The organism is Pleurocapsa sp. FMAR1 (genome assembly GCF_963665995.1).
GTDB lineage: Bacteria > Cyanobacteriota > Cyanobacteriia > Cyanobacteriales > Xenococcaceae > Waterburya.
In genome coordinates, this window is record NZ_OY762512.1 from 3,862,055 (window position 1) to 3,919,725 (window position 57,671).

Sequence of the window (57,671 nt, forward strand, 5' to 3'; positions counted from 1 at the left end):
CAGTACTGAGGTTTATGGCAAAACTAAAGAGTCAGGTATGATTTTTAATATGCTGAGGGCAGCTAAACCAGGGCTATTACCAAAAGAGTATAATGTAGCTTCAGAATTTAGTGACTGCACCCTATTTTTTGATAGCTATCCCCATTTAGTTGATTTAATTAAAGAAATTATTAATGATCCTCAACATTTGCAGCAGTTGAAGGCTGCTGCCAAAAAGTTATCAGTAAGCTATTTGCCCAAAAATCTTTATTCAAGATTGATTTCTGAAGATTAAATGCTTAACAAATTCAAATTATTAGATGAAAAACTAAGCCCAGGATTAAAGAAAATTATTTCCAGTATAGGCTGGTTAACCGCAGAGCGCGTCTTTATGATGGGCATATCATTTTTTGTGGGCATTAATGTAATACGATATCTCGGTCCAGGAAATTATGGAAAATTAAGCTATAGCATCAGTTTTGCTGGTCTAATTGGCGTGATTGCCAAATTAGGTTTAGATCAAATCGTAGTCCGCAATCTAGTCAAGGACGAAGAGTCTACCCAAGAAATATTGGGAACAGCTTTTTTGCTGAAGTTGATTGGCTCTTTATTTACAGTTGCTTTGATTGGGATCGGTATTTGGATTTTCAGTAATGATAGTCAAATTCGCTGGATGACAGTGATTGTGGGCATTGGCTTAGTATTTACTGCTTTTGAGATCATCGACTTTTGGTTTCAGTCAAAAGTCTTATCAAAACCAATGGCTGTCGTCAGAAGCGGACAACTAATTTTGACAAGTGCGGCTAAATTAGTCCTAATTTTCGGAAAATTCCCTTTGATGGCATTTGCCTGGGTGTTTCTAGCAGAATTTGTGCTAAAAGCAATCGGCATGATTTGGATTTATAATCAAAGCCGTCAGTCTATTCTTCGCTGGCAGATCAGTTGGTCAAAAGCGACAGAATTAATGAAAGATTCCTGGCCTCTAATTTTGTCTGGCGTAATGATTTTGATCTATATGAAAATCGATCAGGTAATGCTGGGTAATATGGCAGGAAATAAAGCCGTAGGTAACTATGCAGCAGCGGTAAAATTATCCGAACCCTGCTACTTTGTACCAGGAGCAATTTGCTCTTCTATATTTCCCGCACTGATTCAGGCTAAACTAAGAAACCAGCAGGAATATCAAAATAAAATACAGCAGCTATATGATTTGATGGCTTGGCTTGCTTTGGCAATTGCAATTCCCATAACTTTTGTCTCAGATATTTTGGCTACTACTTTGCTTGGTCAAGAATATGCTGAGGTAGGCACAATCTTAAGATTACATATTTGGGCTAGTCCTTTTGTTTTTTTGGGAGTAGCTCAGAGTAAATGGTTAATGGCGGAAAATTTTACTCGTTTCAGCATGATGGCGACTTCTTTGGGAGCTTTATCTAATATAATTCTAAATTTTTTGTTGATTCCTCAGTATGAAGGCGTTGGTGCAGCGATCGCTACTGTAACATCATATGCTATTGCGACTTACTTATCCTGTATTTTTTACCCTCCAGTATATAAAAATGCCTGGATGTTGACTAAGGCTTTATTTATACCACTACGTTGGCGTCAAAACCTAATTTATTTGAGGAATATCAGAAAAGTTTTTTCGTAAAAATCCAATGATTATTATTGATTACTTGTACACATAACTAAACCAAAGCTAAATATTCATATGCAAAGTATCAAAAGACGATACCAAAGTTTTAAAAAGAAATACGAATTGGTTAGGAGGAAGTCATACGAAGCTTTTGGCTCATCCAAATATTCTAGAGCATCATTAAATGATATAGATCGTAAATTAGAAAAATATTTGGATTATCGAAATGGTTTTTTTATTGAAGTTGGTGGAAATGATGGCTTCAATCAAAGTAATACTTACTATCTTGAAAAATTCAGAGATTGGCAGGGAATTTTAGTAGAAGGAATACCAGATCTTTATAATAAATGTGTTCGTGAACGAAAAAATTCAAAAGTATTTAATTATGCTTTAGTTTCTGCTGATTTTAAAGAATCACATATTACTATGAGTTATGCCTACCTAATGTCTTTTGTAAAAGGAGCTCTTAAAAGTAATGATGCTGAAACAAATTATTTAAAAGAATGGATTATAGGTGAAAAGAAATGTAATAAAAGAGATGTGGTTTCCTATGAAATAAAAGTCCCGACTAAAACCTTAACTGCAATTTTAGATGAATGTAATGTTGAAGAAATTGATTTTTTTTCATTAGATGTAGAGGGGTATGAATTAAATGTACTGAAAGGACTTGATTTTAAACGATATAAACCAAAATATATGTTAATCGAGGCAAGATTTAAAGAAGAAATAGATGAATATATTTCCGATCTGTACGTTCAAGTGGATCAACTGTCATATCATGATTTCCTCTATAAATGTAAAACTAAATGATAAATGTCTTATCGTTGATTAAAACCTAATTTTCATTAGAAAGATCTCCCAGTAGACGATTAATGGCTGAATATTTTACTCGTTTCAGCTCGTTCTCAATCTCCTTCTTTAAGAACTCGATCAAATTCAATTTTGAATATTTTAACGAGATACTTAATTTTTATGAGCAAAAAAATAATTGATATTGCGAAAAAAGCCAAAGAATCCCTAAGATTAAAATCTGCAAAAACCAATAAAGTTTACAAAAATCTTGTACAGGCAGAAATTGTCAATCATCTCATTAGAAGTTTTTTAGTTTTAGATACTCCCTTAATGATTTCTCGCTTCGGATCAACTGAAGCTGCTTGTACAGATTTTTTTTTGAGGAAGAGACCTAAACAGCAATACAAAGATTGGATTAGAAACCAGATGATTAATAATTCAGGATTTTTTCCTGCTGATGATTTGTCACTTGATAAATTTGCTCAATTAAACTCTGACTCAATTAAGCAAGTAGATCTCTTAGGTGTTTGGTATCCTCTAGGCGAAACGAAAATTATTCAAAATTTATGCCCAGAAGCTTATCTTGTCCCGCTATATTCTTTAGAACCTTATTTTCATAAGAATCCTTGGAGCTATCTGCTTAAAGGTAAAAGGGTTTTAGTCGTTCACCCTTTTGCAGAATCAATCCAGGAAAATTTTTTAAATAGTAGGAATCGACTGTTTAAAGATCCACAAACCCTACCAGATTTTGATCTCCAGGTTTTTAAAGCAGTTCAGAGTATGGGTGGTGATTGTAACTTTAATAACTGGTTTGATGCTTTTGATTATATGCGCGATGAAATTAGTAAAAGAGAATTTGAGATTGCGATTATAGGATGTGGTGCCTACGGCTTACCCTTAGCTGCTTTTGTTAAAGATTTGGGTAAGAAAGCAATTCATCTCGGAGGTGCAACTCAAATATTGTTTGGTATTCGAGGACAAAGGTGGGATACAAAACCCTTTTTCCAAAGTCTATTCAATGAATTTTGGACTTCTCCTCAAGCATCTGAGATTCCAGACATCCTTCAACAGAATCAAATAATTCGAGATTATTGGTAATTTGAGTTCGGATGATGTCTTAAAAGTATGAAAACCTTAATTAAAACTTTCTACCAGAGATAACTATAAGTTTTATAGATAATATAGGTATAATGCTGAAATTAACCGCGAATCCTCATCGATTGCCATAAAACACAATGGATCAACTTTCGTATCATGATTTTCTCTATAAATGTAAAATTAAATGATTAATTACTTAATGACTAATTAGTTATAGTTTGCAAGTTTCTATGATCGACCCAACTATAACTGTCGAAGAACAGATGCCTGATTTTCAGCTTGAAACTCCAGTTGTTTTTATAATCTTTAAACGACCAGATACGACTGAAAAAGTATTCGAGGCAATTCGCCAAGCCAAACCACCTAAACTTTTGGTAATTGCAGATGGTTCTCGTTCTGACAAACCAGGAGAAGCGGAAAAGTGTGCTGCTGCAAGAGAAATTATAGATCGAGTTGACTGGGATTGCGAAATTTTAAAGAACTATTCAGAAATTAATTTGGGCTGCGCCAAGCGAGTTTCTAGTGGTTTAGATTGGGTATTTGAGCAAGTACCAGAAGCCATTATTTTAGAAGATGATTGTTTACCTCATCCTACATTCTTTCGCTTTTGTGAAGAACTGCTGAAGAGGTATAGATATGATGAACGAATTGCTTCGATATCTGGTCAAAATGTCCAGCTAGGACGCAACAAAACTGAATATAGTTATTACTTCTCTCGCTATCCCCACATCTGGGGTTGGGCAACTTGGAGAAGATCCTGGCAGTATTATGACTTTGATATGAAGCTTTGGCCAGAAATCAAAGCGAAGAATTTGCTGCGTAACATATTGCAAGATCCAGAGGCGAAAAAATGCTGGAGTGAGATTTTTCAGTCTACATATGAGCATGATAAACGTATAGATAACTGGGACTTTCAATGGACATTTTCCTGTTGGGTTGAGAGCAAATTGAGCATTCTGGCAAACGTAAATTTAATCTCCAATACTGGTTTTGGTCTAGAATCAACTAACACGAATAATGAAAAAAGCTTATATAGCAATCTAGCCGTAGAAGCAATAGAATTTCCTATGAAACATCCACCATATGTAATTCGTGATACACAAGCAGATAGATTTACACAGAAAACTTTATTCAATTATCTAGGTATTATTAAGAAGATTGGCGTTAAAATCGAAAGATTTTGGGAAATATGGTCATAACTTCAGATTAACCCAAAGATGAACTTACAACAACTTTAAATAAAAGCTAGAATCAGTGTAGTAGCGTTTTATAAACAGCAAACTGGTTTGGAAAATCTCAACAAAACTAAAACTAATGGTCGCTGTTTATAAAACTAAAGTCGTTTGCAAAATAAGCATTTTTCGTGAAGTTAATTGTTTGAAATTTCACCTCAACTAATTGTTATTATAACCGACTCAGGATATAGCTACCTGTAGCTATTCATTATTAATTATGAATGTTTTGCTTCTTAGTACTTCTGATGTTAAGGGAGGCGCTGCACGTGCGGCATATCGATTACATCAAGGCTTTAAAAATATCGATCATCATTCTCAGATGTTAGTCCAAACTAAGCATACTGACGATCAACAAGTTATTGGTTTTTCAGATGAATCAGGTATAGGAAAAATTACTGCTGGGTCAAGACTAAGTTTAGGTCAACTGCCGTTGAGATTTTATCGCGATCATGATAGTTTTTATTCTCTTCAATGGCTTCCAGATAAGATTGCTTCTAAAGTTATTCAACTTAATCCAGATGTGATCAACCTACACTGGATTTGTAATAGTTATCTACAGATTGAAACTCTGGCAAAGTTAAACAAACCCTTGGTTTGGACGCTTCATGATATGTGGCCATTTACAGGGGGATGCCACTATAGTCGTGAGTGCGATCGCTATATGGCTTCTTGTGGTAGCTGTCCTCTACTTGGCAGCAGCAAAGATTGGGACTTATCTCGTTGGGTATGGCAACGCAAAGCAAAAGCCTGGAAAAATCTCAATCTGACCATTGTTAGTCCTAGCTATTGGTTGGCTAAGTGTGCCAGTTCGAGTTACTTATTTCAAGATTTACCAATCAAAGTAATTCCCAATAGTATTGACACGAAAAAGTATAGACCAATTAATCGCCAGGTAGCGCGAAAACTGCTTCGTCTACCTCAAGACAAGCAACTAGTTCTATTCGGGTCAATGAAAGCAACTAGGGACAAAAGAAAAGGATTTCAATTTCTGCAACCAGTACTACAAAAGTTGAGTCAATCTGGGTGGCAAGATAAGTTAGAGTTGGTAATTTTTGGAGCTTCTCGATCTGATAATCTACCTGAGTTTGGTTTACCATCTCACTATGTAGGCAATTTGAACGACGATCTTTCTTTGGCGGCAGTATATTCGGCTGCGGATATTTTTGTCTTGCCTTCAGTTCAAGATAACTTACCTAACACTATCATGGAGGCGATCGCCTGTGGTACTCCTTGTGTCGCCTTTGATATTGGTGGCATACCCGATCTGATCGAACACCAAAAAAATGGCTATTTAGCCCAACCTTTCCAAACTGAAGACTTGGCTCAAGGAATTGCTTGGGTGCTAGAAAAAGAAGAAAGACATCAGAAATTGTCCCACCGCGCTCGTGAAAAAGCAGAACAAGAGTTTACTATGCAGATCCAAGCAAGTCGTTATTTATCTCTTTTTAAGGAAACTATGGATAATTAGGCAATTAATGAAGTACGTAAATAAGCTTAACTGTAGTTGTCTAAAACTTAATTCAGCAAAGCTATTTTAAATATTATGATAGACCTAATTTTATATCCACCAGTATTGGGGGCAACATTAGTTGCTTTAATTGCTAGTTTTATCATCTTATTTTATCTTACAAGAGACAAAGCGATCGCCTCGATTTTTGAGCAATTAGCCGTCTATATGTTTTTGTTTGTTGTCTCTGGGGTTAGCATATTTCCTTTTTCCCATTTGGATCTTGCTTCCTTGGGAAGTCCTGAAAAAAACTTGTTTTCAGCCATTTTTCTATTTGTTGTCTACGCTGCTGTATTTATTTTGCTGCGAGTTCGCGTCAGTCAAATTATCTTAAATGTAATAATTCTTTTTCAGCAAAATTATTTAAGCATATATCTCGGTCTGACAGTTTTTTCGGCTTTTTGGTCAGCAACCCCTTTCATAACTCTAAAAGCAGCAATATCTTTAGTCCTTATTAGCAGTTTTGCAGTTTACTTTGCTAGAAAGTATAATTGGCGACAACTTCTTGAATTATTACGCTGGAATCAAACCTTCGTAGCCCTTTTAAGTGCCTTTTTGGCTATTTTTGTTCCTTCGGAAGGACTCAATGAAAAAGGATGGGCAGGAGCTCTTGGTCATCCTATCAATTTGGGAAATATGATGGCATTAACTGCTGCATTATGGTTGTTAAACGCTACGCAAAATTCTAAATATCGCCGGCGATCGTTACTGTTTTGTGTCCTGAGCATTGTCATTATGCAATTGGCTAACTCTGCTGGAGCATTTGTTGTTTTTCTCTCTTTAATAGTAATAATATTTATTCCGCAAATATTTAGAAAGCTAACTTTTTTACAGGCTAATTTTCTGTTTACATTCATTTTGTCAATATTTGCGGCACCTAGTATTTGGTTATTCAGCAACCCTAACAATACGATGTCTTTGTTAGGAAAAGATATGACCTTTACGGGAAGAGTTCCTTTGTGGAATTTATTAATCACGGAGATTATTCCAGAACGCCCTTGGTTTGGTTATGGATATTCTGGTTTTTGGCAACCATGGCGAGGTTCAGATAATCCTGCTGCTATAATTTTTCGTCTAATTGGAGACTGGGCAGTTCATGCTCATAATGGATTCTTAGATATTATTATTAGCGTGGGTTTGATTGGACTTATGATATTTGCTTTATCCTTTTTAAATAACGTTGGTAGGGCAATAAAATTAATATTTGGCAATCGCAGCCCTGAATCATTTGTGCCTCTGTTTATGTTGACGGATGTATTTATGACTAACCTTTCTCACTCTACAATTGTTATGCCGACCTACATATGGTTTTTGTACGTTCTGACAACAGTTCGATTGCAGATCGATAGCGGTCAGAAAAAGAAAAAAAGAAATTTAAGTTTATTTCAAAATCAAACATTTACCTCCTAAATACTTTAAAAGAATAAATCTTTCAGATGGGCAAAAAACGCAAATCAATCACAAGGCGAGCTTTTTTACTGGGTTTAAGTGCTTTAGCAGGTATTGCTGTAGTAATAGCGGGCAAATTGAAATTTAGAAAAGAGCGGATTTCAGAATCGGGCAAACCTAAAGAAGATTTTTCGGCAAAGGGAACAACTCCTTTAGGCGATCGCGCTGCCCCTAATGGACTGTTATATGGAGCATTTCCTCAGGCGGGATACCAGGATTTTGTTAAAGATCCCCTGTTTCAATCTCAGCTTGTGCAAGAGTGTCGTCTTTTAGTAATTAGTTTCTACTGGAATTGGGGAGGTATTCGTCCTAGTGAAAGTACATACGACTTTACTGCAACTGACTACTTTGCTAAATTTGGCGCAGAAAACGACATGGTGTTGCGAGGACATCCTTTAATATGGCATCGCTCTACTCCTGATTGGCTGCTGGCTAAATTTAATGACCCCAGTACGACTAGTCAAGAAATAAAAAATATAATGAGCGATAGTATTACCACTGTAGTAAAAAGATATGCAGGTAGAATTCATTCCTGGGATGTAGTCAATGAAGCAATTAATGTTGAAGATGGTCGAGCAGATGGATTTCGAGATACAAAGATAAGTGGTATTAATGACGTAAAATCTCCTAGTTGGCTTGATTTTCTGGGGACAGATTACATTAACCTTGCTTTCCAAATTGCCTCACAAGCCGATCCTCAAGCAATGCTTACCTATAACGAATTTGGGCTGGACTATGACACTCCCGAACAGGAAGCTAAAAGAATTGCCACATTGAAACTGCTAAAAAGTTTAAAAGCTAAGGGAACTCCAATTGATGCTTTTGGTATTCAGGCTCATTTGAATGCTGCTATGAATGATAAGTTTAGCCCCCAAAAGTTGCGTCAGTTTCTTAGGGATGTGGCTGATTTAGACTTAAAAATTATTATCTCTGAACTAGATGTTACAGATAAATATCTTCAAGGAGATATTGCCCGTCGCGATCGCGCTGTTGCCCAAGCCTATCAAGATTTTTTGGCAGTCGCTCTAGATGAACCTGCGGTAGTTGCTGTAGCTACTTGGGGATTGAGCGATCGCTATAGTTGGATACAAGATAAAAATGAACCTCGTCAAGATGGTACTCTCCAGCGACCTTTACCTTTAGACGCTCAATTAAATCGTAAACTGGCTTGGTATGCGATCGCCAACGCTTTTGATAATGCGCCTAAACGTTAAACTATTGTACGCACTAAAAAAATACTCGTTTTTATTTAAATACTTACCTATCACTTAATCTAGTTAGTGCAAAAATTTCCTCTTGTACTGCTTTGTTCCATTGTTGACGATATTCACCCAAATCTATTTTTTTAAGAGTTAATTCTCTAATCGCATTGACGATAGACTCTGAAGAATTTTCTACTAATACAGCCCATTCCCCAAATAATTTTTCAGTTAATGATGTCTTGCTAATAACTAATTGAGTATCTGACGATAAAGCTTCACAGGCACCACTGGGTTGAGTTGCATTACTAGTGGTCAATACTAAAGATGCCAAACTTGAACATAAGACTTGATGATATTCTTCAGTGGCTAGAAAACCAGTCAAGGTGACATTATCTAATCTTTGCAAACTGGCTGCCGTTTTTGCATTCAGCTTGTTAATATCAGCGGTAATTACAAAGTTATATTCAATCAGCTTTGCCATAGTTTCAATCAATAAATCTACTGGTTCATCCCACGGATCGAATGAGGCAATAACTAAAATCTGTTTGGCTTGGCGTTTTTGGGGTTTGGTTGGCGCGATCGCCTTAATAGGATCGGAAATTGTAAACAGCTTGGCTTGAGGATAAATTTTGGAAACTAACTGAAACATTTCGGCATTGTGAACAATAATTGCCAAAGCATTTTTTAGCAAAGCTTTGCTTAGAGGCAAGCTTTGCCACATTTCCACTTGAAATAAAGGATTATGAGCATCAATTATATAAGGAGTTTTGGTAAGTAAAGCTGGCAAAGCACTAAAGGTAGGAGGACATTGAGCCACTACAAAATCAGGCTTTTTAGTTAAAATAGCTTGAACGCTTACTACCAGTTTTATTAGATAGTCTAAAGGTCGTAAATATTTACTTTTGAATAAATGAGGAATAAACTTTAGCTCACAATTAATCAGAGGAGCGAGAACTTCAGGTCTTCTTTGATACTGCTTCCAAACTAGGAACAAACCAGAAAATTTATTGGCTGAATTGCTATTCGACATTACTCACAACATAATTAACTATAATTAGCAGCTGTCTTAAACTTTTAAATTAGTATTGGTTTATTAAACTTGAAAGGAATAAAAGTTAGTAGGTTTGACTTCATATAATAGTATAGTCTAGTCAGATTTTTTGTTAAAGGCTATTTTTTGTCCTATTGTCAATAAACTATCAGCTAGATAATTAATATATGATAACTACTAACTAATTTACAGTTTAAATAGGTAAAAAATCATAATGTTTTTCATTATATTTTTGTAATAGTTATGTATTTTAATATTATGTTTGACAATACGATTAAAACTAGTTAACCTTTTATTTACTAATATTGTATTACACATTTAGCGATTATTTTTTTAAAACTAGCTTAATTGGAAGCTATACAAGTTAATTACTTCTATGAAAAATAGTACAGATAATGAATACATAAATCTAATTTTTTTTTACTGCTGACAATATTTTTAAGATCGGCTATGCTAAGTTGTTTGTTTTTGTTAATTACATATTTAAATAGTAGTTTGAAGTTGACAACAACTAATGAAAATTTATACTTTCAATGCACCTGTAGATACTCGTGTAGAATTATTATGGTCTTTGAGATCTAGAAACAGAGACAAGATATTTGACAATTTTATACATCAAAACAAATACACAGAGGTCAGTTCAATTCAAGACTGTGATTTAGCCGTATATCCTAATAAAGTTTTTCATCCAGAAACTCTAAATTTTGATAGATCTGTATTCACAGCAGCAAAAAAAGCTGAACAATATAATAAGCCTCTAATTATTGATGCAACTAGTGATTCTGATATTTTTCTAAAAATACCAACAGCTAAAATACTGCGCTGTGGTTTGTATAAAAGCTTGAAAAAACCTTTTGAAATAGAATGTCCTTTTTGGAGTAATTATAGGACTAAAAAAAGCCTAGATGCTTTAATAGCATTACCTAAAAAATTAAAGCCAGCAATTGGTTTTTGCGGGACTATATCATCTATAGGCAAATTATCCCAGCTAGGGAAATTAATGTTACCCGCGAAAGTTGCCAAAGCAGTTTTGGCTGAAGGTAAATTAGCTCACAAGGTTAATATTAAACTTCGAGAAGGCATGAGTCTAAAATTAAGAACATTAGCTATTAACATTCTGTCACTAGATACAAGAATTGAGGGTCATTTCGATATTAGCGATCCCTATCAAAGCTACTATTTTAAAAATGAAACTAATCAACAACTATTAGAAAATTTGTTTGTAACTAATACAAGTAAATGCGACTATATTTTGTGTATTAGAGGAACTGGTAACTATTCTGGACGCTTTTACATGGCTTTAAATGCAGGACGTATACCAGTGGTTTTAGACACTGATATAGTTATTCCCTTTGAAGACAAATTACATATAGTCAAGATTCCAGTTCAGTCTCTAGAAAATATTGGAGATTTTGTTTTAAAGCATTTTGAGCAAACAACTGATAAAGAACTAAATACAATGAAGGCGCAAAATCGTTTTGTCTATAATCGATTTATATCGCCTGAAAAGTTTTTTCCTAACCTATTACATAGTATCGCAGTACGTTAATCGGTTAGCGGTGCGACCCCGCGTCGCCGTCAGGCGCAAGGGAACGCGCACCAAGACAGGAAAAAAAATTTAATTGCTCGTAAGTAAAAAGTAAAAAGTAAAAAGTAGCCAAGGTGTACCCACCGCAGGGAGTATCTTAACACAGCCTCGTATTGCTATATGTAAGCGCACCGAGTCAAAATGGCTTTGGAAAAGACGAAGAAAAAAACCGCAGCGATTAAAAGCTTACATAGTTAGATTAAGCCATTTGTCATTACGGTTTGAAATTTATATTTTTAATTTCTTGTGTCTTTCGCCTCATTAGTTAGGCAAAACTTAAGTATTGAGCAACTAGCGACTAGTAACTATCAAAATCAAGCAAAGCATTAAAACTAAACCTTTTGAAAATATAAAAACGCTATAAACAGGCTACTTTAATTTATAGTTACTGTCTAACCAGCATTGGGGAAGACTTTCTCCAGAAGGAAAAACAAGATTTTGCTTATCAAAAGGTTCTGGCGGCTGTTCGTTTTGACCAGCTTGCATTTGACCTGTTACTTTATCTTTGAAGGGATCGATTAGCTCGTCTATTTCAGAAATTTCGATCAATTCATCGTCTTGCTTGTTTTTCAATAACATTGAGTAGCTCCTTGCTTGTGAGTGTAGATAAAACATTGTAGATAGTTTGCAATTTTCTTACAAAAACAATCAGCAATATTTACACACTCTAAAGTATTACTAAGCCGATGCTATTTCCATCTAGCAAAAGGCTTAGATTTCAAGACACGCATTACAAGCTTATCCCACGGCTATAAAGCTTAAATCAGCATTTAGTCAGTTAAACCGCCAAATACACCTTTAAGCGCAGCAATCCCATCTTCTGCTGCTGCCCAAATACCGTCTTCTGGTTCGTTCCCTGTTAACTGGCGCACGCCATAATAGTAGATTGAGCCTTTTAATTGTTCTTGATGGGCGCGGTTCTTGAAGTTGACTTTGTTTATCGGGTCTACTAATTTCTGTAAAATACCGTCAGTTGCTTGGGCTGCTTTATGTACCAATAAACCAGTCATCACTAACTGATGCTTTAGCCCTTCGTGCTGCATAAATTTTTCGTATATGTCCAAATCATTTTCAGACATAAGACTTTCCATAACCTGCACCATTTCGGTAATAGTATCACTAGGTTGAGAAGTCACTTCCAATTCAGCAATAGCTTCGTCAATTGCAGTTAAACTTTTGCGATCATCCTCTAACATATTTGTTAAGGTTTCTGAAACTTTTTTGTTATCAGTACTTGCCTTTAATAACTTTTCTTCGTTGGAAATCATTAAATTTTGCAGAGTTTTCATATCTGCTAATTTGCGAGCGATCGCATTTTTTTTGGTGGTTTCTAATGTAGCTGCCATAAGCTGCTTTTACTCCAATTTCTAATTAATTTTGTCTAACGATTATAGTCTGACGTTAATTTTGAGGAGAAACATCTTACTTATGATTGATCAATGTTTTCATTTATTAATTAGGCAAACAATAAAACTAGCCAAAAGTTATAGATTAAGTTTAGTAATCTATTAAATATTGATTAATTGATGATTGTTCATTGTCTTATAATGCTCCTGCTGCGGTTTTGTCAATGATGCTTCCACCGTTTAAGTGAGTAGTAATGTTGATGGCTTGCATTACTGGTTTACCTAATGCGCCGTTATGATAATCGATGACGCTAACTGCACAGTTACCCTGTTTAATGTTCCAAAAGTTATCTGGCTTTAACCCAAGTAAATAGCAAAGAATCACTTTATTTATGGCATCGTGAGCTACTACTAGAACTGTTTTAGGTGTGTCTGTATTACTGTAATCAGCGGCAATTTTATTCCAGGCTGCTACACCTCGATCCCAAACCTGCTGTAAATTTTCTCCTTCTGGCATTTGTACTGTTTCGGGTTTATCTTTCCATTGTTGCAGCAAGTCAGGATACTCTGTCTGGATTTGGGTCTCTAACATCCCTTCCCATAAACCATGACAAATTTCAATCAATTCAGAAGTTGTCTGTAGTTTGACACCTGGATGTTCTTCCAAGATGATCTCTGCGGTTTCTTTGGGACGCATCATAGGACTTGAGATGGCAAAATCTATCGGTACATTCTGTAGAAACGTGCCAGCTTTACGGCTTTGCGATCGCCCGTTATCATTAAGCGGAATATCTCTAATACCCTGAAAGCGGGATTCTTTATTCCAGTTGGTTTCTCCATGTCGCACCAACAACAAACGAGGTCCTTGGTGAGATGGACGAGTGGGGGGAACTGGAATACCTAAATGGGATGTTTGATTAAGAGATTCTAGCTGTACAGAGTCGCCAAAGTTAAGCGAAAAGTTAATAATATTGATACAGCAATTAGACTGCTGAATCGAATGATAGCGATCGCTTGAGATGCCAATCGCACTCATAATTAGACAACGATTGATACCGTTATGAGCCACAATCAAAATTGTTTTGCCAAAATGCTGGGCGATTGCCTCACGCCAGAAGTCTTGTGCCTGTTGATAGAGAGCTAGTACAGGGTAGTGTTCTGTACCGTCTTCGAGAATCATCTTAAATTCTTGCGGATTTTCTTTCCACTGACGATAATCATCAGCAAATCTGGACATTACTTCATCTTTTTTTAGTTTTTCCCACAAAGGTAAATCAATTTCCATCAATTTGTCTGTAGGCTCTAAATCGGGAAGATTCGCTAAACCTGCATGAATCGTTTCTGCCGTCTTTTTTGCTCGCTGCAAAGGACTACAATAAAAGGCATCAATCTTTACGTCACTGAGAGCTTGCCCTACCTGTTGCGCGTCAGCAATCCCTCGATCAGTTAAGACAGATTCATTACAACGACCTTGAATTATCTTCTGAGCGTTATAGGTGCTTTGTCCGTGGCGAACGATAATTACACGAGTAGCCAATCTTTTAATCCTCCAAATTGATTCACCTCAGTTATTGTATCCACAAACCGAAGAATCTCCAGTATTGTAAGTTTTTATTCATTAGTTGCCCTTACTTAAAAGATTGATAAGTATTCTCGGAAAGGGGATAATGCCAAAGGCATATAAGAAAATAATGATTATTAATTTCCCTATCTAATGACACCTAAGCGAATAATTCTAGCTTTACTGACCATATTTGCGATCGCTATGATTGGTTTTTCTCTAAACAACAGTCTTTCTCAACCACAGATTCAAAGCCGTTTAGAGCTATATCAAACTAATTTAGTCCTCCAGGTAGCAGAATTTAAATCGAGTCCTACAGATGAGTTCGATCTCAACAGTGCAGTTAGCTCTTTAGTAGGAGAAGATCCCTACTCCTCGGCTAGCAAACAATATCAAAAAGTTCGCCAAGAATCAGCAGCTAGTCGTCAGACTTTTAGCTCTCAGCTACAGCAGCTAGAAACATCGAATACAGACCTGGTTAGCAATAAGCCAGAAGCAAATGCTGCTGGAGAAACACAGCTTAAACAGCAAATAGGCGCATTAGATCGCTTTATTAATGAATTGGGTGTAAAACAGGGAATCTTACTGGCGGTACAGGGTAAGCCAGAAGAGGCGATTGCGATTTGGGAGCGGGAAATTAAGCGGATCGATAACCCTGAAGATAATTATGTGCAAACGGCAACGTTACTTAAGCAACTATGGCAAGGTAAATCTCCAGAATTAGAAGCAAGCGTAGGAATTATTGAAAACAATTTAGATAGTTGGTTTCGCTATCAGGCTTTGGCACAATTGGATCGGGTTAACAATCGAACCAATGATTTAGCTGCGCTACAAACTAAAGAAATACAAATTGCTGCTAATTCAATCATCAAGCTAGCCGTAATTAGTGGTATTCCTGTTTTTGGTGGCATAGGCGGAGTGATTTTATTAGTCTTCTTAATTGTGCAGGGGTTGACCAAAAAGGAGACTTCTATTCTGGCTACAAATAATAACAACAAATGGGAAACTCCTTGGGATTGGGAAATAACCTGGCAGGTTTTGATTGTTGGCTTTTTCTTTATTAGTCAAGTTGTTTTACCTATTTTTGTAATACCTTTGTTGTTAGGTATTTTTCAGCTTAATCCTGCTAATTTTTCTCTCAGAATCAAGGCTTTATATGTTTTGGCGACTTATTTCTTGATGGCCGCCGGAGGTATTTCAGTGCTTTATTTTTCAATTAAGTCTTTTCTTCCCTTACCTGAAGACTGGTTTAAATTTAAGCTGAAAAGCAACTGGTTTATTTGGGGGTTTGGAGGCTATTTAACTGCTGTACCTTTAGTCTTGTTGGTGTCTTTGATTAATCAGCAAATATGGCACGGACAAGGGGGAAGTAACCCATTGCTATTTTTAGCTTTGCAAGCACAGGACAAAGTAGCGTTAGCAGTATTTTTTAGTACAGCCTCGATCGCGGCACCGATTTTTGAAGAGATAATGTTTAGAGGTTTTTTGTTACCTTCTTTGACCCGCTATCTGCCAGTGTGGGGCGCAATTGTTCTGAGTGGCTTTATTTTTGCGATCGCTCACCTGAGCTTATCAGAAGTTTTACCCTTAGCTACTTTAGGTATTGTCCTGGGAGTAGTCTACACGCGATCGCGTAATCTTTTAGCTCCAATGTTACTTCATAGCCTCTGGAATAGTGGCACATTAATTAGTTTGTTTGTTTTAGGTAGTGGAGTTTAGTATCGCTACGCTTAAGTAAGTAGCTAGGCGGAATTAAATATAAAATGTTATAGCCGATAATTGCCTATTTCACTACGATTTTTCATCTCTTGTATGAAGTATCATACAACCCCATTGCTCGCTCGAATAAACGTTCAAATGTAGAGAGTGTTCCGTCTGGTTTTATAACCAATTTAAAAAATACGATTGGTTTGATAGGTGCTTAGAGCAATGCTGAGGTTTTGTTTTTATAGCCAGTCAAGCCAATATTGAGAACAAAGCATTTCCAAGGATGGGTTGGCAGATAAAGATAAGCTGTTCATTTATAGCTAAGGGAAAAGTTCGCTCCTATTTTGGCATAGATAATTTTATTTAGCGTTGCTGAATAAGTAACGATATTTTTGGCAAAATAAATGGATGAAATGCTCCAAATGTATATTAAAAGCAACTAATTGGAGTGTTTGACTTGGAAACACAAGCGGACTTGGAAAAGCGCGAGAGTGTTGACTGGGGGAACTTTCCCCCAGTCTTAAATTATGGTTTTACAGATAAATTTCAACCAGAATGGGAAGATCGAATATTTTTAATTTACATCAGACATATCTAGTAAAAAATATTAACCGAAGCGATAGCCAAAACCTCTAACTGTAATCAGATACTCAGGCTGACTAGGTTCTTCTTCTAATTTTTCCCGTAACCAGCGGATATGAACATCTACGGTTTTGGTATCTCCCAAAAAGTCTGGACCCCAAACTTGATCGATTAATTGTTCCCTAGACCAAACTCGACGGGGATAGCTCATAAACAATTCTAATAAACGAAATTCTTTAGGAGACAAATTTACTTCCGAACCCCTGACCACAACCCGACACTCTTCAGCAAACAGATTTATATCACGATACTTTTGAACCGAACTAGAACTAGAAGACGAGCTTGTGTATCTTTGGCGACGCAACAAGGCACGACAACGAGCTACAAGTTCTCTCATACTAAAGGGTTTGGTCAGATAATCATCTGCACCTACCTCTAAGCCCAATACGCGGTCTGTTTCGCTGCTTTTGGCACTAATTACTAAGATAGGTGTAATATCCTCTTCATAGCGCAATAAACGGCAAATATCTAAGCCATTAACTTCAGGCAGCATCAGGTCTAAAATAATTAAATCTGGAGCTAATTTTGCTTGGCTCAGGTTGGGGTTTTGCAGCATATTTAGTGCTGCTCTACCATTGCTGGCGGTGTGAACCTCAAAACCTTCTTCTTCTAAAGCAATTACAACCATCTCTCTAATTAAGTCTTCATCTTCAACTAGTAAGATGCGATTTGTTTGAGTCAATTTAGATTCGACTGGAGGCTGGATTTCTGAACACAGCATAAATAAATACCTTAAATTATCAGTAATATTACATATACATTAAAATTTGCACCTAGTAACATCCTAAGCAAATTATTAATGTGGTTAAGGTTTGGTTATCGACCTGCATAGCGTTCTTCTGCCCATGGCTCTCCCCGTCGATGATAGCCATTTCGTTCCCAAAAACCAGATTCATCGTGGTCTAAAAATTCGATGCCGTTGATCCATTTAGCACTTTTCCAAGCATATAAATGAGGCACAACTAATCTCATCGGACCTCCATGTTCGGCAGGTAGAGGTTCGCCGTCAAGGGTATGAGCAAAAAAGTTTTCGGCGCGGGCAAAGTCATCCAAGGGCAAATTAGTCGTGTAACCACCATAGGAATGTTGCAAAATATGAGTTGCTTTGGGGTCAATCTCAAGTGCCTCAAGAAAATCTGTAACCCTGACTCCTCTCCACTGTACATCTAGCTTTGACCAACGAGTTACGCAGTGAAAATCAGCGGTAATATCCTGCTGGGGCAAACTCATAAAATCTGACCAGTCAAAGGTTTTAGGTGTAACCAAACCCCATACTTTAAACAGCCAATTATCAGTAGAAACTTGAGGCGTTTCTCCATAGGTGAGAACAGGAAACCCCTTAGCTAGATACTGACCAGGAGGAACTCTTTGTTTTTGGTCTGCTTCTGGTTTAGTAAAAAATTTTCTCTCCATAGTTGTCAGTTTAATAAACTTCTCGTTTAAATTAATTCTAGTAAAAAACAAAGGTGCGTAACCTTAAGGCACACACCATTACTTTCCCAATCTATACTTATCGACAAAACCTATTCTTCGTCATCCTCTTCATCATCTTGAGGATAGACAAAGCTATTAGAACGTCCAGACAAGACGGATTTACCCAGAGATAAAGCTTTTTTAGCTTCTACTGCTGCCTTGCGCTTCCAGACTGCTTTGCGACTATCACGTTTCGATTTAGAAGTTTTCTTCTTTGGTACTGCCATAATTATTTAATTTAAGAGGACAACCTTACTATTGTAATGGTTATGTCCCAAAAAGCTAGAGAGTTTGACCAGGAAAAAGGCTAGTCTCACCCATAAATTGTTCGGCATTGCCAGGATCAGAGTCTAAAAACTTGTGATTAACTATGTCTCTAAATTCTGCTAAATCATTTTTCCAGTTATCTAAAAAGCTTTGCACCTGGGCTAATCTCTTCTCTTGGTTTCCTTCTGGACTAACGCTGTAGTTAAAATTGCCAGAAAACAAAATTGCCATTATTGGTGGTTGTTCAAGTTGCTGTAGTCGAGCTTCAGAAACGCTGATGGTCAATTGGCACCTATCCAAAAGATACATTAAATTAATGCTTGCCTGTACAGGAGCTTGACCAATTTTTTTCCAAGAGCCAGCACCAAGTAGGCTACTAGTAATAAATTCGCGCACAGTGGCGGGGTTATCAGGAAAAGGCATCAAAATTTTAGGACTCATTCCCAAGCCCACATAGTCTGCGTGAGGCAGTTTCTCAATGTACTTGGCTGCTACAGTTGCGATCGCTAATTCTTCTACTTTTCTATTTCCCAAAGATTCTCGTATTGTAATGGTATGAGGCTGGGCAATTATGCCGACACCATTGGTAAAGTTTAACTGCGCCAAATTAGGATTTAGTACTGGCTGCTGGGAGAGTTCCCATTCTTTGGGGATGATGCCACTAAATTTGAGAAAATCTTGGCTCATCATGGTAGGTGTTAAGTCTTGTGCTGCAATAATGATGGACAGTTCTTCAATAGAATCAGTAATAGTCGAGGGATTAACGGCAGATGCCACGTTAGTTGTAGTCATAATCTAATCAGCCAAAAAATTGTTTTGTGTAATATGCATATATAAATACTTTGCCCAAAAAAAGTAGTAAACTCCCATGTCGCTCAGAAAATCTTCAAACTGTTCAAAAGTTATTTCTGCTAATTGCTAGATCTTAGTATTCTGAAAACGCCATACTTTCGCCAAAAATGTAAACTAGTAAGACTAAAAATAATTTTGACTCTTAACTCTTGACTTTTGACTTCAATATTTGCGAGTCTGCAATAACATCCCAACTTAAACCACGCTCATGACTTTAAACATATACAATACTCTTACCCGCACCAAATCAACGTTTCAAACCATTGAAGAGAATAAAGTGCGGATGTATTGCTGTGGCATAACTGTCTATGATTATTGCCATCTTGGTCATGCTAGAACTTGTCTAGTATGGGACGTGGTGCGTCGTTACCTACAGTGGAGTGGTTATCAAGTAAATTACATTCAAAATTTTACTGACATTGACGATAAAATCCTCAACCGCGCCAGACAAGAGGGAACTTCAATGGAGGCAGTTTCTGAAAAGTATATTGAGGCATACTTTGAAGACATGGAACAGCTAGGAATTGGTAAAGCCGATGCTTATCCTCGCGCCACCCATACCCTAGATGGCATCAAGCGTTTGGTTTATGAATTAGAACAAAAGGGTTTTGCCTATCCTGCCGAGGGAGATGTCTATTATTCTGTGCAGAAGTTTCCTGAATACGGCAAGCTATCAGGTAGAAAATTAGCAGATATGCAGGCTGGTGCTAGTGGCAGAGTTGGAGTCGAAGATCGCGAAGTAAAGAAACAGTATCCCTTCGATTTTGCTCTCTGGAAAGCTGCTAAAGAAGGTGAACCAGCTTGGGAATCTCCTTGGGGAAATGGTCGTCCTGGCTGGCATATAGAGTGTTCGGCAATGGTCAGAGAAAGACTAGGAGAAACCATCGATCTTCACGTCGGCGGTGGAGATTTGACTTTCCCCCATCATGAAAACGAAATTGCTCAATCTGAAGCAGTAACGGGTAAACCCCTGGCTAACTATTGGCTGCACAACGGCATGATCATTGTGGAAGGGAAAAAGATGTCTAAGTCTTTAGGTAACTTTATTACTATCCGCGAGTTGTTAGATAAATATGAGCCAATGGCAGTACGTTTGTTTATTTTGCAGACTCAATATCGTAAGCCTGTAGACTTTACTGAAGAAGCTTTGGCTACAGCTACCAATAGCTGGGAGACTTTAAAAGAAGGATTGCTATTTGGTTATCAATATGGCGAAAAGTTAGCTTTTTCAGCCTCTAGCGATCGCGCCAATCAAAACAAAGAATTAGTTAACCGATTTAAAGAAGCGGTAGACGATGATTTTAACTTTGCGGGTGGTTTAGCGATTTTATTTGAAATTGCCAAGAATCTAAGTAAGGAAGGCAATATTTTAATCCATCAAGGAACAACCAAAACGGCAACAGAAGAGTTGGCAACACAATGGCATACTTTAATTGAGCTTGCGGGAATTTTGGGTTTTGCAGTGCAGATTGAAGATGTTGGTGAGAATATTAACGAAGGCTTGAGTGATGGGGAAATAGATGCTTTGGTGCAGCAGCGCAATGATGCTAGAGCCAATAAAAACTATGGCGAAAGCGATCGCCTTAGAGACGAACTACAGGCTCAAGGTATTACTCTAATCGATCAACCAGGAGGCATTACCATTTGGAATCGAGGTTAAATATAGAAGAAAACTTTTGGTCAAGAATTAAATACGAATCTAAACGCAAAATGTTTTTTGTGGTTTATTTTGCTGTTAATTACGGTTTTGAAAGTGATATTCCCGATATTCTGCAATATATTAAAAAGCTATTTTAACTATGAAGCAAGCAAAAATAATTGTCTCAGGAAAAGTGCAGGGTGTAGGATTTAGGTACTATACTCGCAAAAAAGCAGAACAATTAGGCGTTCGGGGATATGTGCAAAATTTAAAAAATGGCAATGTAGAAATTGTTACCGTAGGAGAAACCAAACTTGTTGATGCACTAATTGAATGGGCTAGATCTGGTTCACCTTCGGCTGTAGTAAATGATCTAAATTTTGAAGTTATTCAAGATACTGGTGAACAATATCAAGGTTTTGAAATTCGTAGGTAAGCAGTGTACTATTATCTCCTAACCTTGCTCAAATCATAAAGATGAGCCCATGCGCCAGGTTGCTTAAATACATCGATCTGCTGACCAATTTGATTGAGGTATTCTAGTATTGCTGTTTCTTCATCCTCTTCGGCGCGGAGTACAAACCAAACCCTAGATTTACCCCTTAAAGGTTCTATATCTGTCCGTAATTCTTGCCAGTTTTGAGTTGCTTCTTTGTCTTTGTATGATAAATTACCCAAACCCAAAATATAGTCTTGTTCTGAATAACCGAGTCTGGCTGCATAATAAGTAAATGCCTGTGCGCCTAAAGAATAGACATAAATTGTGTCTCCCGGCTGCTTGTGAGATAAAACATATTCGGCTACTGGTCTAATTTCATGTTTTAATTCAGGATGAATTATAAAGTTGCTGGCTCTTGTAATAGGAGGAATAGTTAAAGCCACAAGGCAGAAAGCACCTAACAACCCTGCCAGAAGTGAAGTTTTAAAGCGATTGTTTTTGATAACTTTAGCAGTCTGAAATTTATTTAATAACCAAGCAATTCCCTCGGCGATTATGATGATTCCTAAAGGCACGAGAAACACAACTAACCTCTCGCGGAAAGGATATTGATGAAGATAGGCAGCAATTAAAGTAGCAACAAAGGGAGCAATTAAAGCACCAAGAAAAGCTCTATTTTTGCTATACCAAGCTACACAACCAAAGATAAAGGCAAATATGCCAATTCCGTCAGTTATGCCTGTAAATCCCATCGGGTTATAAAAAAATCTACCCAACGCATCAAATAACCACTCAATATCCCAAAAAGTAGCTGGATATCTAGAACTCCAGGATGAAGCTAAATCTTCGTTATTCATCGTGTTAGCAATGGTGAGAAAATAAAATAAACCAAAGCTAATTAGCCAAGCTAGGTAAACAAGCAAACGGTTATTTAAAATCTTGAAACGAAGTTTATTGGCAGCAGTTAAAAGATAATAGCCTTCGATTCCGCCGAGCATAAATATAGAAGGATGAGAAAACCAGATAACTAAGCTGCCTAATAGTGCATAGCCAATAATTTCTTGAGTATTGAGAATTTTATGACCGATTTTAGTCAAAAACCAAAATAATATTAGCGCGATCGCAATATCACTAGAATATTGTTTAAGTTCAGTGGCAAAGTATAAAGTATGACGACCAAAAGCAAATAAAGCGATCGCAATAGGTGCAGCCAGAGGAGAAGCATAGCGATAAACTAATTGATAGAAAACCCCAAAAGCTACAAGATTAGACACCAAAGGAAACAACCGCAGCGCATATTCATTATTGCCAAAAATCTGCGTCGCCAATTTCTCAACCCAGAGAAACCCTAAAGGTGCTGCTTGGTTATGATCTAGAGTTTGAGTCAATTCTCCATAAGAGCGATTAACTATATTTAAAGCCAGATTAACCTCATCAAACCAAAGCGATCGATTATTGAAGTATTGAATCAAACGTATCGCGATTCCAGATATAATCAAGAACAGAGATAGATATCTTGAAAACTTTAATAGCTTTGCCTGACTGAGAGAAGTGGAATTAATGCTGTCAAACATCTGCTGTTTATTCAAATAAGAGTTCTACTTAATTTAAAATTTGGTAGTCTGCTTATTACTGCCTTTACCATCGCTCATTCTAAACCCATGACAACGGCAGAAGTAATTCGACGGAGCAGCGCGATCGCCTTAATCTTTCTCCTACTAAAACTATGCGTCTTTCGCAGACACTATATGAGGGTTCGGATAGTAGGATATCGAACTCGAACCAGTTAAATGCCCGACGACAACATAATTATAATTCGATTGATAGAATTTTGGTAGTCCTAAAGATGTAAGGATATAAGAAGAAATAATTTTGTAGAGCAAGATGTTAATATCCTGTCCTTCTTGTAAGTCCAAGCAAATTGTAAAAAATGGAAAAATTCACAATGGAAAACAAAATTATCGTTGTCGTGACTGCGGTAGACAGTTCGTCGAAAATCGACAGCAAAAAATTATTAGTCAACCGACCAAAAATTTAATTGACAAGCTATTGTTAGAAAAGATTCCATTGGCGGGGGAACCCCGCTTAAAGGAACTGTCGAGGTTGGGTCAGAGTATTCTGTCCCAACAGGCGAGTGGAACAAGCCCCCTAAACGGGGGCGTTTCCTCGCCTCAAAAACTGCCGTCCGCAACGCAAGTGTCTCACCACCGCAACTGCTTCACCGCGTCTTTTTAAGACGAATCGCGAAGGCGCACCAAGACAGGAAAACTGACCATTCAGTGTGATGAGATGTGGTCATTTGTTGGCAATAAAAGCAATAAACAGTGGATTTGGCTAGCTTTAGATGTTCAGACTAAAGAAGTGATTGGAGTTCATGTCGGCGACCGCAGCAGAAAAGGAGCTAGAAAACTTGGGTCTTCTTTACCTCCAGTCTATCGACAGTGCGCCGTTTGTTATAGTGATTTCTGGGAAGCCTATGAACAAGTAATCCCTTCCCAACGCCATCAAGCCGTAGGAAAGGAGACAGGACAAACTAATTATATCGAGAGATTTAACTGTACATTGCGTCAAAGAGTTTCTCGTTTAGTCAGAAAAACACTCTTCTTCTCGAAGAAGATTGAAAATCAGGTTGGAGCAATTTGGGGCGAGTGGAATATGGCTCTGTTTAAGAGCCATATTCCACTCGCCCGTTGGTATTTTGTCCATCACTACAACGCATCCTTACATCTTTAGGACTACCAAATATCCCTTGTATATTGGCTTTCTACCCTTGTATCTTTAATTCTTACCTTTGTATAATCTTACCCTTTTATCTTGACTTTTTTTTGTAACTTGACTTTCTACAATTTCTTTTTAGGAAAATTACTTTTACAATCAAAGTAAGAATATATAAAGAAATTTTAAGAATAAGAGTGTATGAAACGTATTGTCTTGATTGCGGGATTTGAATCTTTTAACGCTAACCTGTATCGCCAGGCTGGGTCGATGGCTACTGCACGTTGTGAGGCGTTAGAAGTAATTGTCTTTAGCGATCGCGATATCACGACATATCCTGCTAAGGTAGAAACTGCGCTACAGTCTGCCGATGTTTTCTTTGGTAGCTTGCTTTTTGATTACGACCAGGTAATGTGGTTAAGAGAAAGAGTTCAAAATATTCCCATCAGGCTTGTATTTGAGTCGGCTTTGGAGTTGATGAGTCTGACGCAGTTGGGTAAATTTGCCATTGGCGACAAGCCAAAGGGAATGCCCAAGCCAGTTAAATTTATTCTCAGTAAGTTTGGTAATGGCAAGGAAGAAGATAAGCTAGCTGGCTATATTAGCTTTTTAAAAACAGGACCTAAATTACTAAAATACATTCCTGGGAAGAAAGTACAGGATTTGCGTAATTGGTTGATTATTTACGGTTACTGGAATGCAGGAGGCACAGAAAATGTTGCTTCGATGTGTTGGACATTAGCAGAGAAATATCTCGATTTAACCGTCGGTGATATTCCCCAACCAGTTGAAACCCCTAATATGGGTTTATTGCATCCCGAATATCAGGGTTATTTTACGTCGCCACAGGATTATCTGGAATGGTACAACAAACACGTAGGGGCGAAAGACGATGTAAGGGAGATTCCCGATGTAGGGGCGTTTCGCGAAAGCGGTGCGACCCCGCGTCGCCGAAAGGCGCGTCTTGAAAAAGTTGCTCATGGGGGAAACCCCCAAGACCGCACTTTTCCGCAAGGGAAAGCGCACCAAGACACGCCCCTACCAGTCATCGGAATTTTGTTATATCGCAAACACGTGATTACCAAACAGCCTTATATACCCCAGTTAATCAAACATTTTGCATCCCAGGGATTAATCCCTTTACCTATATTCATCAACGGTGTAGAAGGTCATGTGGCGGTTAGAGACTGGATGACAACTACCTACGAACAAGAACAAAGACAGCAAGGTAATAAAGAAATACTTTCGCTAAAGGATGATGCAGTTAAGGTAGATGCAATTGTTTCAACTATTGGCTTTCCCTTGGTCGGCGGTCCCGCAGGATCGATGGAGGCTGGCAGACAGGTAGAAGTAGCTAAAAGAATACTCACTGCTAAGAATGTTCCTTATATAGTTGCTGCACCTTTACTCATTCAAGATATCCATTCCTGGACTCGTCAGGGTATTGGTGGTTTACAGAGTGTAGTGTTGTATTCCCTGCCTGAATTAGATGGTGCGATCGATACTATCCCTTTAGGTGGTTTAGTAGGAGAAGATATCTATCTTGTACCCGAAAGACTTCATCGTTTAACTGGCAGAGTCAAAAACTGGATTGGTTTGCGTCATACTCCTACCCCAGCTAGAAAAATTGCGGTGATCTTATATGGCTTTCCCCCTGGTTATGGCGCGACGGGTACAGCAGCACTATTAAACGTACCTAAGAGTTTATTAAATTTTCTCCAGGCACTTAAAGCTCAAGGTTATGACGTAGGCGAATTACCCGAAGATGGCGAAGAGATTATCAAGCAGGTAAAAGAAGCCGATGAATCAGCCCCTCTTAATAAAGAAGGACAGGGGGGATTTCAAGTAAACGTCCGCACTTTAGAAAAATGGTTGGGCTATCTGCAAACTACCAGAGTTGAAAAGCAGTGGAAATCCTTAACAGGTACAGGACTTAAAACCTATGGCGATGAGTTTCAACTTGGAGGTATCCAGTTAGGTAATGTCTGGATAGGAGTACAGCCACCGTTAGGCATAGCAGGAGATCCTATGCGGTTGATGTTTGAAAAAGATTTAACTCCCCATCCCCAGTACACGGCTTTTTATAAATGGTTGCAAAACGAATATCAGGCTGACGCGGTAGTCCACTTTGGAATGCACGGTACAGTAGAGTGGCTTCCTGGTTCACCTTTGGGCAATACGGGTTATTCGTGGTCAGATATTTTGTTAGGTGATATTCCCAACTTATATATCTATGCAGCCAATAATCCCTCAGAATCAATCTTGGCGAAACGTCGGGGTTATGGCGTTTTGGTTTCTCATAATGTTCCTCCTTACGGACGGGCGGGTTTATACAAAGAATTAATTGCCCTGCGGGAATTGATTGGAGAGTATCGAGAAGACACTAAAAAGAATTATGCCTTGAGAGATATTATCTGTCAGAAGATTGTTGATGCTGGCTTAGAAAAAGACTGTAAGTTTACAGAGGGTTTAAAACAAGGAATTAGTTTTACCGTCGAGAATGGGAAGTTATTTAGTAAAAATGTAATTAATCAATATTTTGTTCAGGTATATGAATACTTGCAGGTATTAGAACAGCGTTTGTTTTCTTCTGGGCTGCACGTTTTGGGAGAAAAGCCTAGCAAAGAAGAGTTGAAGTCGTATTTGGAAGCGTATTTTGATGGAGGGTTGTCGGAAGGTGAGATTGATGGGATAGTTTCGCGCAAAGACGCAAAGACGCAAAGTAATGACGCAAAGTTAACTTCTAAGTTAGAAGAGGGAGAGAAGATTAGGGACTTGTTGGTGCAGAATACTGATGAGATGACTAATTTGCTGCGAGGTTTAAACGGTGAATATATACCCCCCGCGCCTGGAGGGGATTTATTACGCGATGGTAGTGGTGTGTTACCCACTGGTAGAAATATCCATGCTTTAGATCCTTATCGGATGCCTTCTCCTGCTGCTTATGAAAGAGGAAAAGAGATTGCTAAAAAGATTATTCAGCAGAATTTAGAGGAAAAGGACGCTTATCCTGAAACGGTAGCAGTCATGTTATGGGGATTGGATTCAATTAAAACTAAAGGAGAATCTTTAGGTATTTTACTAGAGTTAGTCGGTGCTGAACCTGTCAAGGAAGGTACGGGAAGAATTGTCCGCTATGAATTGATCCCCTTAGAAATATTAGGACATCCTCGCATTGATGTTTTAGCTAACCTGTCGGGGATCTTCCGCGATACTTTTGTCAATATTATTGAATTGCTAGATGATTTATTCCGACGGGCAGCAGAAGCGGAGGAATCGGCAGATAATAACTATATTCGCAAGCATTGTTTGGCATTAAAAGCCCAGGGTGTAGACAATGCCAGTGCCAGAATGTTTTCCAACCCTGCTGGTGATTTTGGTTCTTTAGTTAACGACCAAGTGGTAGATAGTAATTGGGAATCTAGTGATGAACTTGCGGACACCTGGAAAAACCGTAACGTGTTTAGTTATGGACGCAAGGATAAAGGACAGGCTAGACCAGAAGTATTATCGCAGTTATTAGAGACAAGCAGTCAAATTATCCAAGAAATTGACTCTGTTGAATACGGCTTAACCGACATCCAGGAGTACTATGGTAACACTGGCGGTTTAAAATTGGCAGCGGAAAAACAAAGTGGAAAGGAAGTAGAAACCTCGTTTGTCGAAAGCTTTTCTAAAGATACCACTCCCCGCAAGCTAAAAGATTTACTCCGCATGGAATACCGCACCAAATTACTTAATCCTAAATGGGCAGAAGCAATGGCTGATCAAGGTTCTGGTGGTGCTTATGAAATCTCTCAGCGCATGACGGCTTTAATCGGTTGGGGTGGTACAGCCAATTTTAAAGATGACTGGGTATATGATCAAGCAGTTGATACCTATGCTTTAGATGCAGAGATGGCACAAAAGTTACGAGATGCCAATCCTGAAGCCTTTCGTAATATTGTCGCACGAGCGATTGAGGCTCAAGGAAGAGGCTTATGGAATGCCGATGAAGAAAAGTTAGATAAGTTGAGAGAGTTATACGAGTCTACAGAAGATGAATTAGAAGGAGTTACGGTTTAATTAACAATAGACAATGAACAATAACCAATAAACAAATGTCAATTTCATTTATTGGTTATTGTGTTTTTGGAAAGCTTGACGAACTAAAAACATAATATCCTCTATTTCAGATGAAGATGAAAAAGTTACTTCAACATCTCCATTTAATTTATATTTAGAGATATCTTTACATAGTTTGTAAGGATCTTGTATTTCATCAAAACCCATATTTAATGTCAATTTTAAACATTTTTTTTGAGGATATATATCAACAAAGTTCTTAATTGTTTTATAAGCAATATAGTATTTTAGAAATTCTTCTTTTACTGATAAATTTAGATTGAGAATTTCTTGACGAATAATTTTAAACAATTCTAATGTTTTGTCTTGAAGATGTTTATTGTATTTGTTTTGAGTGGAGTTATTTGATATACTACTTTTAGAAAAATCAGGATCAATATAAATAGATGGAAACGACCAAACTTCGGTTGCAATATCTGCTAATACTTTTGCTCGATTATTAATTTCTATTTCATTCCAGATGTCTAATTTAGCCAGTGTTTTGTTTAAATATAAAGGACTATCAGTGAAACCATCTTTCATATTTTGTTTTTCTTTGAAAGAGCGATCGCTTAACTTGGCATTATGACCAGTTAAAGTAAGATTACCAATTGTATGTAAATACTTAGCTTGTACCTCTTGCCAATTTTCTCCCAAATTTTGCTGCCATTCTAAAGATAAATTAGAATTTTGTGGCATAACGTGTTCAATACTATAGTTTTCTATATCTACTAATTCTTTAGTACGAGTATGATTTTCCAACTTAGCTAGCAAGTATTTGCAATTTCTAAAATTATAAATATCTTTAACTATTATCTCTCTGCAAAACTCTGCATTGTCGGGAAATCTCTTGTAAGAAGTCATTACGGCAAATGCTGTTTTAATACTTTCTAAATAATTATTTTTGTCAATATTTCTACTTAAGGAAGCAAAAGTTTTATTCATTGAGTTAGTAGGTATTCCACAAATTGCTCTGCGAAAAACATAGCTTTCTACCAATTTGAAAATTTCAACTAAATCTTCTTGATTAATTAAATTATGAATCCAATCGTTATATATTTCTAGTAAGAAAGGATAAGCTACATCAACTTTTAAATAATTAATATCTTCAATAATTTTTTTGAGTTTCTGATTATTTTCTTTTTCAAAAGCAATACTGACAAAATACTTAGAATAACAATATATATCTTTAATTATTTCTTCAATTGATAGATCTAAATTCTTTTGTACATAACTTTTAAAACCATTATATACGTCTCTAATATTAGGAATAGCACCAGCTTTAGATTTAATAGTCAGATAATAGCGTATGAACTTGTCAAACTGTTCTGCATAACCAATTTGACCAAAGTTTTGCTCCATTGGATACCAATAATTATTGTAAATATAGGCTTGCTCTTTTGATTCTAAATCCATCAAAATATAATTGCGAATTAAATCTGCTTGAGACAGTTCTAATCCAGTGGAGTTTAAACTCTCAAAAATAAGCTGAGGATTATCTCGTTCGCGATCCAAACTGATATCTACAATGAATAATCTGCTAATACCTGAATACAAACTATCAAGATTAATATGATTTTTGTTGATTTGATTAACAAAAAAATCAAAATTATCCTTAATTCGACGGGATACTTGTTCTGGTAATTCTTGATCTTCGATTAATTTAACAAATGTTTCTTTATCACTCTTGGTCAAAAGTAGTTTATATCTATCTTCTTTATCTTCTTCCTGGTTCAGCAAAAAATAATTATTTATTCTTTGACTTTTTACTTTTGCTTTGTCTTCTGAATTTTCAACTACGTGAGCTAATGCTTTCAATAATAACGAGATAGTTGTTAGTCTTTGCTGTCCATCAATAACCAATAGTTTAGGTAGAGATGTTACCTGATACAAGCCATGTTCAATATAGACAACCGATCCCAAAAAATGACCTGAAATTGTTTGCTCTTGCGCCACTTTAATAATGTCATTCCACAATTGCTGGCATTGTTGTAAAGTCCAGCTATAAGTTCTTTGATAAATAGGAATAACAAATTGTTTTGGTTCTCTTAAAAATTCAAGTAAATTAGTTTCGGTTGCTTTCATAATTTAATTCAAAAGAAATATATTACTGCTGTAGCAGCGGCATTTATTCTTATATTTCCCTTAAACAACAATCAAAATACTAAGTAAAATCACTAAAAACTATTTCAAAGCGATCGCCTGAAGGGTAGGCAAAATATACGCACGCGATCGCCATAATATTTACAACAAAGATCTTTGCCCACCAAATCAACAAATCATAACCTCTAAATTATTTCAGCAAAACGTAACGCAGCCAAATCTAATGATAATAGCTGTTCATGGGCGTTATCGATATAACCCATTCCCCGTAAATAACCTGTATTTGCGCCTGGTAAAATATATTTAAGAGTATTTTGATTAAGGCGATCGCGTAATTTAGCGATATTATTTAACTGTCGCCACCAATGAAAAGTTTTAGCAGTGCGAAGAGGAGCAATTTCTGTTGGAGATTTTGGTAGCAAATGTCTGCCAGAAAATAGAACACCCCCGTGTTGAGAATAGTAAAGACAAGATGAGCCAGGAGAATGTCCAGAAGTCCAAATAAGCTCTGAATTTGGGCTTATGGTTAGATTATCAGCAAAAGAGACAACTTTGATTTCTGGTAGCAAATAAGCCTCCTGTTCTTGCACTATTACTTGGCAATCGAACTCTTGCTGTATCTGCATGATGCTCTTGCTAATTCCCCCTCGATGGGTAATGATTAGGTGTTTAATTCCGCCTTGAGACTGTAAAAATTTTTGATTAACTTCATTCCAAGCAGGACAATCGAGGAGAATACTGCCACTTTTATCTACAATTAAATAAGAGGTAGCACCTAAAGTATCTCTATTAGGCGCAAACGCAAATATTCCTGGCAAAATAAGACGAGGAGATTTAGCGTTACCAAGGCTTGCAGTAATTTCTGTAGAGTTTTGGGGCATTCTAGAAAATAAGGTTCTATGAATAATTGCCTAATGGCATCTTCTTTTTATATTTATATACTTAAATCCACAGTCCAAAATAGTTTTTTAAGCAAAGAATTCCCCATATAGATTCGGAACACTTTTTTATGAAATTCTGGTTAATATTAGTTGTCCTCAGTCCAATTACTTATCTGCTCGTCAATCGCAGCCTCAAAAACAAGACTACAGCACCAGTGTGGCTATGTTGGCTGATCATCATGTTGCCATCCTGTATTTGGACGATTTGGACTTATATTTTTGGGGAACAACAGCCTTTACCTTTACCAGTACTTTTATTTCCTCTGATTATATGTCCCTTACTGTACGGATGGCTAGTTCAGAGGGGAAGAATAGATAAACCAAAAGATGCTAAAGATGCTGTTGAAACAAGTAAGAATAAAAATATAGCGATGGCTCAACCTACTGCAAAAACTACCACGCCTCGCCCCATCGATAGCACCGAAGAAACTGCTCTACGCAACTGTTTTCCTTGGAACGTTTATTATTTACAAAATATTGATTATCGCCCTCAAGCAATTTTCTGTCGGGGGAAGCTCAAGACTATTCCTGAAAAAGCTTATCACGAAATAAAAAATAACGTCGAAAAAGCCTTTGGCGATCGCTTTTTTCTAATTTTTCAAGAGAGTTTTAAAGGCAAACCGTTTTTTGCCCTTGTGCCTAATCCCCAGGCAAAGGCAGAAGAAGGAGAGGTAAAAAGCGATCAACGCATGGGACTTGCCTTGGTATTGTTTGTGATTACTCTAGTCACTGCCACTGTCGCTGGAGCTACCATTAATGGTACTTCTTCAGAAAAATTGCTATCCGATCCTAGCTTGGTATTACCAGGGTTAGTTTACAGCTTGCCTTTGCTATCGATTATTGCCGTGCAGAAGTTTAGTAATTATTTTGTAGCTGCTTACTATAAAGTTCGTACCACCCTGCCTTACTTTATTCCTTTTCCTTTTTTGCTAGATAGTTTCTCTTTAGGGACTTTGGGAGCAATTTTACAGAGGAAGTCGCCTATTCCCCATCGCAAAGCCTTATTTGATATCGCCATTGTTGGGTCTTTATTAGGATTATTAGTGGTTATTCCCACTTTAATCTGGGGTTTGTCTCTTTCTAGTGTTGTTCCTTTAGACGAATCATCCATATTTAACATTCAAGCTCAAGATCCGCGCTTATCTTTTCTACTTAGTCTCTTAGCCAAATTAGCTTTAGGCTCTTCTCTAACGGCAAAAATGGCGATTGAACTACATCCTTTAGCAGTAGCAGGTTGTGTTGGCTTGTTTATCACTGCGGTTAATTTGATGCCGATTGGACAGCTAGATGGTGGTCATATTGTTCACGCCGTGTTTGGACAAAAAATGGCGATCGCCATAGGACAAATCACCCGTATTTTAGCTTTATTGTTAGCCCTAATCCATCCTTACTTTTGGATTTGGACAATTGTGATGTGGTTAATTCCTTTAATCGATCAGCCTGCTCTTAATGATGTGACCGAGCTTGACAATAAACGAGATTTCTTGGGCTTATTAGCTATAGCTTTGTTGATCGTGATTGTGTTACCTCTTCCTAATGCGATCGCTAGCTGGTTAAATATTTAATGCCAAATCCGATTGATAAAGTACTCTTTCCTTGAAATAGCTATAATTCCTCTGACCTCTGACCTCTGACCGACGGGCGTGGAACAGCGAGACAGTCTTGCAGGACGGTTTCCCCTGGCTGCCTGACACATTTATTTGAGGACAGTTAAACTCTTAAGCACTTTAATTCCGAAATTCTGATAAACGAAATGGCATCATAGTATTTTCTTCTAGCCTTTGAAGATGCAAAACAGGGCAAAGTATTTTGAGAAAATAAAGGTGTAGGGTCAAACAAACTACGACCTTTATGTAAAACTCCTTTGAGCCATCTGATCCCAATTTTGAGATAACTTAAACCTCTCTCCCAATGCCGATCTACTTGACTTCTAAGTCCCTTCAATTGAACTGTCATGCCATGAGTAGTCGCAAATAAAAGTGCTAAGGCTACCACCAAATATAAACGTTCCAATGCCTTGCGATCGCGACCTCGACAGTCCCTTCAACGCGGGAAACCCGCGCAACGGGCTGTCTGGCAATTTTAGATTCTTCCAATTGAAAAGCTCCAGATTTAGAATCTAAAAATAATTCTTCAATACGAAATCTTAGAGCCTACTGCCATAAAGCTTGTAGAGTCGGGTCTTCATCAGTAATAACAGCCCAAGGTTCTTTTGTCCCCTTGACATTGGCTAAGACAAAGTTGCTTCGGCATTCTCCATCGAGCCATAGTCCAACATTGTGATACAAAATCGCCTCTGACTTTGGCGGATAAAGATATTTCAGTTCAATAGGATGTCTCCTTGCCCCCTGAATAGTTACGTCACAGGGTAAGCGTAGACAATAGTGCCATTGACTAGTGGTGAGCCAATTCATCAACTGATGGTTGGCAAAACCTCGGTCAGCTAGAAGCATCTCATCAGGATACTTGCGGAGTAATCTACGTGAAAATTTCAGCATGGTTTTGTATTCTTTGAATGCTACTGTTGAACTTTTATGTTCCATTACTTTCCATAAGAAAGGAATTGCCCTACCACCACAAATCACAGAAAGATGAATCATGCAGTATCGATTCCATAAAACTGTTGTATCCAGTGCCAGATAGAGGCGTTGTCCACTCCAGTTACTAATTGCCGCCATTACTAGAGGTACATACAGAGATTTGACTTTAATTCGACTGTTATGAACGAATCTTTGCCATCTTCGCTCAATACTCTGTGCTTGGTTCGCCCTACTTATCACGTAAGATTCCCACTCACTAAGGTTAATTTTGCTGCTACATATCAGCGCGTTGATCATCCAAGCTAACGCTTTGATCTGCCTGAAATCTCTGTATGTGGAATCTTGACTCAGTAGACTCAGCAGTTGATGATAAAGAGGGCTAGATCTTGACATGGAATATAAGGCTAAAACTATTCATTTTCAGCTTCCCATAATTGCTCTACCTTTTCTTTTTTCTGACCGCATTTCGACTCTTTTAGCTACTTGTGTCAGGCAGCCAGGGGTTTCCCTCCGCAGAGAACTGTCTGAAGACAGCTTCCTAAACGGGAGCGTTTCCGCCCGCTCTGACCTACTTAACCTTAAAGTGTTCTATCCGAACAGGATTTAGTATAAGGCAGTTAATATTTGCACAAAATTAAACCCAACCAGAAAACTATCTGGCTGGGTCTGAATCTTCAAGATTATTTCAATGCTTAAGCATCAATTACTATTGAACTGACTGGCTTAGAGCAACAGGTTAAAATTTGTCCAGGTTCTAAATCACTTAGAGCATCATAATCCTGTTCATAAGTTACCTCTCCCTTCAAGACTGTTGCGGTGCAGGTGCCACAAGTACCTGCACGACAGCTACTTTCAATTTCGATGCCTGCTTTTTCGGCTGCGTCTAAAATGTATTCGCTATCAGGACAAGCTGCTTCTTTCCAAGAGTTAGCAAAAAATACTTTGGTAGCTTGAGCAGTACTAGTCTTGGCTGATGAATTATTTGTGTCAGACTTTGGTGTTTCTACTGTTTCTACAGTAGGTAAAAGTTCTTGGATAACTACACCATCTTTTAGCTTGGCATCAAACTTTTCAATCAATAAACTTCGTAACGTGGTTTTGAGATCTTCACAGGCAACACCTTTATTAATTTCTGTTCCTAATTCTGCACCCTGACCGACCTTACCTCCCGCAAATATTTTTGCTCCTTCTATAGCTTTGCCGTCTTTACGTACCTTAGTTCCCATTAAGCCAATATCAGCTGCTTGAGGCTGTCCACAGGAGTTGGGGCATCCCGTCCAATGAATACGTACACGGTTGGGAATATCTAATTCTAGGTCTAGTTCTTGAGCTAGTTTTAAGGCTCTTTGTTTAGTCTCAATTAAAGCAAAATTACAGTAACGCGCTCCAGTACAGGAAATAACTGAGCGAGTAAGAGTACTAGGACTAATTGTAAACTTTTCTAATAAAGGTTCACTTAAAAAAGTCTCGACATTTTCGTTAGCAATGTGAGGAATAATGGCGTTTTGTTCTACTGTCAAGCGAATTTCACCATTACCGTATACCTCAGCTAATCTGGCTAATTCAAACATGGGTTCAGCGGTTAATCGCCCCATAGGAACGTGCAAACCAACATAGCTGTAGCCTTCTTGCTTTTGAGGGTGTACTCCTAAATGATCTTTCTTATCTTGAGTAATTTCGTCTTCGGGTGCAGCATCTGCCAAGGTTTTAGCAAATTCTTTGGCTATCTCTGCACGGAACTTTTCCATTCCCCAAGTTTCGATCAGCCACATCATACGGGCTTTAGGGCGACTAGCTCTTAGACCTTCTTTACCGCCGTTTTCGGTGTAGACAGTTAGTACAGCGCGGGAAAATTCCACTACATCATTATCATTTGCAGGTATCCAAACTCCCATAGGAATCGATTCAGCGCAGCGTTGAGCGGAAAGATATCCTCCTACCAAGACATTAAAGCCTAAAACACCATCTTTATAGGCTGGAATAAAGGCTAAATCATTTAATTCTGCATGAATAGAATTATCTCTGCCACCTTCGATCGCAATATTGAATTTACGGGGTAAATTGCTAAAAGAATAGTTACCTTCACCACTGTTGGTAATCATATCCTGAACCTTTTGGTTCATGGCGCGAGTATCTACTAATTCATCGGGATCGATTCCTGCTGTAGGCGAACCTGTAAGATTGCGGACATTATCCATCCCCGACTGAATGCTGGTTAGACCTACTCCTTTAAACTTACTAAAAATATCGGGAATATCTTCTAGTCTTACGCCTCGCAGCTGTATATTTTGACGAGTGGTAATATCTGCCGTACCTTCATCACCATAGCGTTCAATTGCACCAGCCAATACTCGCATTTGCTCACTGGTAACAAAGCCATTAGGAACGCGCATCCGCACCATAAACTGTCCTGGCGTAACAGGACGATAAAAAATTCCTAACCATTTAAGGCGTGTTTCTAAATCTGTTTTATCAACTGCCTCCCAGCCAATTTTAGCAAAATGCTCTAGCTCACCCTTTACATCTAGCCCGTCTTTAGCTGCTTTGACTTTTTCTACTTTGTTGAGTTTGATTGTGGTGTTAGCTTCAGTACTCATAAATCTAGATCTTGGGGGTTTATAAAGGAATGAGGAGTAAGGATGTGTTTGGCATCATTACCTACAAGATTATGTAGATTTTCCAGTACAGTTTGTATCTCTTGTTACGAGATATAATCTACTATGCCTTTATTGCATGGATTAAAAGCATTATGAGCATACTGTCCTTGGGCAAAAACGTCTAAAAATAAGGTATGCAGAGCCAAAGACTAAGCTGCTTGCTCTTTAGTTAAGTTGTTAATTAATTTGCCGTCTTCTAAAATGAATGATGCGATCGGCTACATCTAAAATACGATTATCATGGGTAACTAATAAAATAGAGATTACAGCTTGGTTGGTTTTTTAATTGTTCTGCATTGTTATAATCTGACTAAATTAAATAATTTTATTTAGGTGAGTAAAAGCAAATTGGAAGTTTGAGCAACTTTAAATTTTGATATATAAATGATAATCAAGCGATAGTATCCTAAATATATTTCTCTATCTAAAATAGTTTTCTTTCAAAATTTGATTATGTTTGGTACACAAAATATTTCTGTTTTTTTATTAGCAGCAACTTCCCTCAACTTGTTACCTGGTTCAGATACTTTATATATTATCGCTCGCAGTATAGCCCAAGGACGAAAAGCTGGTATTGTATCAGTTTTGGGTATCAGTACAGGTTCGTTATTACATACAGCTGCTGCTGCATTTGGACTCTCAGCTATTTTAGCCACTAGCGCGATCGCAAATGCGATCGTGAAATGGATTGGTGCTGTGTATTTGGTGTATTTAGGTATCCAAATGTTTATCAACAAAAGTTCCCCAAATGATATTGATATTGCAGCGGAAAATCAAAGCTTATGGAATATTTATTCCCAAGGAATTTTGACCAATATTCTTAATCCGAAAGTTGCGCTATTTTTTCTATCATTATTACCACAATTTGTCGCTCCAGCTAGTACTTATAAAATGTTTTCATTTTTCTTTCTTGGTTGTTTGTTTGTTGCCACTGGAACTTTATGGTGTCTATTTATTGCTTTTTTAGCAGCTAATGCTTCGATTATTGTGCATTCCAAAACTCGCTTGATAAACATTACTAGGCGAATAACAGGAGTAATTTTTATCAGCTTGGGAATCAAACTTGCTACCGAACAAGCCAAATAGATTGCTCAAAGCTGCGGTAATTAGTATAGTTTTATCTAGATTAACTTCTGAGCTAATTATTGAAGAAAACTTGTTTACTAAGCTTTTCTTGGTTAAAAAGTAATTTAAGTTTTTGATTCAAATTAATAGCTAATTTGCTTGTTTTTTGCTCATGATTAATATGTGTAAGTAATTAAAGTTCTTCGATATGAAAGATGAATATTTATACATCGAATTTAAAATTTTTAGTCTGGCTAGATTTGCTTGTTTGCAAAAAATGTTTGAGAAACTGAAGGAAGTTAAAAATGATTTAATGCAGGATTTGTATCTAGAGCAAAAAAATAATTTAGATGGCATCGATCCAGTTGATAATTTTCCTTGGAAAGATTATTTAGATGATGAAGCTGTTAAATGGTTTGCTAATACCTTTGATTTTGACAGTGAGGAGGGGATGATATATTGGCAACTTTTAGAATTAACTGAGCCTGAAATTCGTATACAACATCCATTTTTTAAAACTCCTGGTAACTGGTATTTTGAATCTATGTTAGATGCCATTTTTAATAGTGATTACTCTTTGATAGCTTTGGTCAAAGAGAAAGAAAATCAAGGCTGTTTATATTACAATCCTCGTGCATATCCTTTTGGTGGTTCTGATAGCTTAGTTGAATTAATTCAATCTTTTGGTAACAAGATAACCTATAACTCTTGGCATAAACACATTAATCCAACAATAAAATCAGAATGGAATTTTGAATTAGCCAGAGAACTAGTCAAAAAAGGCATCGGTTTTACTCCTGAATTATTACAAAATTAAAATATTTAACAGTGCAGTTATTAGTGAAAATAATCAAAATATAGGTTGATGAAATGTTGGATCAATACAATTTCTAAAGATTAGGTGATGTTAGGAAAAGAAGGTGATTTTGTACAAGCAGGACATGGTAAAGAAGCTACCGTTAAGAAATTACAGCCAGACGATATCATGATTTTTTATTCTCCCAAAACATCATTACAAAATGGCAAACCAGTTCAAGCATTTACTGCAATAGCAAAAATAAAAGAGCGAGATGTTTATCAGGTTGCAATCGACGACGATTTTCAGCCATACCGCAAAAATGCTAAATATGAAGACTGCAAAGAAATATCAATTAGACCTTTAATCGAAAAATTAGAGTTTATTACTAATAAAAAACATTGGGGATTCAGATTTAGATTGGGCTTGTTGGAAATTAAGCAATATGATTTTGAGTTAATTTATAGATTAATGTGTCCTTTCGGTAAAAACCAAACGATAAAATGAAAATAATCAATAATTTCCAAGATTAACGGAGAATAAGTTCCAATGATAGATTTATACACTTGGACAACACCCAATGGCTACAAAGCATCTTGTACATTAGAAGAATTAAATATTCCCTACACCGTACATCCAATTGACATTACCACTGGTATCCAGAAGGAAGCAGATTTCTTAGCTATCAATCCTAATGGCAGAATCCCTGCGATTGTCGATCGCGACAACGATGATTTTGCAGTGTTTGAATCTGGCGCAATCATGATTTATCTTGCCGAAAAAGCAGGGAAACTATTGCCCACAGACACTAAAGGAAGATCGAAAGTAATCCAGTGGTTAATGTTTCAGATGGGCGGCTTAGGGCCAATGCAGGGACAGGCTAATGTATTCTATCGTTATTTTCCTGAGAAAATTCCTGCTGCTATTGAACGTTATCAAAAAGAAACCAAACGACTATATGGAGTTTTAGATCGACACTTGGCAGATAATGAATATTTAGCTGGTGATTTTTCTATTGCTGACATTGCTAATTGGAGTTGGGCGCGTAGTTATAAGTGGGCTGGAGTTTCTATCGAAGAATTGCACAACCTACAACGATGGTTGAAGCAAATTGAGTCTAGACCAAGCTGTGTCAAGGGTCTTAATGTTCCTTTTGCCACAGATCCTTCAGAGGACGAAGAAGCTGAAGCAAAGGCGATTAATGGCGTTCAAGGTATACTTTAGGTTGCGGTGTGTTTACTGTAACTTTAAACATAGTTGGCAAAAATGATCGCCACGGGCTTCAAAGCTGAGATATCAATCAAAACTAGCACAGACAAGGAAGAGCAAAACTATTCCTGTTTTTCTAGAGCGATCGCTAATCTCAGCTAATTTGCGAATATTTTTATGACTAGCCAACAAAATTCTTTGCTTGTTGAAAACGGTTATTCACCTCGTCCCAATTGACTACATTCCACCACGCATCGAGATAATCTGTTCTCTTATTTTTATATTTAAGATAGTAAGCGTGTTCCCAAACATCGTTGCCCATAATAGGATATTTTCCTTCAGTTAAAGGACTATCTTGATTAGCTGTACTGGCAACTTCTAGCTTGCCATCACCATTCATAAGTAGCCACGCCCAACCACTACCAAAGCGATCTTTGCCCGCAGTATTAAATTCTTCTTGGAAGGTTTCAAAGTCGCCAAAAGTATCATTAATCGCCTCAGAAATAGCACCTGTAGGTTTACCTTGACTATCAGGACTCATAATCGACCAAAACATTGTATGGTTAGCATGACCTCCGCCATTATTGCGTACAGTGGTCTGAATATCTTCGGGAATAGTATCAAAATTGAGCAAAAGCTCTTCTACTGACTTGCCTTTTAATTCAGGATGTTGGGCGATCGCTTCATTTAAATTTTTAACATAAGCCGCATGATGTTTATCGTGATGCAAAGTCATTGTTTCGCTATCGATATAGGGATTAAGAGCATCATAGGCATAAGGTAAAGGAGGTAAAGTAAACTCTTCACTAGTCCCTTGAGCAATAAGGCTAGTCTGGGAAAACAGTGTCTTATTAGTTTGTATTTTGGTGTCATCGATGACATTTGCCATGCTAACGTTTGACTCCAAGCTTCCCAGAATGAGAAATATGCTTAAAGCAATTGAGAAAATAAAGCCGTAAAATTGTTTGCTGCGCATAAATTTGATTTGCCAATATAATAATTTAGCCAATTGTAATCCTATTGTGCCAAACCAGACTATTGATTAAAGTTGTCGTACATATTCTCTGAGAATTTCCTGAGTAACTTCTGGGAAATTGAACAATTAATAGCTTACCGTAATGCCATACACAACTGTCGAAAATGATCGCCTCGCGCTTCAAAGCTGAGATATTGATCGAAACTGGCACAGGCGGGAGAAAGTAAGACAACCTTTGCCTGTTGCTTTTGAGCTAGGGTAATACTTCGATTTACCGCATTTTCCATAGTTTCGACGATTTGATAATTATCATAACCGCGATCGCTCAACCTCTGAGCAAAAGCTGGTGCTGCTTCGCCAATAAGCAGTACTGTAGCAGCCTTAGCTTTAATGGTATCAATCCAAGCAAGATCATCTCCTGTTTTGGCTTGTCCGCCTGCAATCAAGATGACAGGAGCATTAAGGGAGTTTAAGCCTACTTCTGCTGCATCGTAGTTGGTGGCTTTACTGTCGTTGATAAATCTAATTCCTTGATGGGTGCAAATATATTCGAGGCGATGTTCCACTCCAGGAAAAGAAGCTATAGCTTGAGCGATCGCCTTTTTCTCAATTCCCGCTAACTTTGCTGCTGCAACTGCCACCAAGAGATTTTGTAGATTATGTTTACCTGGCATTTTAAAGAGGGATACAGGGGCAATAAGTTCGCCAAAGGCTACAATCCAACCATCTTCAAGATAAACTTCTAAACGGCGGTGATCTCGGAAAGTATCTTTGCCTCTAGCACTTGTCCAGATAACATCCTTGCCCAATTCTAATCCTGCCTGTTCTAAAAAGCGATCGTCTCCATTGATAATTTTTTGCTTACAGCGACGAAGTAAAGAAGCTTTGATTTGATAATAATTCTCTAAAGTTTTATGGCGATCAAGATGATCCGGGGTGAAAGTAGTAAAAATAGCGATTTGCGGTGCTAATTCCACAGTGGATTCAATTTGATAACTGCTTAATTCAGCAATAATCCAATCAAAAGCTTTGGGGTTAGCAGCATCAAAGTTTTGAATTGCTAATTCACAAGCAGCATTGCCAATATTGCCACAGGCAGGAGCATTTAAACCCGCAGCCTTAAATATTGCTGCAATCAAAGCTGTAGTAGTAGTTTTGCCGTTAGTTCCCGTAATACCAACCCAGGGAATCTTATTTAAATAACGCCAAGCCAATTCGATCTCGCCGATAGTCTCAATACCCTGTTTTCTAGCTTTCTCTAAGCTGGCAGTATCCCAAGGTACACCAGGACTGACGACGATTAGATCTGCTGCATTTGAAGATTTTAGAGTCAGACTGCTATTTAGCTGAACTCTAACTCCTTGGGCGATCAACTTTTGTCGTGCTGCTTGTAGTTGAAGCGCGTTAGATTTAGAAGCGATTTGTTCTTCTGTTGCCGAATCTACTAAGGTGACTTGCCAACCGTCTTTGTTGAGTAATCTCGCAGCAGCAATTCCCGATCTTCCTAATCCAATAATTTCGCCTTTGGGCATAAACTCTGTAAGGTAACAATTGCCATAAAATGTTAGCTTATTTTGCAGACAAGAAGCCAAATCTAATTCTGGTTATGCGATCGCCGATTACTATTTACTAATTTGCCCCACATCGTCGTAAATGACCTTATAAAAATCAAGAATCAATTTATAGTGAAAGAGTAATTCTTTAAAGAGTAAATTGATTGTGTCTGGTTTTATCTCAATTATCATTGGTATTATTATTACCCTATCTAGCAGTCTAATATTTACTGCCTCGGCTGTTGCAGCTATTGGCTTAGATAATGGTCATTTAGCTGCTTGCCCTAGTTCGCCTAATTGTGTTGTTAGTCAAGATGGAGATGAAAAACACGCAGTTGAGCCTATTACTTATAAAAGCGATCGCACTACGGCTAGAGAAACTTTATTAAAAGTCTTGTCAGTTGTACCCCGCACTGAAGTTATTGAAGATACAGATAACTATATTCATGCTGAATCTACCAGCCGTATTTTTAAATTTGTCGATGATGCCGAATTTTATTTTCCTGAAGACGAAAATGCAATTCAAGTAAGATCTGCTGCACGAGTAGGAGAATCAGATTTAGGAGTTAACCGCCGACGTATTGAACAAATTCGTTTAGCAATGCAAGATCTAGGTGTTTAATCTGATTATGAAAATCTCTGCCTAACGATAACAATTATCAATTTAGCCCTCATCCATTCTTAAACCCCTTTATTATTTGTTCCTTTAAAGCTTTCTAAAGGTTCAATTTGTAAACTATCTTCTCCTAACTTTTCTAGATGAAGTTCCCATTTAGGAGGGTTGCTGACACGACTATATTTATAGGTTGCTAAACATTGTTCTTTTTGATTGAAAATATTAAGATTATAGCCATATTTTCTAGCTACCGTTCCAAACTGATTAACAAAGCGGTAACGTCCTAAATAGTCAAGCATAGTCCATAATTGCCAATTAACAATTAAGTTTATTTGTTGCTTTTTAGGATAAGCAAGCCAATTTTGCACTAATTTTCCGCCAAAGGGATCGAATTGTTCTGTTGCCCACCAAAAGCTAGTTTGCGTATTACCAGAAACAGTTTTTGGTTGCTCAATTTGATTAATATTCTGCTTGATTTTAGCCGTCTTTTGAATGTTATCTATTGATGAGGAAACCTGTTGAGAAATTCGATCACAAGCATGAATATAATTTATATTTTTTGATTGAGCGATCGCATTTTTACTCGCTACAAAAGTAAATATTATTCCTAGACAAATCACTGTGCTATATCTATTCATAAAATTAAAGATGACTCAAATTAAATGATTTTAAAGCCATAACTATTGCTCATTTATCTAAAAAGTTAGTTATTTATTTTATAGGCTGCAATTATGAGTTTATGCAGTATGAGAATTGTATTAGTAAAATGATCGAAAAGAGAAGACGAGAAGTACAGTCAAAATCTGTAGTTGATTCAAGTAATTACTAAAGGTTATAAAAATAATATAAATTAAAAATCACTATATACCAAAATTATAATTAAAAAATTTTATAATTAACGGTTTAATAATAAAGTAAAACTCTTATTGCATCAAGATTACAAGAGATATTTGATTGATTATAGGTAGCTTAAGCAAAAAAAACAATAGCAATTAGTTGGTTGCTAAATTGCGATCGCTCTTGATAGAAGAAATAATCTATCTGCATTTATCTCTATGATGCTGGAATAAGTAATTTTTGTTATGGAGTAAATATCCCAACCTTATTGATTTTCCAATCATAAACAGCTATCAAAATAGCGCAGCCTTGAGCAGAAAATATCTGTCAGACTACGCTCCATTGAGTTATTAGTAGAGAGCGAATAGTTCAATTTGTCTTTGGGTTCAATTCTCATTTGAAAACTCGATCGCTAATTACTAATTAAATAGCGATCGCTTTATAGGAGCTATGTTATTAGCTAACTACTTTATTACTTAATCAGTTCCAGTTACCAATCAATGTAAAAGACGACCAAAAGTAAGGATGAGCAAGGGATAAATTACCTTCAGGAAACTCTTTTGGTAGAGCCAATTTTTCTCCATTTGATAAATCAACGCGTTTATCATTAATGTTAACTTTGCCATGCAACATTTCTAATTGAGTTTGTTGCAAAGCTTCAGCTTTAATCAAAGTACTATCTAATTGATTATAAAATTCACCCATCAGAGCTAATGTTCCCAAATCACTAACATACCAAAGGCTTGCTAATGCTGATTTAACGCCTGCTTGTACTGCCAATCCTGCGAAACCTAGTTCTGCTTTTTCGTCTCCTATAGCAGTGTCACAAGCACTTAAAACCAACAATTCTATTGGCGTGTTGGCGGTATTCCAACCAAGCTTATCTGATATATTTCGTAGTTGGGGAATTCTCAGCTTACCATCGTAAAACTGAATATAAGAATCATTTAAATCCCCTGCTTTAAATTCTGCATGGGTGCCAAGATGAATAATCTGAAAAGAATTTTTACGGCTATTTTGAGCTATAAAGTTAGGAATAGTAAACTGCTTATTCAGAAATGCCTCTCCTTTACGAGGATCGCTGACAATAGTTTTTAATTCTATACCCATAGTTGGTAATGACGGTTGATCGGTAAATTCTGAAGCTCCCATAGCCAAAATAGAGCTTTTTGCAGGATCTACGTAGCGAGTATCTGTTAAACCAAAGCTAGGAACTATTGCCGTAGCATATTTTTCGACTAAAAATTGTTTACCATCATAAAGTGCTGCTAGAGGCAATAAACGTAATCCCGAATCCATTGAGAAAACCAAAATGTCGATATTATTAGCTTGCAATTGCGCTTCTAAAGGTTTAATTAATACGTTATAAAGTTTTTGCCCTGATTCCCTGTAGTCAGTATCTTGTAAATTTCTAGCGTTACTAACCTCTTCACGGAATTGAGTTGCAGTCGCGATTACATCTTTTCTAGAGGTGTCCTTGACAGTTTTCCGTATAGTTGTCTCTTTTAATTGAGGCAGATCTGTGGATTTAAGATCGCTTGAGGCAACTGTAGAACTTTTAGCAGCAGCAGATTTTGAATCATCGGGCAGCACTGCCAATGATTCAAGCTGATTTTTTTGCAGTGATATATTGATAAATGCAGCCTTTTTACCAGTTTGCTGTTCCAATTCAGCCAATCTGCGAGAAATATCCCGAACAGAAGGCACTTTGCCATATATTTGTAATCCTGAAGAATTAATTAATTGATTTAATTGAAACTCCTCCTGCATTTGTATTGCTAAATCAGTAGGAGCGTTTTGGAATTGTACCTCATAAGCAACACGATCTAATTGTCCTGTATTTACATTTTCCTCAGCAGCTTTTTTTTCTTCCTCAACAGCCTTTTTTTCTTCCTCAACAGCCTTTTTTTCTTCCTGAGCGGCTTTTTCTGTTGCTTGTGCTTGAGCGGGTGTTTCCTCTTCTTGAGCGGGTTTTTCCGTCGCTGGAGTACTAGTTGTGGCTGGCGATTTGTTCGTATCTAATGAGCTTGTATCTGATGAACCTCCAACAGCATTGGGTGTTTCCTGAACTGCCTGATTTGAATTTTGGTTAGTACTCCCTGAAGAGGTGTTCGAGTTATCAGAAGGAGTTTCTAAAGCGTCAGAAAGTCCCGTTGTTTCAGTCAAAGTATTGCTATCGGCAGTGTTGCCATCTGTAGGACTACCATTCATAATTTCGTTGGGATTTGGCAATGTAATATCCGACATATTCCCTGTTTGAGAACGAACTGAATCAGTAGCTAACAATGACCAGATTAGAACTAAAAGTATTTTGACTGGCAGTTGAAATAATTTCATGTTGATATTTTCCTAAAAGGTAAAATGATTTTAAAAAGTAAAAGTATAGCCAAAACCAAAGATAAATCTTGTGCCATCTCCAGCGGTACCAGCAATATCTGTTAGAGCAGGTACTATTACAAGAGGTAATTTTCTAAACAAAACAATAGGAGTACCAATGGTTAAATCTTGACCGCTCCACTCAGCCACAAATCCCACAGGATCTAAAATTTTGACTGCTAAACTACCGAAGATACCTAGTGTTTTATTACCGTTATTAATATTAGACTCAGAACGAAATTGCCCACCTCCTACTCCAACAGTTGTATATATTTCACTAAAAGCTTTGCTTCTATCTTCACGTAATTTGAATCTTTTCGTAACAACTCCATAAACTGAAGAACCCCCATCAGTATTACCCCATGTAGCTAAACCTTGTACTCCAATAGCTACGGCAAAATCCTTGGGTAAACGACGATGCAACTTAAGATTGATTGCTCCGTCGCTGAATGGTGAACTTACGTCAACTAAACTAATTCCAATCTGCGCGCCAATGTTTTTTGAGGGATTTCCTAAACCGAAACCTATACCTATTACTCCGTCTGCTTTATCTCGGAAGCGAACACGATCTTGGAAACCAAAACCTATTCCCGCACTTCTCCAGGACGCACCATAGGCAGATGGATTAATAATTGTGATACTTGGGGAAGCTCGATAAGGCTGCTGGGTAAATGGTATTCGTAGTGGTATTCTTGTTGGTTCAAATCTTTCTCCCCCTGTGGGTTGGCGACGTAATGATGGAATACCGCTATCGGCAGGAGAGGAGGATTCTGAAGATTCGGCAGCTACAGTACTATTAATATTTAGATTGTTAAAAGAAGTAAAGTTGAATTTTAATTCTGATTTTGTAGATTTAATCGTATTTCCTAATAAATTACTTGCTGATGATTTAGAAGTTATATTGTCAGGAACTTCAGCTTTAATCTCACTGCTCATTGATAAAAACAAAGCGTTCATTAAAGAGAACTTAGCAATTTGCACAAGGGACTTATTGAACTTATTAATAATTGACATTTACGTGGGTAATTTTTCAAATATTTCTATATATAACTTGGGCTTTGTGTTCTTATTTGCAGTTAATCGAGATGAAAAACATAGTGAATACCGAAATACCCTTGACTTAGAACAATAGCTTTTTTAGACTTTTAGTTCTTCTATCAAGCTATTTTTTGTTGCATAAGTTTTGTTATATTAGAATAGCTATTGTTTACCTAAGTGTAATTGTTAGTAACAAGCCTCAAATAAACTAGGGAAGATTAAAGCAAACAATAGCCACAGTTTTAGATCGTTTAACATTAAGACAGAAGAATAAGTAGCGACTTCTTGTATATTTATTTAAACCTAAATAAGCTTTTAACCATATGCCCAATGTCAACTAATAATTTTGATTGATATTAGGAACTTTTTGCATATACTATTAAGCAGCTTACCACCACGGCCACCATACAGGTTGATATGGTTTGTCGTCAAAGCTATATATATTACCTCTACTTTTTAATGCCTTACACTCTAAAGGCTTCATATTGTTTAAAACGCAACCTGCATTGTAGTTAGGATTTACGCTGAACAACTTCTCGCTGGCTTTATCAGCGCAGTTTTGGTTTTCTTCTGTAACTAAGCAAACTAAATTTTTCTTTTCTAGACTTTCTGCCTTCAGATATTTGGCTGTTTTTTGCTGATACGAAGCCTGTAATTTGTTGGCAGTTTGCTGACAAATTTCTTTGCCAGACTGTTTTGGAAGTAGATATTCTGAGTGCCAACTCATGATTGGCTTGAGGTTCACTTGCCCTGAAGTATAGGCATACATTGTTGGCGTACCTTCTTGAGTAGCGCAGACAAAGGCAGTATTAGCAGATTTTTTATTAGGATTTTTTTCTGCCTGGACGGGCAACGAACTTATCGCGATCGCGCAACCGACCAAGGCAGTATATAGGTGCTTTTTATTCATAGATCGTGTCTTCTATTTGGTATATAGAGCTATATTAAACATACACCAAATGTAATTTACTATGTAAACTTACTGAATTACTATTATTTCACTAAATATATTGTCACAAGCGTAAATTTTTGATAAAGATGATTTTTCAAACGCTTCTCATCCTTTATTCTTTATCCCTTATCTTTCAAAAGCCCAGGTCTAGGCATGGATACAGGTTGACGTTTATTTATCTGACGTAGCCAGAAGCCACCTATAACTGCCACAGTAAGGGATATCCAGCCTGTCAAAGATTGCAGCAACAAAAATCCACCGATCGCAAACATTGAGCCAAATAAAAGCAAGGTGGCAGCAATCACTCTAATTAAATCTTGAGTTAAATTTTGTGCAGCAGGAATACCTGTTCTCTCTCGCTGACGCTTCCAGCCTATTCCTCCTGGCTGTACTCGGCGATAGAATTTATCTAAAGTAGCATCGGCTTCTGGAGGAGTAAGATACATCACGGTAATCCACAGCAAGGCAGTTACAACCGAAATAAATAGGAGATTAGAACCGAAATCGCCTAATATTTGTTCAAATATGGGAAAAAGGTCGATAATTTGTTGAGGATAAATACTGGTAATTAGCCCAATAATAAAACCGCCTACCATAGCAGTCAATTCCGCAGCAGCATTAATTCGCCACCAAAACCAACGCAAGATCAACACCAACCCAGGCCCAGTGCCGATCGCAATTACTAAACGAAAAACAGTGGTAATATCAGTAGAATAAAATGCAGCGATCGCCCCAAAAACTGTCACTAAAACAGAGGCGATTCTACCTACCATCACTAATTCTGCTTGACTAGCGTTAGGCTTGAGAAAACGTCGGTAAAGGTCGTTGGTCAAATAAGATGCACCCCAGTTAATCGAAGTAGAAACCGTACTCATAAAGGCTGCAATCAGCGAAGTCACCACCAAACCCAACATTACAGGAGGCAAAAAATCCAGCATCAATTTTGGATATGCCAGTTCCTTATCTTCTAGATCTGGATAGATAACCATAGCTACCAAAGCAACTATAATCCAGGGCCAAGTACGTATTCCATAGTGAAGGATATTAAAAAACCACGAGGCTTTTTCAGCTTCGGCTTCAGTTTTTGCTGCTGCCAAACGCTGTACAAACTCTCCCCCGCCATCGCTGCGACGAAAAGACCACCACTGAAGAAACAAGTAAGCAGAAAAAGTAGTAGCGGTAATTCCCGCAGCATCATTCCACCCCATACTGCCATTGCTGAATTGAACAGGGAAAAAAGACAAAACATCTATCTCACTGGCTTGTTGAACTTGGGGAATTAGTTCATGAATACCACCTACATGATTGACGGCTACAATTGCTACGGCGATCGCACCAAGTAAAGCCAGAAAAAATTGAAAGAAATCCGTAGTCACAACGCCCCATAGCCCAGAAAAGCCAGAATATACTAAAACTATAACGCTAACGCCGACTACACTCCAAATTTTGATGTTTTCCCCTGGATTAACTCCCAAACTTTGCCAAAGTTCTAAGGCATCTACTACCTTAACCATCGCTAGCATGGCGTAACCAATACCAATACAGTTAATCGGCACAGCAAAGAGAAAAGCTTTCGTCCCCCGCAAAACAGCAGCCGTATTTCCGCCATAACGCACCTCTGTTAATTCTGCATCGGTAAGAATTTCCGAACGTCGCCACAAACGAGAAAAGATATAAATCATGATTACATGAGAAATACCAAAACTCCACCATTCCCAGTTACCAGCAATACCGCGACTACCTACCACACCACAAATATATAAAGGTGTATCAATGGAAAAAGTGGTCGCTGCCATACTTGTCCCTGCTAACCACCACGGAAGCGATCGCCCTGAAACAAAAAAGTCTTCCATGCTTTGGGATGCCTTACGGGAGAGAAAAACCCCTAAACCAATGGTGAGCAGAAAATATACAAGGACAATTAGCCAGTCAATCAGCGTCATGGATTTAGTGCCTGTTTAAAATGCCTCATTATACGCTTAATGTGAATTAGCGGTGAGACCCCCTAAAGGGTTCAACAGTTCCTTCAACGGAGGGAACCTCCGCAACGGACTGTTGAACCGCGTCGCCGTTAGGCGCAAGGGAATGCTGACCAAGAAAAAAAGCTGATTCTTCCATTTCTATCCAAAATTTGTCTGTAAAAACCAAAATATAATACTGGGGGAACTTTCCCCCAGACCCCCTGTTGGGGACGTTACGACCCTCCCCAAACCCCTTCCGTAAACATTAACCATGACCATGACTTTACTCATCAACTAATTTCTAGCTATCTGGATGAAAAATTGAATCTGCTTGAGTTAGGTTCTCAAAAAATCTTTATTTCTCTTAAAATATTGGACTTTTTATAAGCTGATAGTTAAAAAGTCAATTCACATTAGACGTAGTTTATAGCTTTTAGCTTTAAGAAAAGAGTAGCTATTATCTTTTGATAATCTCTTGTTCATCAGACTGAAGGCATAGAATATTATAGAGAAGCAAGCAGATTAATTCATTGCCTAAGCTATTAATAAAGACTTTAATCATAAATTAACTATGAATGATCGAGAACTACTAAGCCGTATTACTACCAATTCTGAAGTAATGGTAGGAAAACCCGTAATTCAAGGGACACGCCTTACGGTAGAATATATTCTCAATCTTTTGGGTCACGGTGCATCAATAGCAGAGATTATTGAAGAATATGATGGTTTAGTAGAAGCAGATATTAGAGCTTATTTATTGTTTGCTTCTCAATCTCTAGAAACTACAGCATTTATGCCACTAAGTAGGTGAAAAGTAGGTGAAATTTATAAAATGCGTTTCTTAGTAGATGAGTGTGCTGGTATTAAATTGGCTTTTTGGCTGAGAGAACAAGGTTACGAAGTATTTTCAGTTTATGAAGAGGATATCTGAACAGGGCTATTTCATTCTGACTATAATTAATCAAGAAATGAATTTCTTGGCTTAAAGTCCAAGTCCGTTTAAACGGACTTAATATATTTAGACAGAGAATTTATTCTCTGGCTTTCGAGAATGAAATAGCCCTGATATCTGAATAAGTTTTTTAATCCTGTGTTTTGCCCCCCTAGCCCCCCAAATTTGGGGGGAATATGAAAAAAGTCCCCCAAGCTTGGGGGATTTAGGGGGCTTTGGTGTAACAAATAAGACTTCTCAGACAACCTCTAAGAAGCTAGAGGTATTACATACATTTGATTACCAATGACAAAGACTTTGGGGAAAAGGTTTATCGAGAAAAATGTCCCCACAGAGGAATAATTTTGATGCGTTTGCAAGATGAACGTTCTGCAAATAAAATTAACGTCTTACAGCGTTTGTTTTTAATGTATCTTCCCAGAATTCCTGATAGTTTTGTTGTCGTTACAGAAACAATGGTTCGTTTTCGTAATAAATTTTAAATGTTAACAGTTCTAATTGATATGTGTTTAGAGCGATCGCCCTGAAACAAAAAAGTCTTCCATGCTTTGGGATGCCTTGCGAGAAAGAAACACTCCTAAACCAATGGTGAGCAGAAAATATACAAGGACAATTAACCAGTCAATCAGCGTCATGGATTTAGTGCCTGTTTAAAATGCCTCATTATAGTAGCTATTATTTTTAGGAAGTAAAAAGCGGTGCGACCCCGCGTCGCCGTCAGGCGCGCCCTCAGCAATAACCTCAACGGAGGAAACCTCCGCAACGGTTTTGCTTCGCAAGGGAACGCGCACCAAGACAGTAAAAAGTAAAAAGTAGGGAGTAGTAATTTAACCGAACGTCCTAACGTTCATATGTAATGCGATATGAATGTGTGTACTCTTGTGAGATAGATTATTTTTCAATACTGTTCGGTTGGTCGCTTAAGTTTGGGGGACTTTTCTGAATCTGACTCACCCAAAGTTGGGGGCTGGGGGGCTTAACCAAACGGTATTAGTTTATTTTTTGCTTGTCAACGATCGCGATCGCAGTTCTTTTGGGTACTCTAGGTAACAATTAAGGCTGGATTTTATATACCTAGGACTTACGCGCTTGCCCCCTAAATCCCCCAAATCTGGGGGGACTTAAAACTCTTTCCCCCCAGATTTGGGGGGCTAGGGGGGCTAAATTAATTGAAATGCGTAGGTTCTAATACCTTTGTTGATATCTATTGGTAAGTTCTAACTTTACATGAAATTATTATTAAAAACTCTATTACAGCGTCGCGCCAGGGACGAGGGTTTTACTCTGCCAATGGTAATTGCCTTGGGTTTGGTGATGCTTCTTTTAGCCGCAGTAAGCATTACCACAGCTAATGAAGAGAATTTAACCGCCATCACTCAAAATTCACGCTCTGATGCTCTGGCGATCGCCGAAGTCGGCGTAGCCCGATATAGAGAATTATTAGATCGTAACCGAATATTAACAGTATATGACTCAAGCGCGTGGGGAACACAAACGCAAATTTGTGATAATTTAACCAGTTTTCTTCCAGGGGTTTCTAAAAACATTAGTCTGGATGAAGATGGTCAGATTCTTAATAATGATGGTGACTCTACAGATAGTTTTACTATTGGCTCTTACTTATTAGTTTCTTATGACTATACCAATGATAATCCTCCTGCTACTTCGATTGCCAACGGTACATTTAATATGACAAATGATACTGCTAATAATAATGCTAGAGGTATTTTAACAATCAAAGGTACAGCATCTGATAACAGTGAAGCGCAAATTCAGGTAGATATTCCCATTCGCATTAATCTCGATGATGTGAAGAATCTTGCCCCTGCTTTATGGATTGGTAATTACGATAGCACCACGACAAAACTGGGTAATTTAACTATCGGCAATGGAAATGTTGTTATTACCGATAAAGCCACAGCAATTGATGGATGTAGAAATTTTCCTAGTTTAGCGACAGGAACAAGACCAGTTATTAGCGACAGTCGCAATTTGCCTCCAATTGCAAAAGTTTCTAATCCAACAGCAACAGTTCCTGCTGATAAGGGAGATTTTGAAAAAGCGAGAGATGCTCTTACTGGTGAACCAAGTACAATAAATACTCCCGATAATAGTACAACAGGGCGATTGCTTTTTGGTGCTACTACACATTCCCCATTTAACCCAGATGCCAATAATACTAATTGCTCCAATATCAAATTGTGTCGCTACTATTATGAATTTGGATCTAATATTTCACCTTCACATCCATCTAACCCTTCGTCTCTAACTTCACCGTTGGTAGATACAGATTTATTAACTGATGGAGTTGCTAGAACCACCTTGGTACTAAATCAATCTCTTACTATCAATGCATCTGGTAGAGATGTAAAAATTGGTAGTACTAGTCCCGTTGCCAATGATTCAAATGCTTTTGAAATATACGTCAATGGCAATAACAACCTTGAAATCAATGCTACTGGTGGAGATGTCACCATTAACGGCTTTATCCATGCCCCTAATAGTACCTTAACTATTAATGGAAATAGAAAAGTCACTATTAATGGCTCTGTTTGGGTTAAAGATTTCGTTAATAATAGAACATCAACAGCAGCAACTACAGCAACTACTATTTCTCCAGACATGATCACCAGAGAACCTACCACCGATGATGCTTCCACTTCAGGTAGAGCTTACAGATTTTATAGCACAACCGCCCGCAGAACCGCCAGACCAATAACTGGTAGCCCAACTAACTGGAAAACGGAGCAGGTAAATTAAACTCTTATGAATAAATTGTTATTGTTATTGTTCAAATTTAAAAAAGGAACGCCTCGAAAAGAAACAGGTTTTACTACCTTTGAAATTCTTATTTCACTGCTAATTGCTTTGCTCTTCGTTGCTGTATCCATGCAAAGCTTGGTCTATGCTATGGCAATGAAAGTTCAAGCACAAGAAAAGCAAAGAGCTAATGAACTGATCCAGGAAGATATTGAAAGGATTAACCGACTAGGTAGCACAACTCTAACACCACCAGCACCAGCAACAGGAGATTCGCCAAAAGCTAATCCTGTATGTAATCCAATAGATACGTCTGCAATAGCTGCTGCACCATCAGCAACTCCTCCTATACCTGTTGAAATACCTGCAAGAACAGCCTATGAAAATAGCTATGCTAAAGCACTTTGGGATAGACTTCAAGAAACGGCAGCAAGCCCCGCAACTAGTACCTCACTTACCAAGACCATCATTAAAAAAATTAAATCAGACGGTTCTCTGGATACAGGTGGTAAGCAGTTAGCTTTAAGGCGTTTTGAAATAAGTAGCACAACTAATAATAGTACCGCCCCTCATAGAACTTTAAAGGTTGGCTATCAAGTTTGGAATTGGGACGGTACTAATTTTAAAGACAAAAATGGCGGAGCTATTGGTACTGGAGATGAACCGATCGCAGAAACTTATGTGGAGATTATCCCTGATGTCGCTTTACGCTGCCCGTAAATCTAACTCTGGTTTTACCTTAATTGAAATGCTCGTCACAATTATCATTATTGGGGTAATTGCGGCGATCGCTACTCCTAACTTTCTTGGCTTGCTCAATCGCAATCGAGTCAATCAGGCACAAAGGCAAGTAGAAGGAGCGTTAAAAGAAGCTCAAAGACAAGCTATGCGTAAAGGGAAGCAATGTTCTATTAATGTTAATATTACTGATAGTACTATTTCTGGTGGATGCTTGTTAAGCAATAGAGAATTAAACACCGATAGTTACAAAATTCAACTAAACTCTACTACAACCCCAATTACTTTTTCAGGTAAAGGCAATATAACTGGGGCAACTCCTCTTTTAGTTGTATCTATTCCTAATGGCACAGATTCGCGAAAATGTGTGGTTATAGATAGTCTATTGGGTTCGCAGAGATCGGGAGATTATTCTGAAGCTATCGCTGCGGGTGCAACACCTGTATATGCTAATTGTCAATAAATACTATTGTTTTATACTGCTAAATTATTAAACCAGAGAAATTAATAATGCTACAGTCAGCAAAAAAAAGCGATCGCGGTTATACTTTGACAGAACTGATGATTGTTCTTGTTATTATTGGGATTATAGCTGCGATCGCTGTTCCTAACTTTCTTGGTTTACTTAGTCGTATTAGATTGCAAGGAGCATTACAGCAGCTATTAGGGGCAATCAATGAAACTCAGCGGTTAGCTATGGTTCGAGGTAAATCCTGTCAAATCAATATAGACCCCAATACTAAAAAAATCACTGCCAATGCGGGCTGTTTACTAAGCGATCGCAATCTAAATGACGAAATAACTGTCCGCAGCAATTTTACAGGCGCAACAAATATTACCTTTTCCTATAGAGGCAGCACTACCAGAATGGGAACTATTGTTTTATCTTCAGACTATACTGACTTACAAAAATGCTTTGTAATTGCTTTGGGTACTGGTATTAAAAGAGTTGGTGACTATAACGGCAGTAAGACTGGTTCTGTTTCTGGCAGCAACTGCCAGACAGAATAATACTAAATTCTGTTTCCATAGGTCACTTTGAGGTGATATATAGCAACCGAACTATAGATTAAGACATTTAAAATATCTCTTAAATCTCTTTGCGTCTTTGCGCGAAACAAATAATAGTTGTCTTAACCTTTGCTTCGACTGCTATAAGTCACAAAGGCTTTAGCCGCATATAGTCAGAAGAACCGAGGCTACAACATTAAGGAAAGAATATTCTAATAATGATATCTAGCTTGCAAAAATTCGACAAATCTTTCGGTTACTCGATAAACTAATCTATGTTCCTGAGTAATTCTTCTCGACCAAACATCACTTGCTATATGCTTCAAGGGTTCAGGCTTGCCAATACCTTTGAATGGATCTTTAGTCACTGCTTCTATTAAATCTAGAATTTTCTTTGCTTTAGCCTTGTCTTTTCTAAACCACCAGCCTAAATCTTCTCGAAACCTTTGGTTAAAGATAATCTTACGGTTGGCATTTATCGATTAATTCTGACAAACCTTCGCTCTCAATTAATTCATCTGGCAGTCCATCCCGAACTCTCGACTCCTCTAAAGCTGCAAACAATCGCTCGGCATTTTTAGGCGATCGCAGTAAATGCAAACTCTCTAAAATAGCAGTCAGTTCATCAGCAGGTAAAATGGCAATATCTTTATGCCCTCTTCTGGTAATAAGAGCGATCGCATTTTCCTGTTCAATTCGATTCAACAAGGTAGCCAAATTTTGTCTGGCATCGGTATAGGAAGTAGATATAGGAAACATTTTTTTGTACATATTATCATGACAAATAACGATTTACAGAACTTTTAGCATCAAGCCAACTCTAAGCGCGATTTCGCTACTCAAGAACTTTTCAATGACAATTAGCTGATATTAGGCGCAATAGTCTTGACAAAAGAATAGTCAAGTATTTTTTTGTCAACTGTGACAACAGAAATATTAGATACCCTTGCTGTAGCCACAATTATCCTATCTGCTGGATCTTTATGAAAATCACCTGGTAAAGTTTGTGCCTCAACTGCGATCGCAGGAGTGATACTAATTAAAATTATTCCTTCTTGTGACAAGGCGATTTCAAACCATTCTTGAATCGGTAAAGGAAGAATAATTCTTTCAGCACTAACCAGTCTGGCTATCTCAATCAGACTGATAGTAGAAATTCCTAGTCCATATTCTCTTTCTTTTTCAATAACCTGACGATGATAATTGGTCAATCTAGGATCGTTTTGATTCAACCACACAAAAATATGAGTATCTAGTACAATCATCAAGTCTTTTCATCGAAGTTTTCCATATTCCAATCTTCTTGAGGAATAGCGGGTTGTTCGGGATCGGCATAATAGGCGTAGGGTTGCATATTCGCCAAAGGATTAGGGCTATATTTTTTTTCCACTGCTGCACCAGTGTTGATTTTGGAGAACTTATTTTGAATACTTTCATTTAGTATTTCTGAAGCAAGGGTTTCTACAGAAACTTTTCTCTCGGCAGCAGCTTTAATTAAAAGTTCCTGAGCTTTTTTACTGATATTGACGTTTGTTCCAACCATAATCAAACAAGCAAACTGTATTCATTCTATCTTTTAGTTGAAGTTATTAAAAATCAGGCATTAGTACTGGTTCGGTATCTGTCAATAATTGTAAGAAAGAATAAGACTGCTTCGAGGTTCGTAATATCATTAGACCTCTTGCATGAATAAAAGATTAATCATTCTTGCTCCGTCCCTATGCTTGAGGAAACCTCAAGCGGGGCGGTGCGCTTTTTCCCTTAATCTTTCCCTCTTTCTCAAGTAGTTAATTATGATTCGTGCAAGAAGTCTATTGTTTTTGTTTTAATAAGCCTCTTGACTTTTTATTCTCTTTTTGAGAACATAAAGAAAGAATTAAATCTAGTCAATATAATGTGCGTGTCATTAGCCGAAAAATTCTCCGTGATTATTGTCAGTCTCATGCTGATGCCTGTGATGCTCTTTATAACTGGTACAGAGTTTCTAGTAAAGCCAAGTGGGAAAACCTAACTCAAGTACAGGCTACTTACAAAACTGCCGAAGCAGTAGGTAACCTAACAGTTTTCAACATCAAAGGCAACCGCTATCGTTTAATAGTCGATATTATCTATCCTAGTCAAAGAATCTATATTAAATACGTTTTAACCCACGCTGAATACGATAATGACAAATGGAAAAATGACCCTTATTACTAATCCCGAATCTTACGCTCAGTTACTAGCAAAATATCAACCCAAAGTCATTGAAAGCGAAGTAGAGAATGATCGCGCCATTGCTCTAGCCCAAAAATTAGAACATAAAGCCTAT

At 37.5% G+C, this 57,671-nt stretch carries 54 protein-coding genes and 2 pseudogenes (2 of these 56 running past the window's edge); 29 read left to right on the top strand and 27 right to left on the bottom strand.

What is annotated here, in order from left to right:
- From SLP02_RS18865 to SLP02_RS18900, 8 genes are all read left to right on the top strand, one after another.
- On the top strand, positions 1-274 hold the 3' end of the coding sequence (locus SLP02_RS18865; protein WP_319422266.1) for a hypothetical protein. Its footprint begins 917 nt before the window's first position; only the last 274 of its 1,191 coding nucleotides appear in the window; its start codon lies beyond the left edge, outside the window; it ends in the stop codon at positions 272-274.
- The gene (locus SLP02_RS18870; protein WP_319422267.1) at positions 275-1,630 is read left to right on the top strand and encodes a flippase; all 1,356 of its coding nucleotides are present in this window, start codon (positions 275-277) and stop codon (positions 1,628-1,630) included. It abuts the gene before it with no gap.
- 60 nt (positions 1,631-1,690) lie between these two features.
- Positions 1,691-2,425: an FkbM family methyltransferase gene (locus SLP02_RS18875; RefSeq protein WP_319422268.1), complete on the top strand. Its 735-nt coding sequence runs from the start codon at positions 1,691-1,693 to the stop codon at positions 2,423-2,425.
- A gap of 162 nt (positions 2,426-2,587) precedes the next feature.
- Positions 2,588-3,505 (top strand): hypothetical protein, encoded by a 918-nt coding sequence (locus SLP02_RS18880; RefSeq protein ID WP_319422269.1) that lies wholly within the window; start codon positions 2,588-2,590, stop codon positions 3,503-3,505.
- A 263-nt stretch (positions 3,506-3,768) separates the two neighbouring features.
- Positions 3,769-4,704: a glycosyltransferase family 2 protein gene (locus tag SLP02_RS18885; protein ID WP_413467401.1), complete on the top strand. Its 936-nt coding sequence runs from the start codon at positions 3,769-3,771 to the stop codon at positions 4,702-4,704.
- Between the two features lie 253 nt (positions 4,705-4,957).
- Positions 4,958-6,208, top strand: a complete 1,251-nt coding sequence (locus SLP02_RS18890) for a glycosyltransferase family 4 protein (RefSeq protein WP_319422271.1) — start codon at positions 4,958-4,960, stop codon at positions 6,206-6,208.
- A gap of 207 nt (positions 6,209-6,415) precedes the next feature.
- Positions 6,416-7,657, top strand: a complete 1,242-nt coding sequence (locus tag SLP02_RS18895) for an O-antigen ligase family protein (RefSeq protein WP_319422272.1) — start codon at positions 6,416-6,418, stop codon at positions 7,655-7,657.
- Positions 7,658-7,683: 26 nt separating this feature from the next.
- Complete coding sequence (locus SLP02_RS18900) at positions 7,684-8,910, top strand: endo-1,4-beta-xylanase (RefSeq protein ID WP_319422273.1); 1,227 nt, start codon at positions 7,684-7,686, stop codon at positions 8,908-8,910.
- A gap of 43 nt (positions 8,911-8,953) precedes the next feature.
- Here SLP02_RS18900 and SLP02_RS18905 read toward each other — a convergent pair whose 3' ends face one another.
- Positions 8,954-9,928 carry a glycosyltransferase gene (locus tag SLP02_RS18905; protein ID WP_319422274.1) on the bottom strand — a complete coding sequence of 325 codons (975 nt, stop codon included), beginning with the start codon at positions 9,926-9,928 and terminating at the stop codon, positions 8,954-8,956.
- A 535-nt stretch (positions 9,929-10,463) separates the two neighbouring features.
- Here SLP02_RS18905 and SLP02_RS18910 point away from each other — a divergent pair.
- The gene (locus SLP02_RS18910; RefSeq protein ID WP_319422275.1) at positions 10,464-11,498 is read left to right on the top strand and encodes a hypothetical protein; all 1,035 of its coding nucleotides are present in this window, start codon (positions 10,464-10,466) and stop codon (positions 11,496-11,498) included.
- Positions 11,499-11,906: 408 nt separating this feature from the next.
- On the opposite strand, the gene SLP02_RS18915 is transcribed toward SLP02_RS18910, so the two are convergent.
- The 3 genes from SLP02_RS18915 to SLP02_RS18925 all read right to left on the bottom strand — a co-directional run bounded on the left by SLP02_RS18915 (position 11,907) and on the right by SLP02_RS18925 (position 14,420).
- Positions 11,907-12,116, bottom strand: a complete 210-nt coding sequence (locus tag SLP02_RS18915) for an acetyltransferase (protein WP_319422276.1) — start codon at positions 12,114-12,116, stop codon at positions 11,907-11,909.
- A 191-nt stretch (positions 12,117-12,307) separates the two neighbouring features.
- Positions 12,308-12,883, bottom strand: a complete 576-nt coding sequence (locus SLP02_RS18920; RefSeq protein WP_319422277.1) for a hemerythrin HHE cation-binding protein — start codon at positions 12,881-12,883, stop codon at positions 12,308-12,310.
- A 196-nt stretch (positions 12,884-13,079) separates the two neighbouring features.
- Positions 13,080-14,420, bottom strand: coding sequence for a histidine phosphatase family protein (locus SLP02_RS18925; protein WP_319422278.1), 1,341 nt, complete (start codon positions 14,418-14,420; stop codon positions 13,080-13,082).
- 177 nt (positions 14,421-14,597) lie between these two features.
- Between SLP02_RS18925 and SLP02_RS18930 the strand changes: the two genes are divergently transcribed.
- The gene (locus SLP02_RS18930) at positions 14,598-16,163 is read left to right on the top strand and encodes a CPBP family intramembrane glutamic endopeptidase (RefSeq protein WP_319422279.1); all 1,566 of its coding nucleotides are present in this window, start codon (positions 14,598-14,600) and stop codon (positions 16,161-16,163) included.
- 595 nt (positions 16,164-16,758) lie between these two features.
- On the opposite strand, the gene SLP02_RS18935 is transcribed toward SLP02_RS18930, so the two are convergent.
- The 4 genes from SLP02_RS18935 to SLP02_RS18950 all read right to left on the bottom strand — a co-directional run bounded on the left by SLP02_RS18935 (position 16,759) and on the right by SLP02_RS18950 (position 19,325).
- Positions 16,759-17,514 carry a response regulator transcription factor gene (locus SLP02_RS18935; RefSeq protein WP_319422280.1) on the bottom strand — a complete coding sequence of 252 codons (756 nt, stop codon included), beginning with the start codon at positions 17,512-17,514 and terminating at the stop codon, positions 16,759-16,761.
- A 95-nt stretch (positions 17,515-17,609) separates the two neighbouring features.
- On the bottom strand, positions 17,610-18,206 hold the full coding sequence (locus tag SLP02_RS18940; RefSeq protein ID WP_319422281.1) for a sulfite oxidase-like oxidoreductase: 597 nt from the start codon (positions 18,204-18,206) through the stop codon (positions 17,610-17,612).
- 110 nt (positions 18,207-18,316) lie between these two features.
- The gene (gene rpmF, locus SLP02_RS18945; RefSeq protein ID WP_319422282.1) at positions 18,317-18,493 is read right to left on the bottom strand and encodes a 50S ribosomal protein L32; all 177 of its coding nucleotides are present in this window, start codon (positions 18,491-18,493) and stop codon (positions 18,317-18,319) included.
- Between the two features lie 55 nt (positions 18,494-18,548).
- Positions 18,549-19,325, bottom strand: coding sequence for a hypothetical protein (locus tag SLP02_RS18950; RefSeq protein ID WP_319422283.1), 777 nt, complete (start codon positions 19,323-19,325; stop codon positions 18,549-18,551).
- 268 nt (positions 19,326-19,593) lie between these two features.
- Here SLP02_RS18950 and cysS point away from each other — a divergent pair, with 268 nt between their 5' ends.
- Genes cysS through SLP02_RS18965 form a run of 3 tightly spaced genes read left to right on the top strand, consistent with a single transcriptional unit; the run spans position 19,594 to position 21,460 of the window.
- Positions 19,594-21,045 (top strand): cysteine--tRNA ligase, encoded by a 1,452-nt coding sequence (gene cysS, locus SLP02_RS18955; RefSeq protein WP_319422284.1) that lies wholly within the window; start codon positions 19,594-19,596, stop codon positions 21,043-21,045.
- Positions 21,030-21,182, top strand: a complete 153-nt coding sequence (locus SLP02_RS18960; RefSeq protein WP_319422285.1) for a hypothetical protein — start codon at positions 21,030-21,032, stop codon at positions 21,180-21,182. The genes cysS and SLP02_RS18960 overlap by 16 nt, the downstream gene beginning before the upstream one ends.
- A 2-nt stretch (positions 21,183-21,184) precedes the next feature.
- Positions 21,185-21,460: an acylphosphatase gene (locus SLP02_RS18965; RefSeq protein WP_319422286.1), complete on the top strand. Its 276-nt coding sequence runs from the start codon at positions 21,185-21,187 to the stop codon at positions 21,458-21,460.
- An 11-nt stretch (positions 21,461-21,471) separates the two neighbouring features.
- On the opposite strand, the gene SLP02_RS18970 is transcribed toward SLP02_RS18965, so the two are convergent.
- Positions 21,472-23,052, bottom strand: a complete 1,581-nt coding sequence (locus SLP02_RS18970; RefSeq protein ID WP_319422287.1) for a hypothetical protein — start codon at positions 23,050-23,052, stop codon at positions 21,472-21,474.
- Between the two features lie 301 nt (positions 23,053-23,353).
- On the opposite strand from SLP02_RS18970, the pseudogene SLP02_RS18975 reads away from it, so the two are divergent.
- Together SLP02_RS18975 and bchH are read left to right on the top strand one after the other, a co-directional pair.
- Positions 23,354-24,196 (top strand): annotated as a pseudogene (locus SLP02_RS18975) (IS1 family transposase).
- 183 nt (positions 24,197-24,379) lie between these two features.
- Positions 24,380-28,243 carry a magnesium chelatase subunit H gene (bchH, locus tag SLP02_RS18980; protein ID WP_319422288.1) on the top strand — a complete coding sequence of 1,288 codons (3,864 nt, stop codon included), beginning with the start codon at positions 24,380-24,382 and terminating at the stop codon, positions 28,241-28,243.
- A 48-nt stretch (positions 28,244-28,291) separates the two neighbouring features.
- Here bchH and SLP02_RS18985 read toward each other — a convergent pair whose 3' ends face one another.
- A complete protein-coding gene (locus SLP02_RS18985) occupies positions 28,292-30,367 on the bottom strand; it encodes a DUF262 and DUF1524 domain-containing protein (protein WP_319422289.1) in 2,076 nt (691 codons plus the stop codon).
- 203 nt (positions 30,368-30,570) lie between these two features.
- Positions 30,571-31,266, bottom strand: coding sequence for an MBL fold metallo-hydrolase (locus tag SLP02_RS18990; protein ID WP_319422290.1), 696 nt, complete (start codon positions 31,264-31,266; stop codon positions 30,571-30,573).
- A 128-nt stretch (positions 31,267-31,394) separates the two neighbouring features.
- Between SLP02_RS18990 and SLP02_RS18995 the strand changes: the two genes are divergently transcribed.
- Positions 31,395-32,891, top strand: a complete 1,497-nt coding sequence (locus SLP02_RS18995; protein ID WP_319422291.1) for a site-2 protease family protein — start codon at positions 31,395-31,397, stop codon at positions 32,889-32,891.
- A 145-nt stretch (positions 32,892-33,036) separates the two neighbouring features.
- Here the strand turns inward: SLP02_RS18995 and SLP02_RS19000 are convergent, their stop codons facing one another.
- From SLP02_RS19000 to SLP02_RS26790, 4 genes and pseudogenes are all read right to left on the bottom strand, one after another.
- Positions 33,037-33,321: a hypothetical protein gene (locus SLP02_RS19000; protein WP_319418699.1), complete on the bottom strand. Its 285-nt coding sequence runs from the start codon at positions 33,319-33,321 to the stop codon at positions 33,037-33,039.
- Between the two features lie 158 nt (positions 33,322-33,479).
- Positions 33,480-34,259, bottom strand: coding sequence for a hypothetical protein (locus tag SLP02_RS19005; RefSeq protein WP_319422292.1), 780 nt, complete (start codon positions 34,257-34,259; stop codon positions 33,480-33,482).
- A gap of 299 nt (positions 34,260-34,558) precedes the next feature.
- Positions 34,559-36,463 carry a ferredoxin--nitrite reductase gene (locus SLP02_RS19010; RefSeq protein ID WP_319422293.1) on the bottom strand — a complete coding sequence of 635 codons (1,905 nt, stop codon included), beginning with the start codon at positions 36,461-36,463 and terminating at the stop codon, positions 34,559-34,561.
- A gap of 209 nt (positions 36,464-36,672) precedes the next feature.
- Positions 36,673-36,784 (bottom strand): annotated as a pseudogene (locus SLP02_RS26790) (ABC transporter ATP-binding protein); the annotation flags it as partial.
- 192 nt (positions 36,785-36,976) lie between these two features.
- On the opposite strand from SLP02_RS26790, the gene SLP02_RS19015 reads away from it, so the two are divergent.
- From SLP02_RS19015 to SLP02_RS19030, 4 genes are all read left to right on the top strand, one after another.
- Positions 36,977-37,609, top strand: a complete 633-nt coding sequence (locus SLP02_RS19015) for a LysE family translocator (RefSeq protein ID WP_319422294.1) — start codon at positions 36,977-36,979, stop codon at positions 37,607-37,609.
- A gap of 256 nt (positions 37,610-37,865) precedes the next feature.
- Complete coding sequence (locus tag SLP02_RS19020) at positions 37,866-38,405, top strand: hypothetical protein (RefSeq protein ID WP_319422295.1); 540 nt, start codon at positions 37,866-37,868, stop codon at positions 38,403-38,405.
- An 87-nt stretch (positions 38,406-38,492) separates the two neighbouring features.
- Positions 38,493-38,891, top strand: a complete 399-nt coding sequence (locus tag SLP02_RS19025; protein WP_319422296.1) for an EVE domain-containing protein — start codon at positions 38,493-38,495, stop codon at positions 38,889-38,891.
- Between the two features lie 42 nt (positions 38,892-38,933).
- Positions 38,934-39,608, top strand: coding sequence for a glutathione S-transferase family protein (locus tag SLP02_RS19030; protein ID WP_319422297.1), 675 nt, complete (start codon positions 38,934-38,936; stop codon positions 39,606-39,608).
- 166 nt (positions 39,609-39,774) lie between these two features.
- Here SLP02_RS19030 and SLP02_RS19035 read toward each other — a convergent pair whose 3' ends face one another.
- Together SLP02_RS19035 and murD are read right to left on the bottom strand one after the other, a co-directional pair.
- Positions 39,775-40,569 (bottom strand): superoxide dismutase, encoded by a 795-nt coding sequence (locus SLP02_RS19035; RefSeq protein WP_413467247.1) that lies wholly within the window; start codon positions 40,567-40,569, stop codon positions 39,775-39,777.
- A gap of 134 nt (positions 40,570-40,703) precedes the next feature.
- Positions 40,704-42,101 carry a UDP-N-acetylmuramoyl-L-alanine--D-glutamate ligase gene (gene murD / locus SLP02_RS19040; RefSeq protein ID WP_319422298.1) on the bottom strand — a complete coding sequence of 466 codons (1,398 nt, stop codon included), beginning with the start codon at positions 42,099-42,101 and terminating at the stop codon, positions 40,704-40,706.
- 187 nt (positions 42,102-42,288) lie between these two features.
- Here murD and SLP02_RS19045 point away from each other — a divergent pair, with 187 nt between their 5' ends.
- Entirely contained in the window at positions 42,289-42,744 is a 456-nt protein-coding gene (locus SLP02_RS19045; protein ID WP_319422299.1) for a DUF1499 domain-containing protein, read from the top strand.
- A gap of 59 nt (positions 42,745-42,803) precedes the next feature.
- Here the strand turns inward: SLP02_RS19045 and SLP02_RS19050 are convergent, their stop codons facing one another.
- From SLP02_RS19050 to SLP02_RS19070, 5 genes are all read right to left on the bottom strand, one after another.
- Positions 42,804-43,376 (bottom strand): hypothetical protein, encoded by a 573-nt coding sequence (locus tag SLP02_RS19050; RefSeq protein ID WP_319422300.1) that lies wholly within the window; start codon positions 43,374-43,376, stop codon positions 42,804-42,806.
- 679 nt (positions 43,377-44,055) lie between these two features.
- Positions 44,056-45,912 carry a CHAT domain-containing protein gene (locus SLP02_RS19055; protein ID WP_319422301.1) on the bottom strand — a complete coding sequence of 619 codons (1,857 nt, stop codon included), beginning with the start codon at positions 45,910-45,912 and terminating at the stop codon, positions 44,056-44,058.
- A 30-nt stretch (positions 45,913-45,942) separates the two neighbouring features.
- Positions 45,943-46,887, bottom strand: coding sequence for a hypothetical protein (locus SLP02_RS19060; protein WP_319422302.1), 945 nt, complete (start codon positions 46,885-46,887; stop codon positions 45,943-45,945).
- 490 nt (positions 46,888-47,377) lie between these two features.
- Positions 47,378-47,899: a COP23 domain-containing protein gene (locus SLP02_RS19065; protein WP_319422303.1), complete on the bottom strand. Its 522-nt coding sequence runs from the start codon at positions 47,897-47,899 to the stop codon at positions 47,378-47,380.
- Positions 47,900-48,060: 161 nt separating this feature from the next.
- Positions 48,061-49,884: a sodium:solute symporter family protein gene (locus SLP02_RS19070; RefSeq protein WP_319422304.1), complete on the bottom strand. Its 1,824-nt coding sequence runs from the start codon at positions 49,882-49,884 to the stop codon at positions 48,061-48,063.
- A 589-nt stretch (positions 49,885-50,473) separates the two neighbouring features.
- On the opposite strand from SLP02_RS19070, the gene SLP02_RS19075 reads away from it, so the two are divergent.
- Both SLP02_RS19075 and SLP02_RS19080 read left to right on the top strand, forming a co-directional pair.
- Positions 50,474-50,713: a DUF433 domain-containing protein gene (locus SLP02_RS19075; protein ID WP_319422305.1), complete on the top strand. Its 240-nt coding sequence runs from the start codon at positions 50,474-50,476 to the stop codon at positions 50,711-50,713.
- A 416-nt stretch (positions 50,714-51,129) separates the two neighbouring features.
- Positions 51,130-51,336, top strand: a complete 207-nt coding sequence (locus tag SLP02_RS19080; protein ID WP_319422306.1) for a DUF5615 family PIN-like protein — start codon at positions 51,130-51,132, stop codon at positions 51,334-51,336.
- Between the two features lie 27 nt (positions 51,337-51,363).
- Here the strand turns inward: SLP02_RS19080 and SLP02_RS19085 are convergent, their stop codons facing one another.
- Positions 51,364-51,489 carry a hypothetical protein gene (locus tag SLP02_RS19085; RefSeq protein WP_319422307.1) on the bottom strand — a complete coding sequence of 42 codons (126 nt, stop codon included), beginning with the start codon at positions 51,487-51,489 and terminating at the stop codon, positions 51,364-51,366.
- A gap of 592 nt (positions 51,490-52,081) precedes the next feature.
- Here SLP02_RS19085 and SLP02_RS19090 point away from each other — a divergent pair.
- The 4 genes from SLP02_RS19090 to SLP02_RS19105 are packed head-to-tail and all read left to right on the top strand — an operon-like array spanning position 52,082 to position 55,363.
- Positions 52,082-53,614 carry a DUF7305 domain-containing protein gene (locus tag SLP02_RS19090; protein WP_319422308.1) on the top strand — a complete coding sequence of 511 codons (1,533 nt, stop codon included), beginning with the start codon at positions 52,082-52,084 and terminating at the stop codon, positions 53,612-53,614.
- Positions 53,615-53,620: 6 nt separating this feature from the next.
- Complete coding sequence (locus tag SLP02_RS19095; RefSeq protein WP_319422309.1) at positions 53,621-54,334, top strand: hypothetical protein; 714 nt, start codon at positions 53,621-53,623, stop codon at positions 54,332-54,334.
- Positions 54,294-54,815 carry a pilus assembly FimT family protein gene (locus SLP02_RS19100; protein ID WP_319422310.1) on the top strand — a complete coding sequence of 174 codons (522 nt, stop codon included), beginning with the start codon at positions 54,294-54,296 and terminating at the stop codon, positions 54,813-54,815. Before SLP02_RS19095 ends, SLP02_RS19100 begins: the two co-directional genes overlap by 41 nt.
- A gap of 47 nt (positions 54,816-54,862) precedes the next feature.
- Entirely contained in the window at positions 54,863-55,363 is a 501-nt protein-coding gene (locus SLP02_RS19105; RefSeq protein WP_319422311.1) for a pilus assembly FimT family protein, read from the top strand.
- Between the two features lie 212 nt (positions 55,364-55,575).
- Here the strand turns inward: SLP02_RS19105 and SLP02_RS19110 are convergent, their stop codons facing one another.
- From SLP02_RS19110 to SLP02_RS19125, 4 genes are all read right to left on the bottom strand, one after another.
- Positions 55,576-55,842: a Txe/YoeB family addiction module toxin gene (locus SLP02_RS19110; protein WP_319423707.1), complete on the bottom strand. Its 267-nt coding sequence runs from the start codon at positions 55,840-55,842 to the stop codon at positions 55,576-55,578.
- Positions 55,826-56,122: a type II toxin-antitoxin system Phd/YefM family antitoxin gene (locus tag SLP02_RS19115; RefSeq protein ID WP_319422312.1), complete on the bottom strand. Its 297-nt coding sequence runs from the start codon at positions 56,120-56,122 to the stop codon at positions 55,826-55,828. Before SLP02_RS19115 ends, SLP02_RS19110 begins: the two co-directional genes overlap by 17 nt.
- A 101-nt stretch (positions 56,123-56,223) precedes the next feature.
- Positions 56,224-56,628: a type II toxin-antitoxin system VapC family toxin gene (locus tag SLP02_RS19120; protein WP_319422313.1), complete on the bottom strand. Its 405-nt coding sequence runs from the start codon at positions 56,626-56,628 to the stop codon at positions 56,224-56,226.
- Positions 56,628-56,906 carry a hypothetical protein gene (locus SLP02_RS19125; RefSeq protein WP_319422314.1) on the bottom strand — a complete coding sequence of 93 codons (279 nt, stop codon included), beginning with the start codon at positions 56,904-56,906 and terminating at the stop codon, positions 56,628-56,630. Before SLP02_RS19125 ends, SLP02_RS19120 begins: the two co-directional genes overlap by 1 nt.
- Before the next feature lie 353 nt (positions 56,907-57,259).
- Between SLP02_RS19125 and SLP02_RS19130 the strand changes: the two genes are divergently transcribed.
- Entirely contained in the window at positions 57,260-57,559 is a 300-nt protein-coding gene (locus SLP02_RS19130; RefSeq protein WP_319422315.1) for a type II toxin-antitoxin system HigB family toxin, read from the top strand.
- Positions 57,543-57,671: the beginning of a helix-turn-helix domain-containing protein gene (locus SLP02_RS19135; RefSeq protein ID WP_319422316.1), read on the top strand. Its footprint extends 270 nt past the window's final position; the window shows 129 of its 399 coding nt (coding positions 1-129); its start codon is at positions 57,543-57,545; the stop codon falls past the right edge of the window. Before SLP02_RS19130 ends, SLP02_RS19135 begins: the two co-directional genes overlap by 17 nt.

Coding starts and splice junctions, on each gene's coding strand:
- SLP02_RS18870 (WP_319422267.1), top strand. CDS start 275: ATGCTTAACAAATTCAAATTATTAGATGAAAAACTAAGCCCAGGATTA.
- SLP02_RS19060 (WP_319422302.1), bottom strand. CDS start 46,887: ATGAGCAGTGAGATTAAAGCTGAAGTTCCTGACAATATAACTTCTAAA.
- SLP02_RS19035 (WP_413467247.1), bottom strand. CDS start 40,569: ATGCGCAGCAAACAATTTTACGGCTTTATTTTCTCAATTGCTTTAAGC.
- murD (WP_319422298.1), bottom strand. CDS start 42,101: ATGCCCAAAGGCGAAATTATTGGATTAGGAAGATCGGGAATTGCTGCT.
- SLP02_RS19020 (WP_319422295.1), top strand. CDS start 37,866: ATGTTTGAGAAACTGAAGGAAGTTAAAAATGATTTAATGCAGGATTTG.
- SLP02_RS18880 (WP_319422269.1), top strand. CDS start 2,588: ATGAGCAAAAAAATAATTGATATTGCGAAAAAAGCCAAAGAATCCCTA.
- SLP02_RS18985 (WP_319422289.1), bottom strand. CDS start 30,367: ATGAAAGCAACCGAAACTAATTTACTTGAATTTTTAAGAGAACCAAAA.
- SLP02_RS18950 (WP_319422283.1), bottom strand. CDS start 19,325: ATGACTACAACTAACGTGGCATCTGCCGTTAATCCCTCGACTATTACT.
- SLP02_RS18885 (WP_413467401.1), top strand. CDS start 3,769: ATGCCTGATTTTCAGCTTGAAACTCCAGTTGTTTTTATAATCTTTAAA.
- SLP02_RS18905 (WP_319422274.1), bottom strand. CDS start 9,928: ATGTCGAATAGCAATTCAGCCAATAAATTTTCTGGTTTGTTCCTAGTT.
- SLP02_RS18910 (WP_319422275.1), top strand. CDS start 10,464: ATGAAAATTTATACTTTCAATGCACCTGTAGATACTCGTGTAGAATTA.
- SLP02_RS18965 (WP_319422286.1), top strand. CDS start 21,185: ATGAAGCAAGCAAAAATAATTGTCTCAGGAAAAGTGCAGGGTGTAGGA.
- SLP02_RS19015 (WP_319422294.1), top strand. CDS start 36,977: ATGTTTGGTACACAAAATATTTCTGTTTTTTTATTAGCAGCAACTTCC.
- SLP02_RS19065 (WP_319422303.1), bottom strand. CDS start 47,899: ATGAATAAAAAGCACCTATATACTGCCTTGGTCGGTTGCGCGATCGCG.
- SLP02_RS18915 (WP_319422276.1), bottom strand. CDS start 12,116: ATGTTATTGAAAAACAAGCAAGACGATGAATTGATCGAAATTTCTGAA.
- SLP02_RS18920 (WP_319422277.1), bottom strand. CDS start 12,883: ATGGCAGCTACATTAGAAACCACCAAAAAAAATGCGATCGCTCGCAAA.
- SLP02_RS18930 (WP_319422279.1), top strand. CDS start 14,598: ATGACACCTAAGCGAATAATTCTAGCTTTACTGACCATATTTGCGATC.
- bchH (WP_319422288.1), top strand. CDS start 24,380: ATGAAACGTATTGTCTTGATTGCGGGATTTGAATCTTTTAACGCTAAC.
- SLP02_RS19030 (WP_319422297.1), top strand. CDS start 38,934: ATGATAGATTTATACACTTGGACAACACCCAATGGCTACAAAGCATCT.
- SLP02_RS18940 (WP_319422281.1), bottom strand. CDS start 18,206: ATGGAGAGAAAATTTTTTACTAAACCAGAAGCAGACCAAAAACAAAGA.
- SLP02_RS18935 (WP_319422280.1), bottom strand. CDS start 17,514: ATGCTGTGTTCAGAAATCCAGCCTCCAGTCGAATCTAAATTGACTCAA.
- SLP02_RS19075 (WP_319422305.1), top strand. CDS start 50,474: ATGAATGATCGAGAACTACTAAGCCGTATTACTACCAATTCTGAAGTA.
- SLP02_RS19120 (WP_319422313.1), bottom strand. CDS start 56,628: ATGATTGTACTAGATACTCATATTTTTGTGTGGTTGAATCAAAACGAT.
- SLP02_RS19100 (WP_319422310.1), top strand. CDS start 54,294: ATGTGGAGATTATCCCTGATGTCGCTTTACGCTGCCCGTAAATCTAAC.
- SLP02_RS19050 (WP_319422300.1), bottom strand. CDS start 43,376: ATGAATAGATATAGCACAGTGATTTGTCTAGGAATAATATTTACTTTT.
- SLP02_RS19005 (WP_319422292.1), bottom strand. CDS start 34,259: ATGTCAAGATCTAGCCCTCTTTATCATCAACTGCTGAGTCTACTGAGT.
- SLP02_RS18895 (WP_319422272.1), top strand. CDS start 6,416: ATGTTTTTGTTTGTTGTCTCTGGGGTTAGCATATTTCCTTTTTCCCAT.
- SLP02_RS19115 (WP_319422312.1), bottom strand. CDS start 56,122: ATGTTTCCTATATCTACTTCCTATACCGATGCCAGACAAAATTTGGCT.
- SLP02_RS18990 (WP_319422290.1), bottom strand. CDS start 31,266: ATGCCCCAAAACTCTACAGAAATTACTGCAAGCCTTGGTAACGCTAAA.
- SLP02_RS18875 (WP_319422268.1), top strand. CDS start 1,691: ATGCAAAGTATCAAAAGACGATACCAAAGTTTTAAAAAGAAATACGAA.
- rpmF (WP_319422282.1), bottom strand. CDS start 18,493: ATGGCAGTACCAAAGAAGAAAACTTCTAAATCGAAACGTGATAGTCGC.
- SLP02_RS19090 (WP_319422308.1), top strand. CDS start 52,082: ATGAAATTATTATTAAAAACTCTATTACAGCGTCGCGCCAGGGACGAG.
- SLP02_RS19055 (WP_319422301.1), bottom strand. CDS start 45,912: ATGAAATTATTTCAACTGCCAGTCAAAATACTTTTAGTTCTAATCTGG.
- cysS (WP_319422284.1), top strand. CDS start 19,594: ATGACTTTAAACATATACAATACTCTTACCCGCACCAAATCAACGTTT.
- SLP02_RS19010 (WP_319422293.1), bottom strand. CDS start 36,463: ATGAGTACTGAAGCTAACACCACAATCAAACTCAACAAAGTAGAAAAA.
- SLP02_RS19095 (WP_319422309.1), top strand. CDS start 53,621: ATGAATAAATTGTTATTGTTATTGTTCAAATTTAAAAAAGGAACGCCT.
- SLP02_RS19105 (WP_319422311.1), top strand. CDS start 54,863: ATGCTACAGTCAGCAAAAAAAAGCGATCGCGGTTATACTTTGACAGAA.
- SLP02_RS18900 (WP_319422273.1), top strand. CDS start 7,684: ATGGGCAAAAAACGCAAATCAATCACAAGGCGAGCTTTTTTACTGGGT.
- SLP02_RS18995 (WP_319422291.1), top strand. CDS start 31,395: ATGAAATTCTGGTTAATATTAGTTGTCCTCAGTCCAATTACTTATCTG.
- SLP02_RS19025 (WP_319422296.1), top strand. CDS start 38,493: ATGTTAGGAAAAGAAGGTGATTTTGTACAAGCAGGACATGGTAAAGAA.
- SLP02_RS19085 (WP_319422307.1), bottom strand. CDS start 51,489: ATGACGCTGATTGACTGGTTAATTGTCCTTGTATATTTTCTGCTCACC.
- SLP02_RS19070 (WP_319422304.1), bottom strand. CDS start 49,884: ATGACGCTGATTGACTGGCTAATTGTCCTTGTATATTTTCTGCTCACC.
- SLP02_RS19125 (WP_319422314.1), bottom strand. CDS start 56,906: ATGGTTGGAACAAACGTCAATATCAGTAAAAAAGCTCAGGAACTTTTA.
- SLP02_RS18890 (WP_319422271.1), top strand. CDS start 4,958: ATGAATGTTTTGCTTCTTAGTACTTCTGATGTTAAGGGAGGCGCTGCA.